Source organism: Salmonella sp. 2018103 (genome assembly GCF_026247685.1).
GTDB classification, from domain to species: Bacteria; Pseudomonadota; Gammaproteobacteria; order Enterobacterales; family Enterobacteriaceae; genus Salmonella; species Salmonella enterica.
Map to the genome: position 1 here is coordinate 3565803 of NZ_CP111029.1, position 57671 is coordinate 3623473.

At 53.9% G+C, this 57671-nt stretch carries 46 protein-coding genes (2 of these 46 cut by a window edge); 17 read left to right on the top strand and 29 right to left on the bottom strand.

What is annotated here, in order from left to right; all coding sequences use genetic code 11:
• The 17 genes from accA to rpsB all read right to left on the bottom strand — a co-directional run.
• Positions 1 to 254, bottom strand: the start of a protein-coding gene (accA, locus tag OLG56_RS17370; protein WP_000055753.1) for an acetyl-CoA carboxylase carboxyl transferase subunit alpha. It extends 706 nt beyond the left edge of the window; 254 of the gene's 960 nt are visible here — the first part of the coding sequence; it begins with the start codon at positions 252 to 254; its stop codon lies off the left edge, out of view.
• 12 nt (positions 255 to 266) lie between these two features.
• On the bottom strand, positions 267 to 3749 hold the full coding sequence (gene dnaE, locus OLG56_RS17375; protein WP_001294832.1) for a DNA polymerase III subunit alpha: 3483 nt from the start codon (positions 3747 to 3749) through the stop codon (positions 267 to 269).
• A 23-nt stretch (positions 3750 to 3772) separates the two neighbouring features.
• Positions 3773 to 4369, bottom strand: coding sequence for a ribonuclease HII (gene rnhB, locus OLG56_RS17380; RefSeq protein ID WP_061377089.1), 597 nt, complete (start codon positions 4367 to 4369; stop codon positions 3773 to 3775).
• Positions 4366 to 5514: a lipid-A-disaccharide synthase gene (gene lpxB / locus OLG56_RS17385; RefSeq protein WP_000741216.1), complete on the bottom strand. Its 1149-nt coding sequence runs from the start codon at positions 5512 to 5514 to the stop codon at positions 4366 to 4368. The genes rnhB and lpxB overlap by 4 nt, the downstream gene beginning before the upstream one ends.
• Positions 5514 to 6302: an acyl-ACP--UDP-N-acetylglucosamine O-acyltransferase gene (lpxA, locus tag OLG56_RS17390; RefSeq protein ID WP_000565950.1), complete on the bottom strand. Its 789-nt coding sequence runs from the start codon at positions 6300 to 6302 to the stop codon at positions 5514 to 5516. The genes lpxB and lpxA overlap by 1 nt, the downstream gene beginning before the upstream one ends.
• A gap of 3 nt (positions 6303 to 6305) precedes the next feature.
• Positions 6306 to 6761: a 3-hydroxyacyl-ACP dehydratase FabZ gene (gene fabZ, locus OLG56_RS17395; protein WP_000210741.1), complete on the bottom strand. Its 456-nt coding sequence runs from the start codon at positions 6759 to 6761 to the stop codon at positions 6306 to 6308.
• Positions 6762 to 6866: 105 nt separating this feature from the next.
• Positions 6867 to 7892 (bottom strand): UDP-3-O-(3-hydroxymyristoyl)glucosamine N-acyltransferase, encoded by a 1026-nt coding sequence (gene lpxD, locus OLG56_RS17400; RefSeq protein ID WP_001139265.1) that lies wholly within the window; start codon positions 7890 to 7892, stop codon positions 6867 to 6869.
• Positions 7893 to 7895: 3 nt separating this feature from the next.
• Positions 7896 to 8381 carry a molecular chaperone Skp gene (skp, locus tag OLG56_RS17405; protein ID WP_000758966.1) on the bottom strand — a complete coding sequence of 162 codons (486 nt, stop codon included), beginning with the start codon at positions 8379 to 8381 and terminating at the stop codon, positions 7896 to 7898.
• A 122-nt stretch (positions 8382 to 8503) separates the two neighbouring features.
• Positions 8504 to 10936, bottom strand: a complete 2433-nt coding sequence (gene bamA / locus OLG56_RS17410) for an outer membrane protein assembly factor BamA (protein WP_001240936.1) — start codon at positions 10934 to 10936, stop codon at positions 8504 to 8506.
• A 31-nt stretch (positions 10937 to 10967) separates the two neighbouring features.
• Positions 10968 to 12320 carry a sigma E protease regulator RseP gene (gene rseP, locus OLG56_RS17415; protein ID WP_000949017.1) on the bottom strand — a complete coding sequence of 451 codons (1353 nt, stop codon included), beginning with the start codon at positions 12318 to 12320 and terminating at the stop codon, positions 10968 to 10970.
• A gap of 11 nt (positions 12321 to 12331) precedes the next feature.
• A complete protein-coding gene (cdsA, locus tag OLG56_RS17420) occupies positions 12332 to 13189 on the bottom strand; it encodes a phosphatidate cytidylyltransferase (protein ID WP_000922422.1) in 858 nt (285 codons plus the stop codon).
• 12 nt (positions 13190 to 13201) lie between these two features.
• Complete coding sequence (gene ispU, locus OLG56_RS17425) at positions 13202 to 13960, bottom strand: (2E,6E)-farnesyl-diphosphate-specific ditrans,polycis-undecaprenyl-diphosphate synthase (protein ID WP_000947413.1); 759 nt, start codon at positions 13958 to 13960, stop codon at positions 13202 to 13204.
• Between the two features lie 311 nt (positions 13961 to 14271).
• Entirely contained in the window at positions 14272 to 15468 is a 1197-nt protein-coding gene (ispC, locus tag OLG56_RS17430) for a 1-deoxy-D-xylulose-5-phosphate reductoisomerase (protein WP_000811899.1), read from the bottom strand.
• A gap of 141 nt (positions 15469 to 15609) precedes the next feature.
• Positions 15610 to 16167, bottom strand: coding sequence for a ribosome recycling factor (gene frr, locus OLG56_RS17435; protein WP_000622423.1), 558 nt, complete (start codon positions 16165 to 16167; stop codon positions 15610 to 15612).
• A gap of 146 nt (positions 16168 to 16313) precedes the next feature.
• On the bottom strand, positions 16314 to 17039 hold the full coding sequence (gene pyrH / locus OLG56_RS17440) for a UMP kinase (RefSeq protein ID WP_000224567.1): 726 nt from the start codon (positions 17037 to 17039) through the stop codon (positions 16314 to 16316).
• 144 nt (positions 17040 to 17183) lie between these two features.
• Positions 17184 to 18035, bottom strand: a complete 852-nt coding sequence (gene tsf, locus OLG56_RS17445; RefSeq protein WP_000808106.1) for a translation elongation factor Ts — start codon at positions 18033 to 18035, stop codon at positions 17184 to 17186.
• A gap of 257 nt (positions 18036 to 18292) precedes the next feature.
• Entirely contained in the window at positions 18293 to 19018 is a 726-nt protein-coding gene (rpsB, locus tag OLG56_RS17450) for a 30S ribosomal protein S2 (protein WP_000246886.1), read from the bottom strand.
• Positions 19019 to 19468: 450 nt separating this feature from the next.
• On the opposite strand from rpsB, the gene map reads away from it, so the two are divergent.
• The 3 genes from map to dapD all read left to right on the top strand — a co-directional run bounded on the left by map (position 19469) and on the right by dapD (position 24027).
• The gene (map, locus tag OLG56_RS17455; RefSeq protein ID WP_001018214.1) at positions 19469 to 20263 is read left to right on the top strand and encodes a type I methionyl aminopeptidase; all 795 of its coding nucleotides are present in this window, start codon (positions 19469 to 19471) and stop codon (positions 20261 to 20263) included.
• Positions 20264 to 20500: 237 nt separating this feature from the next.
• The gene (gene glnD / locus OLG56_RS17460; RefSeq protein WP_001094523.1) at positions 20501 to 23173 is read left to right on the top strand and encodes a bifunctional uridylyltransferase/uridylyl-removing protein GlnD; all 2673 of its coding nucleotides are present in this window, start codon (positions 20501 to 20503) and stop codon (positions 23171 to 23173) included.
• Positions 23174 to 23202: 29 nt separating this feature from the next.
• Positions 23203 to 24027, top strand: coding sequence for a 2,3,4,5-tetrahydropyridine-2,6-dicarboxylate N-succinyltransferase (dapD, locus tag OLG56_RS17465; RefSeq protein ID WP_001186676.1), 825 nt, complete (start codon positions 23203 to 23205; stop codon positions 24025 to 24027).
• Positions 24028 to 24063: 36 nt separating this feature from the next.
• Here dapD and OLG56_RS17470 read toward each other — a convergent pair whose 3' ends face one another.
• The gene (locus OLG56_RS17470) at positions 24064 to 25365 is read right to left on the bottom strand and encodes an MFS transporter (RefSeq protein WP_023232736.1); all 1302 of its coding nucleotides are present in this window, start codon (positions 25363 to 25365) and stop codon (positions 24064 to 24066) included.
• A 246-nt stretch (positions 25366 to 25611) separates the two neighbouring features.
• Between OLG56_RS17470 and OLG56_RS17475 the strand changes: the two genes are divergently transcribed.
• Together OLG56_RS17475 and OLG56_RS17480 are read left to right on the top strand one after the other, a co-directional pair.
• Entirely contained in the window at positions 25612 to 25998 is a 387-nt protein-coding gene (locus OLG56_RS17475; RefSeq protein ID WP_000272193.1) for a DUF3461 family protein, read from the top strand.
• Between the two features lie 185 nt (positions 25999 to 26183).
• Positions 26184 to 29153 (top strand): putative mucin/carbohydrate-binding domain-containing protein, encoded by a 2970-nt coding sequence (locus tag OLG56_RS17480; RefSeq protein WP_061377090.1) that lies wholly within the window; start codon positions 26184 to 26186, stop codon positions 29151 to 29153.
• Positions 29154 to 29274: 121 nt separating this feature from the next.
• Here the strand turns inward: OLG56_RS17480 and cdaR are convergent, their stop codons facing one another.
• The 3 genes from cdaR to dgt form a co-directional block, all read right to left on the bottom strand.
• Positions 29275 to 30432 (bottom strand): DNA-binding transcriptional regulator CdaR, encoded by a 1158-nt coding sequence (gene cdaR, locus OLG56_RS17485; RefSeq protein WP_000929420.1) that lies wholly within the window; start codon positions 30430 to 30432, stop codon positions 29275 to 29277.
• A 152-nt stretch (positions 30433 to 30584) separates the two neighbouring features.
• Positions 30585 to 32012: a serine endoprotease DegP gene (gene degP / locus OLG56_RS17490; protein ID WP_000753958.1), complete on the bottom strand. Its 1428-nt coding sequence runs from the start codon at positions 32010 to 32012 to the stop codon at positions 30585 to 30587.
• Positions 32013 to 32141: 129 nt separating this feature from the next.
• The gene (dgt, locus tag OLG56_RS17495; protein ID WP_000146450.1) at positions 32142 to 33659 is read right to left on the bottom strand and encodes a dGTPase; all 1518 of its coding nucleotides are present in this window, start codon (positions 33657 to 33659) and stop codon (positions 32142 to 32144) included.
• An 84-nt stretch (positions 33660 to 33743) separates the two neighbouring features.
• Between dgt and mtnN the strand changes: the two genes are divergently transcribed.
• The 3 genes from mtnN to OLG56_RS17510 are packed head-to-tail and all read left to right on the top strand — an operon-like array spanning position 33744 to position 35895.
• Entirely contained in the window at positions 33744 to 34442 is a 699-nt protein-coding gene (gene mtnN, locus OLG56_RS17500; RefSeq protein ID WP_000689822.1) for a 5'-methylthioadenosine/S-adenosylhomocysteine nucleosidase, read from the top strand.
• Positions 34435 to 35235, top strand: coding sequence for a vitamin B12 ABC transporter substrate-binding protein BtuF (btuF, locus tag OLG56_RS17505; RefSeq protein WP_001118843.1), 801 nt, complete (start codon positions 34435 to 34437; stop codon positions 35233 to 35235). Before mtnN ends, btuF begins: the two co-directional genes overlap by 8 nt.
• Positions 35236 to 35271: 36 nt before the next feature.
• The gene (locus tag OLG56_RS17510; RefSeq protein WP_000964234.1) at positions 35272 to 35895 is read left to right on the top strand and encodes a TRIC cation channel family protein; all 624 of its coding nucleotides are present in this window, start codon (positions 35272 to 35274) and stop codon (positions 35893 to 35895) included.
• A 100-nt stretch (positions 35896 to 35995) separates the two neighbouring features.
• On the opposite strand, the gene erpA is transcribed toward OLG56_RS17510, so the two are convergent.
• Together erpA and clcA are read right to left on the bottom strand one after the other, a co-directional pair.
• Positions 35996 to 36340: an iron-sulfur cluster insertion protein ErpA gene (gene erpA / locus OLG56_RS17515; protein WP_001278668.1), complete on the bottom strand. Its 345-nt coding sequence runs from the start codon at positions 36338 to 36340 to the stop codon at positions 35996 to 35998.
• 81 nt (positions 36341 to 36421) lie between these two features.
• A complete protein-coding gene (gene clcA, locus OLG56_RS17520) occupies positions 36422 to 37843 on the bottom strand; it encodes a H(+)/Cl(-) exchange transporter ClcA (protein WP_000845430.1) in 1422 nt (473 codons plus the stop codon).
• 169 nt (positions 37844 to 38012) lie between these two features.
• Between clcA and hemL the strand changes: the two genes are divergently transcribed.
• A complete protein-coding gene (hemL, locus tag OLG56_RS17525) occupies positions 38013 to 39293 on the top strand; it encodes a glutamate-1-semialdehyde 2,1-aminomutase (protein WP_000045251.1) in 1281 nt (426 codons plus the stop codon).
• 84 nt (positions 39294 to 39377) lie between these two features.
• Here hemL and fhuB read toward each other — a convergent pair whose 3' ends face one another.
• The 6 genes from fhuB to hrpB all read right to left on the bottom strand — a co-directional run bounded on the left by fhuB (position 39378) and on the right by hrpB (position 50742).
• Positions 39378 to 41417, bottom strand: a complete 2040-nt coding sequence (fhuB, locus tag OLG56_RS17530; protein WP_094300980.1) for a Fe(3+)-hydroxamate ABC transporter permease FhuB — start codon at positions 41415 to 41417, stop codon at positions 39378 to 39380.
• A gap of 14 nt (positions 41418 to 41431) precedes the next feature.
• Positions 41432 to 42322 carry a Fe(3+)-hydroxamate ABC transporter substrate-binding protein FhuD gene (gene fhuD / locus OLG56_RS17535; RefSeq protein ID WP_001205359.1) on the bottom strand — a complete coding sequence of 297 codons (891 nt, stop codon included), beginning with the start codon at positions 42320 to 42322 and terminating at the stop codon, positions 41432 to 41434.
• Positions 42322 to 43119: a Fe3+-hydroxamate ABC transporter ATP-binding protein FhuC gene (gene fhuC / locus OLG56_RS17540; RefSeq protein ID WP_001157204.1), complete on the bottom strand. Its 798-nt coding sequence runs from the start codon at positions 43117 to 43119 to the stop codon at positions 42322 to 42324. The genes fhuD and fhuC overlap by 1 nt, the downstream gene beginning before the upstream one ends.
• Positions 43120 to 43167: 48 nt before the next feature.
• The gene (gene fhuA / locus OLG56_RS17545) at positions 43168 to 45357 is read right to left on the bottom strand and encodes a ferrichrome porin FhuA (RefSeq protein ID WP_000113219.1); all 2190 of its coding nucleotides are present in this window, start codon (positions 45355 to 45357) and stop codon (positions 43168 to 43170) included.
• Positions 45358 to 45649: 292 nt separating this feature from the next.
• Entirely contained in the window at positions 45650 to 48172 is a 2523-nt protein-coding gene (gene mrcB, locus OLG56_RS17550; protein ID WP_000918127.1) for a bifunctional glycosyl transferase/transpeptidase, read from the bottom strand.
• A gap of 140 nt (positions 48173 to 48312) precedes the next feature.
• Entirely contained in the window at positions 48313 to 50742 is a 2430-nt protein-coding gene (hrpB, locus tag OLG56_RS17555) for an ATP-dependent helicase HrpB (RefSeq protein WP_061377188.1), read from the bottom strand.
• A gap of 72 nt (positions 50743 to 50814) precedes the next feature.
• On the opposite strand from hrpB, the gene thpR reads away from it, so the two are divergent.
• The 8 genes from thpR to OLG56_RS17595 form a co-directional block, all read left to right on the top strand.
• Complete coding sequence (gene thpR / locus OLG56_RS17560) at positions 50815 to 51345, top strand: RNA 2',3'-cyclic phosphodiesterase (protein WP_001294186.1); 531 nt, start codon at positions 50815 to 50817, stop codon at positions 51343 to 51345.
• Between the two features lie 16 nt (positions 51346 to 51361).
• Positions 51362 to 52066 carry a DNA/RNA nuclease SfsA gene (sfsA, locus tag OLG56_RS17565; RefSeq protein ID WP_000899412.1) on the top strand — a complete coding sequence of 235 codons (705 nt, stop codon included), beginning with the start codon at positions 51362 to 51364 and terminating at the stop codon, positions 52064 to 52066.
• 176 nt (positions 52067 to 52242) lie between these two features.
• A complete protein-coding gene (gene dksA / locus OLG56_RS17570) occupies positions 52243 to 52698 on the top strand; it encodes an RNA polymerase-binding protein DksA (RefSeq protein ID WP_001155232.1) in 456 nt (151 codons plus the stop codon).
• A gap of 68 nt (positions 52699 to 52766) precedes the next feature.
• A complete protein-coding gene (gene gluQRS / locus OLG56_RS17575; protein ID WP_024134219.1) occupies positions 52767 to 53663 on the top strand; it encodes a tRNA glutamyl-Q(34) synthetase GluQRS in 897 nt (298 codons plus the stop codon).
• A gap of 161 nt (positions 53664 to 53824) precedes the next feature.
• Positions 53825 to 55222 (top strand): polynucleotide adenylyltransferase PcnB, encoded by a 1398-nt coding sequence (gene pcnB, locus OLG56_RS17580; protein ID WP_204100804.1) that lies wholly within the window; start codon positions 53825 to 53827, stop codon positions 55220 to 55222.
• A complete protein-coding gene (gene folK, locus OLG56_RS17585) occupies positions 55219 to 55698 on the top strand; it encodes a 2-amino-4-hydroxy-6-hydroxymethyldihydropteridine diphosphokinase (RefSeq protein ID WP_000150780.1) in 480 nt (159 codons plus the stop codon). The genes pcnB and folK overlap by 4 nt, the downstream gene beginning before the upstream one ends.
• A 403-nt stretch (positions 55699 to 56101) precedes the next feature.
• Positions 56102 to 56695: a fimbrial protein gene (locus OLG56_RS17590; protein ID WP_061377092.1), complete on the top strand. Its 594-nt coding sequence runs from the start codon at positions 56102 to 56104 to the stop codon at positions 56693 to 56695.
• A 265-nt stretch (positions 56696 to 56960) separates the two neighbouring features.
• Positions 56961 to 57671: the 5' portion of a fimbrial chaperone gene (locus OLG56_RS17595; RefSeq protein ID WP_000019793.1), read on the top strand. The gene runs 27 nt beyond the window's last position; only the first 711 of its 738 coding nucleotides appear in the window; the start codon lies at positions 56961 to 56963; the stop codon falls past the right edge of the window.

Consider the following 57671-nt stretch of genomic DNA (forward strand, 5'->3'; position numbering starts at 1 on the left):
TCATCAAACGCCAGACGGACATAATCCAGGGTGTACGGACGCTGCGGATGGCGCGCCAGTTGGGCTACCTGCCATGCGCCGAGATCGGCGAAGATTTTGCGCGTCAGTTCTACGCTTTTTTCGCGCAGGCGATGGACTTCTTCATCGATATTAATATCCAGTTTCTCATCCTGGCGGCTTACCGCAGTCAGAGAATCGATTTTCGCTTCCAGCTCTGCTATCGGCTGTTCAAAATCAAGGAAATTCAGACTCATAGTATTCCTGTATTAGTCAAACTCCAGTTCCACCTGCTCCGAACCAATGAGGCCACGCAGATCGTTAAGTAAACGATCGCTCGGAGAGACACGCCACGTTGCGCCAAAACGCAGCCGCGCACGCGCATCCGCCCTCTGATAGTAGAGATGTACTGGAATGGTCCCCGAGCGGTGGGGTTCCAGAGACTGACGGAGTCGGTTTAAAAGCTGGTCATCAATTTGCCTGTCCGTCAGCGAGATAGCAAGCCCGCGAGCGTATTTTTCGCGAGCTTCGTCAATATCCATCACTTCGCGGGCGGTCATTTTAAGCCCCCCGCTGAAGTCATCAAAGCTGACCTGTCCGCTGACGATAAGTATGCGGTCTTTTTCCAGCAACTGCTGGTATTTATCCAGCGCGTCGGTAAATAACATCACTTCCAGACGCCCGGAACGGTCATCCAGCGTACAGATGCCGATACGATTGCCGCGCTTGGTGACCATAACCCTTGCGGCAATCACGAGCCCCGCAGCCGTGGTGACTTTACCACGTTCTGTCGGATGCATGTCTTTGAGCCTTACCCCGCCGACATAGCGCTCAATTTCTTTTAAATACTGATTGATAGGGTGGCCCGTCAGGTACAGCCCCAACGTTTCACGTTCCCCATCTAACACCACCTGCTCCGGCCACGGCTGGCAGCTGGCATAGGATTGCTCGATTTGCTCCGGCTCTTCCGCCAGTACGCCGAACATATCCGCCTGACCGATAGCTTCCGCTTTGGCGTGCTGGTCGGCGGCTTTCAGCGCATCGCCCAATGAGTTCATCAGCGCGGCGCGGTGCGGCCCCAGGCGGTCGAACGCCCCGGACATGATCAGCTTTTCCAGCACCCGGCGGTTGAGCTTTTTGGTGTCGGTCCGCGCGCACAGATCAAACAGTTCGCGGAAATAGCCGCCCTGATTACGCGCGTCGATGATCGCTTCGATCGGCCCTTCGCCGACGCCTTTGATCGCGCCGATGCCGTAGACGATCTCGCCCTCATCGTTAACGTGGAAATGGTACAATCCGGAGTTAATATCCGGCGGCAGAATTTTCAGTCCCATCCGCCAGCACTCGTCCACCAGGCCGACGACCTTCTCGGTGTTGTCCATATCGGCAGTCATCACCGCCGCCATAAATTCAGCCGGATAGTGCGCCTTTAGCCATAGCGTCTGGTAAGAAACCAGCGCATAAGCGGCGGAGTGCGATTTGTTAAACCCGTAACCGGCGAATTTCTCCACCAGGTCAAAGATTTTCATCGCCAGTTCGCCGTCGATACCGTTCTTTTTCGCGCCCTCTTCAAAAACGGAACGCTGTTTGGCCATCTCTTCCGGCTTTTTCTTCCCCATCGCACGACGCAGCATATCCGCGCCGCCGAGAGTATACCCGGAAAGTACCTGGGCAATCTGCATCACCTGTTCCTGATACAGAATGATGCCGTAAGTCGGCTCCAGTACCGGCTTCAGGCTTTCATGCTGCCACTGAACGTCCGGGTAAGAGAGTTCTTCACGACCGTGCTTACGGTCGATAAAGTTATCTACCATCCCTGACTGCAACGGGCCGGGACGGAACAGGGCCACCAGTGCGATCATATCTTCAAAGCAGTCCGGCTGCAGACGCTTGATCAGGTCTTTCATACCGCGCGATTCAAGCTGGAAGACCGCCGTGGTTTCCGAGCGCTGCAGCATGTCGAAGCTTTTTTTATCGTCCAGCGGAATGGCGGCGATATCCAGCGGCGGCTCGCCGTTTTTCTCGCGCCGCTTGTTGATCATCTCCAGCGCCCAGTTGATGATAGTCAGCGTACGCAAACCGAGGAAGTCGAACTTCACCAGTCCGGCATATTCCACGTCGCTTTTATCAAACTGGGTAACCGGATGCTTGCCCTCTTCATCGCAGTACAGCGGCGCAAAGTCGGTAATTTTGGTCGGCGCGATGACCACGCCGCCAGCGTGTTTACCGGCGTTACGCGTGACACCTTCAAGCTTACGCGCCATATCGATCAGCGCTCTGACCTCTTCGTCCGCCTCGTAAATTTCCGGCAGTTGCGGTTCCGCTTCAAAGGCTTTTGCCAGCGTCATGCCCGGATCGGGCGGCACCAGCTTCGAGATACGATCGACAAAACCGTACGGATGCCCCAGCACGCGGCCCACATCGCGGATAACGGCTTTCGCCGCCATCGTACCGAAGGTGATAATTTGCGATACTGCATCACGCCCGTACATGTCTGCGACGTGCTCAATCACCTGGTCGCGTTTCTCCATACAGAAGTCAACGTCGAAGTCAGGCATCGAGACACGTTCCGGGTTCAGGAAACGTTCGAACAGCAGGTCAAATTCCAGCGGATCAAGGTCGGTAATTTTCAGCGCGTAGGCCACCAGCGAACCAGCCCCGGAACCACGTCCCGGCCCTACCGGCACGCCGTTATCTTTTGACCACTGGATAAACTCCATCACGATGAGGAAGTAGCCAGGGAACCCCATCTGGTTGATAACCTGTAGTTCAATATCCAGACGCTCGTCATATTCCGGGCGACGCTTTTTGCGCTCTTCTTCGTCCGGAAACAGGAAAGCCAGACGCTCTTCCAGCCCCTCTTTCGATTTTTTGACCAGATAATCTTCGGTAGTCATATCGCCGGTCGGGAACTGCGGCAGGAAATATTCACCCAGACGTACCGTTACGTTGCAGCGTTTGGCAATCTCCACCGTATTTTCCAGCGCCTCCGGAATATCGGCGAACAGCTCGCACATCTCATCGATGCTGCGCATATATTGCTGCGGCGAGTAATTGCGCGGACGCTTAGGATCGTCAAGCGTGAAACCGTCGTGGATCGCGACACGAATTTCATGGGCGTCAAAATCATCGCTTTCAAGAAAACGGACATCGTTTGTCGCGACAACTGGCAAACCACGTGCCTCAGCCAGTTCAACCGCAGCATGAAGATAGGTCTCTTCATCCTGTCTGCCGGTGCGGATCAGTTCCAGGAAGTAGCGATCGGGAAAATGCGCTTCATAGAAAGCAACGCACTCCTCCACCAGCGCCTGGTTGCCGCGTAGCAGACAGCGGCCTACGTCGCCCATGCGCCCGCCGGAAAGCAGGATCAAACCTTCTTTAAGCTCTACCAACCAGTCGCGCTCGATAATCGGGCCTGCCGCGCCGTAGCCGCGCTGATACGCTTTCGAGATCAGCAACGTCAAGTTCTGGTATCCCGTATTATTCGCCGCCAGTACCGTCAGATGAGTCAGCTCATCTCCCAGCAGTTCGTTGTGAACGTTAAAGTCCGCCCCGACGATGGGTTTAATGCCCGCGCCATGACCCGCTCCGTAGAACTTCACCAGACCGCAGAGGTTGGTAAAATCGGTGATCGCCAGCGCAGGCATACCTAATGAGGCCGCCTTTTTCACCAGCGGCCCGGTCTTCGCCAGCCCATCGATCATAGAGTAGTCGCTGTGCACCCGCAGGTGAACGAAACGTGGTTCAGACATCTTCAGATTTCTCGATACAAGAATCAGGACACAAGTCCCAGAGCGCGTTTAACAGGCGCAAAACTGCGTCGGTGGTGCGCCGTCGCGCCATACTGTGCCAACTTTTCCAGATGAAAAGCGGTTGGATAGCCTTTGTGCTGCGCAAAGCCATACTGAGGAAAAACGATATCCAGCGCCGCCATTTCTGCGTCGCGGGAGACTTTCGCCAGAATAGACGCCGCACTAATCTCCGCCACGCGGCTGTCTCCTTTCACCACGGCCATTGACGGCACAGGCAGCGCCGGACAGCGATTGCCGTCGATCAGCACATATTCTGGCGCAATATGCAGACCAGCGACAGCGCGCTGCATGGCGAGCATGGTGGCGTGCAAAATATTCAGCTCATCAATTTCATGCGCTTCCGCGCGTCCCAGACTCCAGCTTAACGCCTTTTCTTTAATCTCGTCATACAATGACAGACGACGCTTTTCAGACAATTTTTTGGAATCATTCAGACCGACGATCGGACGAGCCGGATCGAGGATCACGGCGGCGGTCACTACGGCGCCCACCAGCGGGCCACGGCCCACTTCATCCACACCCGCCACTAAATGGGTGTGTGGATAAACAAATTCGATCATTGTGCTAACTCCAGGACGGCATCTGCCGCCTGCTCATCGGCATTACAGCGGATCTGCTGATGCAATTCACGGAAGGTGTCGTGCATCGCATGGCTGGTTTTACCGTTCGCCAGTAGCGGCAACAGCGCTTCGGCGAGTTTTTGCGGTTCGCACTCTTCCTGCAACAGCTCTTTGACTAATTCTCTTCCCGCCAGCAGGTTAGGCAAAGACACATACTCCGTTTTTACCAGACGTTTCGCCAGCCAGAAAGTGAAGGGCTTCATACGATACCCCACTACCATCGGGCATTTTGCCAGCATACACTCCAGTGCCGCCGTACCCGAGGCCAGCAGAGCCGCGTCGCTGGCGATCATCGCCTCGCGCGCCATGCCGTCCAGCAAATGAACGGCGAGATCCGGCGCAACCTCCGCTTTAATTTTTTCAAACTGCTCGCGGCGTTTCGCGTTCACCAGCGGCACTACCACTTCCAGATCGGGATAGCGCTGTCGCAGCAATTGTGCGGTTTTCAGGAAGTCGGCGCTGAGCATTTCCACTTCCGCGCCACGGCTGCCTGGCAGTAGCGCCAGACAATGGGCGTCATGCGGAATACCCAGCACGTCGCGCGCCGCATTTTTATCCGGGTCCAGCGGCATGGCATCCGCCATGGTGTGACCGATAAAGCGGCACGGGACGTTAAATTTATCGTAAAACGCTTTTTCGAAAGGCAGAAAAGCCAGCACCATATGGGTGGATCTGCCTATTTTGAAAACGCGTTTCTGTCGCCAGGCCCAAACAGACGGGCTGACATAATGAATGGTCTTAATCCCTTGTTTTTTCAGATTACCTTCGAGGGTAATGTTGAAATCAGGGGCATCAATCCCGACAAAGACATCGGGCTTGAGTTCGGTAAAACGACGGGTCAGATCGGCGCGGATATGCAACAAACGGCGTAAACGTCCGAGCACTTCAACAATGCCCATGACCGCCAGCTCTTCCATTTCGTACCAGGCTTCACACCCTTCGGCCTGCATGCGCGGCCCCGCAACGCCCACAAAGCGGGCGTTGGGTACGCGCGCTTTCAGCGCACGAATTAAGCCTGCGCCAAGAATATCGCCGGACGTTTCACCGGCGACCAGGGCAATCGTTAAAGGACGCTGTGCCGCCATTAACGAATCGGACCGCGCGTTGAACGCTCAAAGAACTCGGTAAACGCCTTCACTTCCGGATGCTTTTCAGCAAGTTCAGCGATTTCCAGCTTCGCTTCGTCGAGCGTTTTACCACTGCGGTACAACAGTTTGTAGGCATTACGAATCGCCACCAGCCCTTCACGGCTAAAGCCGCGACGCTTCAGCCCTTCGATATTTACCCCGAACGGCGTCGCATGGTTACCCTGCGCAATCACATACGGAGGTACATCCTGCGCCACGCCGGAGCAGCCGCCGACCATCACATGCGCACCGATAATGCAGAATTGATGAACTGCCGTCATACCGCCGATGATCGCAAAATCATCGACTGATACGTGCCCCGCCAGCGTGGCGTTGTTGGCGAGGATACAGCGATTACCTACCGTACAATCATGTGCAACATGCGCATTGATCATCAGCAGGTTATCGCTACCCACCTTCGTCAACCCACCACCCTGCACTGTACCACGATGAATGGTGACGCTTTCGCGGATGCGGTTACGATCGCCAATTTCCACACGGGTCGGCTCACCCGCATATTTCAGATCCTGGTTCACTTCACCGATGGAGGCAAACTGATAAATCTCGTTGTCGCGGCCGATTTTGGTTTGACCATTCACAACCACATGAGACTTCAGTACGGTTCCCTCACCAATTTCGACCTGCGGCCCAACAATACAAAAGGGACCAATGTGGGCATTAGCGCCAATTACAGCGCCGTCTTCCACAATGGCGGTAGGATGAATAAAGGCGGATTTATCAATCACGAATCAGGCCTCCCGGCTACGAGCACACATCATGGTTGCTTCGCACACAACTTTACCGTCGACCAGCGCAACCCCTTTAAAGCGGGTCAGGCCACGGCGCGTTTTCTCGAAAGTGACTTCCATGATCATCTGATCGCCTGGCACAACCGGACGCTTAAAGCGCGCTTCATCAATACCCGCGAAATAATACAGTTCGCCAGGTTCCAGTTTACCAACGCTTTTAAACGCCAGAATACCGGTTGCCTGCGCCATCGCTTCCAGAATCAACACGCCTGGCAAAATCGGTTTGCCCGGGAAATGCCCCTGGAAAAACGGCTCGTTGACGGAGACATTTTTCACCGCACGCAGAAAACGACCTTCTTCAAAGTCCAGCACGCGATCGACCAGTAAAAACGGAAAACGGTGCGGCAGAAGCTCTAAAATCTCTTCAATCTGCAGAGTATGAGTGTTAGTAGTCAAAATACTCTTCCTGTCCAAATATACAAAAAGGCAATAATAACACGGCCTGCCGCAATCGTATGAATGTGACAGGCCGGAAAAGAATGGCAACTACAAGGCGGAACGTTAGTCTTGTTGATTAACCTTGCGCTCAATCGCTTTGAGACGCTTGCTCATATCATCAATGTTCATCACCAGTGCAGCAGTTTTACGCCATACTTTGTTGGGTTGCAGCGGAATGCCTGAGGAGTAGACGCCCGGTTCCGTGATGGGACGCATCACCATACCCATGCCAGTTACCGTGACTTTGTCGCATATTTCCATATGCCCATTGATCACGCTGGCGCCGCCAATCATGCAGTAACGGCCAATCTTCAGGCTACCCGCCATAATGACGCCACCGGCAACTGCCGTATTGTCGCCAATCACAACGTTATGTGCAATCTGGCACTGATTATCAATAATCACGCCATTGCCAATAACAGTATCATCCAACGCGCCACGGTCAATGGTGGTACAGGCGCCGATCTCGACACGATCGCCAATAATGACCCGGCCCAGTTGTGGGATCTTCACCCAGTTGCCACGATCGTTGGCGTAGCCAAAACCGTCCGCGCCGATCACCGTACTAGACTGGATCAGGCAATTCTCACCGATCTGAATGTCGTGGTAAATCGTTACGTTCGCCCACAAGCGTGAACCCGCCCCGATTTTGCTATTTTTTCCGACGAAACAGCCTGCGCCGATAACCACGTTATCGCCCAGTTGTACGCCAGATTCAATCACCGCATTCGCGCCGACTGAAACATTGCTACCCAGCGTTGCCGTCGCATCAATCACGGCGCTTGGCGCGATATTCTGCGCGGGCTGCGGCGTAGTATCTAAAATTTGCGCCATGCGCGCGTAGGTCAGGTAGGGATTTTTAACTACCAGCGCCGCGCTCTTAGCAAAAGGAAGATCGTCCTGCGTCATGACAACCGCAGAAGCCTGGCATAAACCTAAGTGTTCACGGTACTTAGGATTTACCATAAACGTAATGTGGCCTGTTGTTGCAGATTGCATGGACGCAACGCCGGTGATGACGATATCGCCATCACCGTGTAATTCTGCATCCAACTGTTCTGCTAAGTCAGCCAGTCGAATTGAAGGCATTACTTATTTAACCTGTTTCAGTACGTCAGCGGTGATGTCTTTCACATCGCTGCTGTTGTAAGCAACGGTGTTTGCGTCTACCACCAGATCGATACTCTGGTCGTTAGCCACTTTTTTCACCGCAGTCTGGATACGAGTCACCAGTTTGTTGCGTTCTTCGTTGGAACGACGAGCGCGATCTTTCTCAAAAGCCTGCGCTTTTTGCGCGAAAGTCTGGCGCTGAGACATCACGTCTTTTTCCAGCTTAGTACGATCGCTACCTGCTTTCATGGATTGCAGACGCTGCATTTTAGATTGCAGATCGGTTTCCATTTTTTGCAGTTCAGCCGCACGGCCTTTAAATTCGTTTTCCAGTGTATTGGATACACCCGTCTTCTGCGCAACCTGTTGGAACAGATTACCCATGTTGACGATTGCAATTTTGTCAGCAGCCTGTGCGGACGTTACCATCGCCAAACCAAGACCTGCAGCTAATAACCACTTTTTCACAATAAACTCCTTACCATCCCATTTGCACCCGAAGGTACAGCTCTTTGCGTGGCCTGGCGATCCCTGGGGGCATCGCCAAAAGTCATCGCTACACTACCAATGCATTCCTTTGCAGTGAACAATTACCAGGTTTTACCAATGTTAAACTGGAACTGCTCGGCTTTGTCTCCATCGTACTTTTTAAACGGCTGGGCGTAGGAGAAGACCAACGGCCCCAATGGGGACATCCATTGTAATGCGATACCCGCGGACATACGGATGTTGCTCGGATCGCTGTAGTCCGGATAACCAGAATACTGGCTGGAATCCCAGTTAGTATCCCAGACGGTCCCCATATCCCAGAAGAAAGAAGTACGGACCGAATTAGCATATTTCTCGCTGATAAACGGCGTCGGCGTGATAAATTCCAGGCTGGCGACCGCCATCGCGTTACCCCCTACCGCATCATCCGACTTACACATATCTTTTGCGCCGTCCTGCGTCGCGCAATCGTAGTCTTCATCAGCATCGTAATTTTTAGGGTTATAGGGATAATAGACCGCCTTAGGACCAATGGTATTGGACTGGAAGCCACGAACGGTACTGGAACCACCGGCATAGAAGTTCTCATAGAACGGCATTTCTTTACCGCCTAAACCATCGCCATAACCAAAGCGGGTACGGCCCAGAATGACCCACTTATGATCGTTATCGATCGGTACATAGGTCGCGGTATCCAACGTCGCTTTATAGTATTCGTTATCCGATCCCGGAATCGTCACCTTACCCGTCAGGTTGATACGCGTACCTTCCGTCGGGAAGTAACCACGGTCTAGTTTGTTGTAGGTCCAGCCGTAGTTAAAGGTGAAGTCATCAGTGCTAAAACTATTATCCTGATCATTAGTACTCGGATACTGACCCATTGATGCCAGATAACGCCACATTGCAACCTGCGGTTCCATATTGGACAGGGAGTTATGCACATACCCTAAACCAGCACGCAACGTGTTGTACTCGTTGATGGGGAAGCCAAGCGTCACGTCCGTACCGTAACTCTTGTTGGTATAGTCGGACAGGTCTGCATCGTCCGCCTGGAAGTCGTTATAGAAGATACGACCACCGAGGCTCACGCCATCAACGGTAAAGTATGGGTTAGTAACGGACAGTTCGCTGTAGGTCTGGTAGTCGTTTTTGGTGCCGTTAATCCCCACGGAATAACCGGTACCTAACCAGTTGTCCTGCTGAACGCCGGCCTGGAAGCTCACGCCGCTTTCTGTACCGTAACCGATACCGAAGTTGAAGCTACCGGTATTACGCTCTTTCACCTTGTACACCACATCAACCTGATCCGGGCTACCCGGAACGCGCTGCGTGTCGGTGTCGACGGTTTCAAAGAAGCCGAGACGGTTCAGACGCTCTTTACCCTGATCAACCAGGTCGCTGCCCAGCCACGCCCCTTCCATCTGGCGCATTTCACGGCGCAGAACGGAATCTTTTGAGGTATCGTTGCCTTCAAAGCGGATCTTACGCACGTAGAAACGGTTGCCCGCATCGACGTTCACGCGCAGTTTTACGGTTTTGTCAGCATCGTTAATTTCAGGCTGTGACTGCACGCGCGGATAGGCGTAACCATAGCGACCCAGAAGCTTTTTGATGTCATCTTCCATTTTGGTCACTTTGGTGCCGTTATAGAGCTCGCCCGGTTCAATTTTCGTCAGGTTCTCAATTTCAGCGGAATGTCCGGCCAGGTTACCGCTTACCTGAACCCCGGAAAGCTTGTACTGATCGCCTTCGGTGATATTGACGGTGATGTAGATCCCTTTCTTATCCGGCGTCAGACTCACTTGCGTGGAGTCAATATTGAAACGCGCGTAGCCGCGATCCAGATAGTAGCTACGCAAGGTTTCAAGGTCGCCCGCCAGCTTCTGTTTCTGGTATTTACGATCGCCGACGACGTTCCACCACGGCACTTCGTCACGCAACTGGAAATGAGAAATGAGTTCTTCGGTGCTAAAGGCATGGTTACCGACGATGTTGATCTGTTGGATCTTCGCCGATACGCCCTCCTGGAACACCAGTTTAAGATCAACACGGTTGCGCGGCAGCGGCGTGACGACCGCCTTAACGCTGGCGCTGTATTTACCTACGCTATAGTAAAAGTCTTCCAGACCTTTTTCGATATCAGACAGCGTGGTGCGATCCAGAGACTCGCCAACACGTACGCCAGACGCTTCGAGGTTTTGCTTGAGCATGTCATCTTTCACCGACTTGTTCCCGGAGAAAGTGATGCTGGCAATGGTCGGACGTTCTTTTACCTGAACCAGAAGGGTATTACCATCGCGCAGGACGCGGACGTCCTCAAAGTTGCCGGTGGCGAACAGAGCGCGAATGGTGTTACTGATATCTTCATCATTAACCGTGTCGCCTGTGCGCACCGGCATACTGAGGAGAGCCGCACCAACGGCGACTCGCTGCAGGCCTTCGAAATGAATGTCCTTCACTACGAACCCTTCAGCACCGTATACGGTGGCGCTGCTGAACAGCAGCGACGCTATGAGCAACTTTTTCATCGCCATCGTTATTATGCGTTCTTCCTAACTAACTCTCTTACAACCGAGAGAAATCATTGAAAAGTGCAAGCCCCATTAACAACACCAGCAAAATCGAGCCAATGCGATAACTAAAGTCTTGAACCCGCTCGGATACCGGCCCGCCCTTAAGCTTTTCAATCGCCAGGAACAGCAGATGACCCCCGTCAAGAACGGGCAGCGGAAACAGGTTAATTATCCCTAAGTTCACGCTGATTAGCGCAAGGAACATCAGGTAATAAATCACCCCGAACTCCGCTGACATCCCAGCCCCCTGAGCGATAGAAATCGGCCCACTGAGGTTGTTCAGTTTCACATCACCGGTTATCAATTTACCCAGCATACTGACCGTCAGCTTCATCAACTGCCACGTCTTATCCGTGGCTTCGAGGATGGCGCTAAAAGGCCCATACTGGCGTATAGTCTTGTACTCTTCCGGCAGAGGAATAATTTTAGGCACCACGCCTGCAAACCCTTCCGCCTTTCCGTTAACCGATTTCGTATCCGGCGTTAACGTCAACGACAAGGCGCTCCCCTGCCTTTCAATCTCTAACGCTAACGGCTTACCGGGATTATCGCGTACAAACGTCACGAATTTCATCCACTGCGTTAACGGCTGACCATCGACTTTAACGATCCTGTCGCCCGCTTGCAAACCCGCTTTACTGGCTGCGGAATTCGCCTGCACTTCTGACAGTACCGGTTCAATCTGTGGCCCGCGGGGCCGAATCCCTAAAGAAGATACAGGATCTTGCTTATCAGGCTCAAATGCCCAGTGACGTAAATCAAGCGTTTTGTCCTGCCGCTGGTCGCTACCAAACGGCGCGACGCTCACCGTCGTCTGCTGATCGCCAATTTTGGACACCAGTTGTAAACGCACGGCATCCCAATCAGGGGTTTCGATACCATCAACAGCTTTAAGTTCCGTACCAGGCGCAATTTGCGCCTGCGCAGCAATCGAGTTGGGCGTTATTTCGCCAATGACCGGACGAACGCCAGGGACGCCGATGATAAAGACCAGCCAGTAAGCAAAGATAGCAAAAATGAAGTTCGCAACCGGACCTGCGGCAATAATTGCGGCGCGCTGGCCCACCGTTTTGTTATTGAAGGCGTGACGACGCAATTCCGGCGCTACCGGTTCGGCGCGTTCATCCAGCATTTTGACGTAGCCGCCCAGCGGGATCAGGGCGATGACATACTCGGTGCCGTACCGATCGGTACGACGCCAGAGCGCTTTGCCAAAGCCGATGGAAAAGCGCTCAACTCGCACACCGCAGCGCCGGGCAACCCAGAAATGACCAAATTCATGCACAGTGATCAGCACGCCCAGTGCGATGATGAATGCAGCCAGATTCCAGAGAATACTCAGCATAAAACCTTCCGTTAGAGCGTCCTGAACACCAGTAACAACAGGCAAGCAAAGACCGGTACGGCAGCCGTCAGGCTGTCAATTCGGTCCAGAATGCCGCCATGGCCTGGAATCAAGTGGCCGCTATCCTTAATTCCTGCTTCGCGCTTAAACATACTCTCGGTGAGGTCGCCCAGTACAGAAGCCAGAGCCGCCACCACAGAGCAAATCAGCAAGATAACAGGCGCAACATTCAGATTCGCCCACATACCGTAACCCCATGAGATCACGGCAGCCGTAGCAAGCCCGCCGATAAACCCTTGCCAGGTTTTACCCGGGGAAACCTTCGGCGCCAGCTTATGTTTGCCAAATAATTTACCAAACATATACGCGCCAGAGTCCGCTCCCCAGACCAGGATCATGACATAGAGTAGCCATATTGCGCCACTGTAATGATTCTCGTCATAGTGCCAGGCGCGCAGCGCCAGCATGCCCCAGAAAAATGGCACGATAGTTAACAAACCGAAAATGAGACGCAATGTTTTTGAGTTGCGCCAGATTGCCGCCGAACCGGGATAAAATAGCACCAGCAGTAGCGCGACAACCCACCATCCTAACGATGCCCAAAGCGACATCTCAACCAGCGGTTGACGAATGTTGTGATGATACTCAGGCAACAAAAATAGCATCAGCGCCAATAACAGACCACACAGCACCGCCAGCCAAACCCGCTGTGAACGCGCGGCGAAACCGCTTAACTGTCCCCATTCCCACGCGGCCAGCATACAGACAACCAGCGTAATAATGGCGAACCCCACCGGCGGCAATAAAAAAAGCGCAGCGATGACCGCGGGTATTAACACAAAAGCAGAAATCAGGCGATACTTCAGCAAAAGCAACCCCCATCAGGCTTTGTCATCACCAGGCTCGGTACCGCCGAAACGACGCTCTCGATTAGCAAAGGCATGCAGCGCACCTTCAAAGTCTTGTTCATCGAAATCGGGCCAAAGAACATCCGTAAAGTAAAGTTCGGCATAGGCAATTTGCCAAAGCAAAAAGTTACTAATGCGATGCTCTCCCCCAGTCCTAATTACTAAATCCACAGGCGCCAGCTCATGCATACAGATTTGCTGGCCTAGTCTCTCTTCATCAATCTGATCGGGGCGCAGCACTCCAGCCTGCACCTGTTCCGCCAGTTGTCGGACTCCCTGGACAATATCCCAACGTCCGCCGTAATTCGCAGCGATATTCAGCGTTAGACCCGTATTATGGGCGGTAAGCGCTTCTGATTTGCGAATACGTTCTTGTAAACGTGAGTTGAATCGGCTGATATCGCCGATAATACGCAGGCGAACGTTATGGCGGTGCAGGCTTTTGACTTCGCTATCCAGCGCCCACACAAACAGCTCCATTAACGCGCTCACTTCCTGCGCCGGTCGGTTCCAGTTTTCACTACTAAAGGCATACAGCGTTAACGCATCAATACCGTTATTGGCAGCAAAAGAGACCGCTCGCCGGACGGACTTCGCCCCGGCTTTATGCCCAAAGGCCCGGATCTTCCCTTGCTTTTTCGCCCAGCGACCATTGCCATCCATAATTATTGCAACATGACGGCAGCCATGCGCTGGCAAATTTTCGCTTACTGGTTGAGTTGCAGACAACATAACGCGTTTTTGTCCCTGAAAGGATTTAGCGGTACTCAGGAATACTGAAGCCTTTATACACATTCTCTTCGGTCCGCTTCGCGGATGACTGCGCGTCATCGCCCCTGTCGTGCGCTGTCTGCGCACGCCGGGAACGTATTCGCCTGCCGTCCCGATGCGTCCTGAATGATTTTGTGTATCCACAAAAAAGCCGTGTAAAACCACGGCTAACCTGACCGAAAAAAGCCAAAAACCTGCGATCAGGTGGCGCAGACTATATCACCGAAGCCCAACGCTAACAAATAGCACGATCTTCTGTCGCGGGATAATCGTCAGCGTGAGAGCCGTATCACTTGTTTTCTGGCTACTTCACGCGCGATGGCGTCAACCTGCAATACGTCCTCAACGCTTGCCGGTTCCTGTAAATCCATCCTCTCCAGCACCGCTAAATTGAGCCCGGCGATATCGGTAAAACGAATCTGTTGCGCCAGAAACGCGGCAACGGTGATTTCGTTTGCCGCATTGAGCGCCGTCGTTGCCGCCTGACCTTGCTCAAACGCCTCCATCGCCAGCTTCAGGCATGGATAACGCTGATAATCTGGCGCGCTAAACGTCAACGCGCTGAGTTTGCAAAAATCGAGCGGCTGCGCGCCGGACGCGACGCGATTCGGCCATGCCATCGTATGCGCAATAGGCGTACGCATGTCAGGTTCTCCAAGCTGCGCCAGGACGCTGCCGTCCTGATAACGCACCATCGAATGAATGACCGATTGCGGATGGATCAACACTTCCATCTGACGTGCGCTGGCATTAAATAACCAACGCGCTTCAATGTATTCCAGACCTTTATTCATCATGGTGGCGGAGTCGACGGAGATTTTTCGCCCCATCGACCAGTTCGGATGACGACATGCCTGATCCGGCGTCATCGCTGCCAGATCGCACATTGGCGTTTCACGAAACGGGCCACCAGACCCGGTAAGCAAAATCGACGTTACGCCATTTTGCTCAAGGTCAGCGTATCCCAGATTATGCTGAATAGATTGCGGCAAACTCTGAAAAATCGCGTTATGTTCGCTATCGACGGGTAAAAGCCGGGCGTTGCTGCGTTTTACTTCGTCCATAAACAGCCGCCCGCAGGTCACCAGCGATTCTTTATTCGCCAGCAGAATCGTCTTCCCTGCGCGAATCGCCGCCAGGGTCGGCAGTAAACCAGCCGCGCCCACAATGGCCGCCATCACATGCCCGACCTCATCAAGCGCCGCCATCTCACAGGCAGCCTGCTGACCGCTCAGAACCTCGGTGCGACTGCCATGCTGCTGAAGCATTATTTTGAGCTGTTCTGCGCTCGACGTATCGTCCATCACGGCATAACGCGGCGAGAACTCCAGGCACTGCTCCGCCATGCGGGCGACATTTTTACCCGCCACCAGCGCGATAACGCGGAAGCTATCAGGATTATGGCGCACCACGTCCAGTGTGCTGCAACCAATAGAGCCGGTCGAGCCCAGAATGGTTAATTGCTTCATGAAACGTCCAGAAGTGTTGAAACGGAATAAAAAGCAAAACGCCGCACAGGAGACCTGATAATGTCTTCTGCGCGGCGCTTTGTACACCACTCATCCGCCAGGTTTAGCGGTGGAATGAGTTTATATCTGCGTACAGATCAATCAGAACTGCATCAGTTCTGCTTCTTTATCTGCCAACGCCGCATCAACTTTCTTAATTGCCGCGTCGGTCATTTTCTGTACTTCTTCCTGAGAGCGACGATCGTCATCTTCACTGATCGCTTTATCTTTCAGCAGAGCTTTTACTTTATCGTTCGCATCACGGCGGACGTTACGTACGGCGACACGCGCCTGCTCCGCTTCGCCACGGACAATTTTCGTCAGATCTTTACGACGTTCTTCGGTCAGCGGCGGCAGCGGAACGCGAATGTCGGTGCCCGCAGAACTTGGATTCAAACCGAGGTCTGACGCCATGATCGCTTTTTCAACGGCTGGCCCCATAGAACGGTCAAACACGTTAATTTTTAAGGTACGGGAGTCTTCTACCGTTACGCTTGCCAACTGGCGCAGCGGGGTCGGAGTGCCATAGTATTCTACGACAATACCATCCAGCAGGCTGGGAGAAGCACGACCCGTGCGCACTTTGCTGATTTGGGTTTTGAACGCTTCAACGCATTTTTCCATGCGTACTTCAGCATCTTTTCTGATATCGCTAATCACGTTACGAATCCTTGAAAACTAGTCTCAGTCAGACCAGACGGTCACACAATACAAAGATGTGCTAAGTATAGTCTCGTTTAATTTCTGCCAGGTAATAAGCCCCGTCAATAGAACAGAATCTTACCCGTATTTGGCGCTCACGGGAATTATTCCGTGATTAACGTCCCTTCTTTTTCGCCCATCACCACACGACGCAGCGCGCCCGGTTTGTTCATGTTGAAAACACGAATCGGCAGTTTGTGGTCACGAGCCAGCGTGAACGCCGCCAGATCCATCACTTTCAGCTCTTTATCCAGCACTTCGCTGTAGGTCAGCTGATCGTACATGGTCGCGGAAGGATCTTTTGCCGGATCGGCAGTGAATACGCCATCCACTTTGGTCGCTTTCAGTACGACATCCGCTTCAATTTCGATCCCGCGCAGACAGGCCGCAGAGTCGGTAGTGAAGAACGGGTTACCCGTACCTGCAGACAGAATCACAACACGGTTATTACGCAGCAGGCTAATAGCCTCGGCCCAACTGTAGTTGTCGCATACGCCGTTTAAAGGAATTGCCGACATCAGGCGGGCGTTCACATAGGCGCGGTGAAGCGCATCACGCATTGCCAGGCCGTTCATGACGGTGGCCAACATGCCCATGTGGTCGCCCACAACGCGGTTCATCCCCGCTTTTGCCAGACCTGCGCCACGGAACAGGTTACCACCGCCAATCACCACACCAACCTGAATACCCAGTTCAACCAGTTCTTTGATCTCCTGAGCCATACGATCCAGTATGCTTGCATCAATACCGAAGCCTTCCGTACCCTGCAGAGCTTCGCCGCTTAATTTAAGCAGAATGCGTTTATAGACGGGTTTTGCATTGGTAGCCATGTTTCTTTCCTGAGACTGTCAACGATTGATATGAGTTAATTCCGGCGACATTGTACGTCGCATTTCAGCGCAGACGCCAGGCGTCGGCTGATTTTACAAGAGAGGCGCAAAAAGAAGCCGCCCTCAGGCGGCTCCTCAGGAAAATCAGGACTGCTTAGACATCGCAGCAACTTCTGCTGCAAAGTCAGTCTCGACTTTCTCAATGCCTTCGCCCACTTCAAAGCGGATGAAGCCAGTCACGTCAGCGTTGTGCTCTTTCAGCAGTTGGCCAACAGATTTGCTCGGTTCCATGACGAAAGGCTGACCAGTCAGAGAAACTTCGCCGGTGAATTTCTTCATGCGGCCTTCAACCATTTTCTCTGCGATTTCTTTCGGCTTACCGGACTGCATCGCGATGTCCAGCTGTACCTGGTACTCTTTCTCTACCACGTCAGCAGACACGTCTTCCGGCTTAACGAATTCCGGCTTGCTTGCCGCAACGTGCATCGCCAGCTGTTTAACCAGCTCTTCGTCAGCGCCTTTAGCAGCAACCAGAACGCCGATGCGCGCACCGTGCTGGTAAGAACCCAGAACGTCGCCTTCCAGGGAAGCTACGCGACGAATGTTGATGTTCTCGCCAATTTTCGCTACCAGAGCAACGCGCTCTTCTTCGAACTGCGCTTTCAGGACTTCTACGTCAGTGATTTTGCCAGCAACAGCGGCGTCCAGCACTTTGTCAGCAAATGCCTGGAAGCCAGCATCTTTAGCCACGAAGTCAGTCTGGCAGTTAACTTCCAGAATGAAAGCGACGTTGCCGTCGATTTTGGTTTTGATTACGCCGTCAGCAGCCACGTTGCCTGCTTTTTTCGCCGCTTTGATAGCGCCGGACTTACGCATGTTTTCGATTGCCAGCTCAATGTCGCCATTCGCTTCAGTCAGCGCTTTTTTGCAATCCATCATGCCTGCGCCAGTACGCTCACGCAGCTCTTTTACCAGGGATGCGGTAATTTCAGCCATTCTAAAATCCTCGAAAGATTTGATCTGCCCGGCATCAAACCGCACAGATATAAAAGTGAAAAAGGGGGCCATATACAGGCCCCCTAACCAAACGTGATACTACCTGGTCTATAAGGGCTCTCCCCTTCATATTTCGAGCCGCAGGTGCGTTGCCTTCACTCGCTCATCCCGGTCACTTACTGATGTAAGCTCCCGGGAATTCTCGAGCTTGCCGCCTTCCTGCAACTCGAACTATTTTAGGGAGTTATCAAGCCTTATTACTCGGCTTCTACGAAGCTTTCTTCCGCCTGGGAAGCCAGATCCTGAGAACGGCCTTCACGAACGGTTGCAGCGACAGCGCCCAGGTACAGGCTAACAGCACGGATTGCGTCATCGTTACCCGGGATAACGAAGTCAACGCCGTCCGGATCAGAGTTGGTATCAACGATAGCAAATACCGGGATACCCAGGTTGTTCGCTTCTTTGATAGCAATGTGCTCGTGGTCAGCATCGATAACGAACAGAGCGTCCGGCAGACCGCCCATGTCTTTGATACCGCCCAGGCTGTTTTCCAGTTTCTCAAGCTCACGAGTACGCATCAGCGCTTCTTTCTTGGTCAGCTTTTCGAAAGTACCGTCCTGAGACTGAGTTTCCAGGTCTTTCAGACGTTTGATGGACTGACGAACTGTTTTCCAGTTAGTCAGCATACCGCCCAGCCAGCGATGGTTCACGAAGAACTGGTCGCAGCTGTTAGCAGCTTCTTTCACCGCTTCGCTTGCAGCGCGTTTAGTACCAACGAAAAGGATTTTACCTTTACGAGCAGAGATCTTGTTCAGTTCAGCCAGAGCTTCGTTGAACATCGGTACAGTTTTCTCAAGGTTGATGATGTGAACTTTGTTACGCGCGCCGAAGATGAACGGCTTCATTTTCGGGTTCCAGTAACGGGTCTGGTGACCAAAGTGAACACCAGCCTTGAGCATATCGCGCATGGAAACAGTTGCCATGATTTAAAACCTCTATAGATTAAGTTGGGGTTATGCCTCCACGTATCCCATATTACCGACCCCAAAGGGCACCCCGGAATATGTGCCGATACGTGTGTGTTGTTACACAAAGTGAGATTTGTCGCTCCCGTCCATCGTGTGTAGTCTTCGAATGGATCGGAAGTCCGGCGCGCTTTATACCACAAATACGCCACCGACACCAATAATTGTTGGCACTCAGTGCTGAATTGAACGATGAATTTCGTGTTACAAGCAGGCGGCAAATTTTTGCATCCCCTGGAGCTTACGGCCAGTAAGTGACTGGGGTGAAAAAATGTCGCCAACGCACTTGTGGCACGAAAGGCGAAGTTCAGAATGATTCTCAATTTGGCAGGGTACACCCCTGACTGATACCATTGTCAGCACTTACACAATTATTGCCGAAATCATCGGCACTGATGGACAGAATTCATGGCTATCTCAATCAAGACATCTGAAGACATCGAAAAAATGCGCGTCGCGGGCCGTCTGGCAGCCGAAGTGCTGGAAATGATCGAACCGTATATCAAACCGGGCGTCACCACCGGCGAACTGGACCGTATCTGTAACGATTACATCGTTAACGAACAACACGCGATCTCCGCCTGCCTCGGCTACCACGGCTATCCGAAATCCGTCTGTATCTCTATTAATGAAGTGGTGTGCCACGGCATTCCGGATGACGCTAAACATCTGAAAGATGGTGATATCGTCAACATCGACGTGACCGTGATTAAAGATGAATTCCACGGCGATACCTCGAAGATGTTTATCGTCGGCAAACCGACCATTCTGGGCGAGCGTCTGTGCCGCGTCACGCAAGAGAGCCTGTATCTGGGCATCAAAATGGTGAAACCGGGCATCCGCCTGCGCACCATTGGCGCCGCCATCCAGAAATATGCCGAAGGCGAAGGTTTCTCCGTGGTACGTGAATACTGCGGACACGGTATTGGTCGCGGCTTCCATGAAGAACCGCAGGTGCTGCATTATGATGCAGACGATGGCGGCGTCGTGTTGCAGCCTGGCATGACCTTTACCATTGAACCGATGCTGAACGCCGGGGATTACCGTATCCGCACCATGAAAGACGGCTGGACGGTAAAAACCAAAGACCGCAGCTTGTCTGCTCAGTACGAGCATACTATTGTGGTAACGGAAAACGGCTGTGAAATTCTGACGCTGCGTAAAGATGACACCATCCCGGCGATCATCACACACGACGAATAATGTTTTGCCTGATGGCGATGCCTTCGCATCTTATCAGGCCTACAAATTACACCTTTACTCAAAATCATTCGAGTTGCCTCAAGGCGGCAAGAGAGTGAATCTTCAGGAGCGTACATAAGTACGTGACTGGAGTGAACGAGCGCAGCCAACGTAGAAGCAACTTGAAGGATGAAGAGTAAATACGTAGGCCGGATAAGGCGTTCACGCCATTATCCGGCTTTTTAATGGGTGGCGCATATGAATACTCTTCCTGAACAGCACGCGAATACCGCACTCCCCACCCTCCCTGACCAGCCGCAAAACCCTGGCGTCTGGCCGCGCGCTGAACTGACCGTCGCCGGTATCAAAGCCCGTATCGACATCTTTCAACACTGGCTGGGCGAGGCATTTGACAGCGGCATTTGTGCTGAACAGCTTATTGAAGCTCGTACCGAATTTATTGACCAGTTGTTGCAACGCCTGTGGATTGAGGCCGGTTTCGGTCAGATTGCCGATCTGGCGCTGGTCGCCGTCGGCGGCTATGGACGCGGCGAACTGCATCCGCTTTCCGATATTGATCTGCTCATTTTAAGCCGCAAAAAGCTGCCCGATGAACAGGCACAAAAGGTCGGCGAGCTGCTGACTTTATTATGGGACGTCAAGCTGGATGTCGGGCATAGCGTACGTACGCTGGAAGAGTGTCTGCTGGAAGGTCTGTCTGATTTAACCGTTGCGACAAACCTCATCGAAACGCGCCTGCTGATCGGTGATGTTGCTCTGTTTCTGGCACTGCAAAAACATATTTTCAGCGAAGGTTTTTGGCCGTCCGACAAATTTTACGCCGCCAAAGTAGAAGAGCAGAACCAGCGCCACCAGCGCTATCACGGTACCAGCTATAATCTGGAGCCGGATATTAAAAGCAGCCCCGGCGGCCTGCGCGATATCCATACATTGCAGTGGGTCGCCCGACGTCACTTCGGCGCTACCTCGCTCGATGAGATGGTGGGATTCGGCTTTTTAACCCCCGCTGAGCGCGCGGAGCTCAACGAGTGCCTGCATATCCTGTGGCGCATTCGCTTTGCGCTACATCTGGTGGTCAGCCGCTACGATAACCGCCTGCTGTTCGACCGCCAGTTAAGCGTCGCTCAACGCCTTAACTACAGCGGCGAGGGCAATGATCCGGTTGAGCGGATGATGAAAGACTACTTCCGGGTTACGCGCCGGGTGAGCGAACTCAATCAGATGCTGCTTCAGCTATTTGACGAGGCGATTCTGGCGCTGCCTGCGGATGAAAAACCGCGTCCTGTTGACGATGAGTTTCAACTGCGCGGCACGCTCATTGATCTGCGTGACGACACGCTGTTTATCCGCGAACCGCAAGCGATCCTGCGCATGTTTTATATGATGGTGCGCAATAGCGCGATCACCGGCATCTACTCTACGACGTTACGCCATTTGCGCCACGCCCGCCGCCACCTGAGCCAACCGCTGTGTTACATCCCGGAGGCGCGCACTCTGTTTCTTAGTATGCTGCGCCATCCCGGCGCGGTCAGCCGCGGCCTGCTGCCTATGCATCGCCACAGCGTACTGTGGGCTTATATGCCGCAGTGGTCGCACATCGTCGGACAAATGCAGTTTGACCTGTTCCACGCATACACGGTGGATGAACACACTATCCGCGTAATGCTCAAACTGGAGAGCTTTGCAAAAGAAGAGACGCGCCAGCGCCATCCGCTATGCGTCGATCTCTGGCCGCGGCTTCCCCATCCGGAACTGATCCTGATCGCCGCGCTGTTCCACGATATTGCGAAAGGACGCGGCGGCGACCATTCGGTACTGGGCGCGCAGGATGTACTCACCTTCGCCGAACTGCACGGTTTGAACTCACGCGAAACGCAACTGGTCGCCTGGCTGGTGCGCCAACACCTGCTAATGTCAGTCACCGCCCAGCGCCGCGACATCCAGGATCCGGAAGTCATCAAGCAGTTTGCCGAAGAGGTGCAAACCGAAACACGGCTGCGTTTTCTGGTCTGCCTGACCGTCGCGGACATCTGCGCGACCAACGAAACCTTGTGGAATAGCTGGAAACAGAGCCTGCTGCGCGAGCTGTACTTCGCCACTGAAAAACAGCTCAGGCGCGGAATGCAAAATACGCCGGATATGCGTGAGCGCGTGCGTCACCATCAGCTTCAGGCGCTGGCGCTGCTGCGAATGGACAATATTGATGAAGCCGCGCTGCACAAAATCTGGACCCGCTGTCGCGCTAACTATTTTGTTCGTCATAGTCCAAATCAGCTCGCCTGGCACGCACGCCATTTATTGCAGCACGATCTGAGCCAACCGTTAGTGTTGCTCAGTCCGCAAGCCACGCGCGGCGGAACCGAAATTTTTATCTGGAGTCCGGACAGACCCTATCTGTTTGCCGCCGTCTGCGCCGAGCTGGACAGGCGTAATTTAAGCGTCCATGACGCGCAGATCTTTACCACTCGCGACGGCATGGCAATGGATACGTTTATCGTTCTGGAACCAGACGGCAGCCCGCTGGCGGCGGATCGCCATGACGTTATTCGCACCGGTCTTGAACAGACCATTACGCAGCGTAGCTGGCAGCCGCCGCAGCCGCGTCGGCAACCGGCAAAGTTACGGCACTTTACGGTCGAAACGGAAGTCAATTTTTTGCCCACCCATACCGACAGAAAATCATTCATGGAATTGATCGCGCTCGATCAACCTGGTCTGCTGGCCAGGGTCGGACAAATTTTTGCCGATCTGGGAATTTCGCTTCATGGCGCCCGAATTACAACCATTGGTGAACGAGTAGAAGATTTATTCATAATCGCCACAGCGGATCGGCGCGCACTTAATAATGTGCTGCAACTTGAGGTGCAACAACGGTTGACAGCGGCCCTCAATCCAAACGATAAAGGGTAGTGTGTTTATTTATATGAAAGAGTTTAACAATGCAGCAGTTACAGAACGTTATTGAGACCGCTTTTGAGCGCCGCGCCGATATTACGCCGGTTAATGTAGATACCGTGACCCGAGAGGCGGTAAACCAGGTCATTTCTCTACTTGATTCCGGCGCGCTGCGTGTCGCAGAAAAAATCGACGGTCAGTGGGTCACTCACCAGTGGTTGAAGAAAGCGGTTCTGCTCTCTTTCCGTATTAACGATAACCAGGTTATCGACGGTGCGGAAAGCCGCTACTTCGATAAAGTCCCGATGAAATTCGCTGATTACGACGAAGCGCGTTTTCAGAAAGAAGGCTTCCGCGTCGTTCCGCCTGCAGCCGTTCGTCAGGGCGCATTTATCGCCCGCAACACCGTGCTGATGCCGTCTTACGTTAACATCGGCGCCTACGTTGACGAAGGCACCATGGTTGATACCTGGGCGACGGTGGGTTCCTGCGCGCAGATTGGTAAAAATGTTCACCTTTCCGGCGGCGTGGGTATCGGCGGCGTACTAGAGCCGCTGCAGGCTAACCCGACCATCATTGAAGACAACTGCTTTATTGGCGCGCGTTCTGAAGTCGTGGAAGGCGTCATTGTCGAAGAAGGTTCCGTCATTTCCATGGGGGTATACCTCGGCCAGAGCACCAAAATCTACGATCGCGAAACCGGTGAAGTTCACTATGGCCGCGTACCGGCGGGCTCCGTGGTCGTTTCCGGCAACCTGCCGTCAAAAGACGGTAAGTACAGTTTGTACTGCGCGGTGATCGTGAAAAAAGTCGACGCCAAAACGCGTGGCAAAGTGGGCATTAACGAATTATTGCGCACTATTGATTAAGCGAGTGAAAAGCGGGGGCGACAGCCCCCCTTTGCATTACGGCGAATGCGGTAACACGGTTTCCGGCGCAATCTTTGCCGCAAATGCCGAAGCCAACGCAGTCAAAACGACATAACCGGCAACCAAAGTCCAACTGTTATCATAGACTGCGCTTAACGCTTTAGCGATAAACGGCGTGAATCCCCCTGCCACAACCGCCCCCAACTGAGCGCCAATTGATGAACCGCTGTAGCGTACAGGCGGATGAAACAGTCCGGCGAAAAAAGAAGGTTGCACGGCATTCAGTGAATTATGACCAATGTTAATAAGCAGAACGTAGCCCATTGTCATCAGTATGAGCGAACGGCTTTCCAGCAGCCAGAAAAAGGGAAAAGCCATTGCCGCGACAAAAAGCGCGCCGAAAATATACACCTGACGGCAGCCACGCCGATCCGACATGATGCCAAATAGCACGTGCATGGGATACGCCAGCAGACAGGTGAACATTACAATGTACAGAATAGTCAGGCTGGCAATCCCAAGCTGCGTCGTCGCCCAGGAAACCGCGAAGACGGTGGCAAGAAAAAAGGGAACGCTTTCCGCAAAACGTAGAATTATAATCAGCAAAATGCTGCGCCATTGTTCTCGTACTACTTTGACCACCGGCCTTTCTTCTCTTTGCTGCCTATGATTAATGGCCTGCTGCTTTTTAAACGCACGGAAGACAGGCGTCTCATCCAGACGATGACGCATATATAATCCAGGCAGCACCAAAAGCGCACTGAGCAGAAAAGGAATACGCCATCCCCACAATAACAACGCATCCTTCGGTAATTGGGTCACGACTATAAATGCGCCTGTCGCCAATAATTGTCCCGTGAGTCCTCCTGTTTGCGATAGCGCGCTTAACCGCCCCCGGTGCTTTCCAGCAGCATATTCCACGACCATTAACATGGCGCCTCCCCATTCGCCTCCAACCATAAATCCCTGCAGAAAACGCAGAATAACCAGTAAGGCAGGCGCCAGCGCGCCAATACTGGCGTAAGAAGGCAGGCAACCGATGAGAAACGTGACCGCGCCCATCCCCCCTAACGTGATTAATAACGTGTTTTTACGCCCAAGCGTATCTCCCCTGTTGCCAAAAAATAGCGCGCCCAGCGGCCGGGAAATAAATCCCACGCCGAAACTGGCAAAAGAAGATAACGTTGCAGTCAATGGGCTGGCGCCAGGGAAAAAAAGCGGGCCAAATACCAGCGCGCTTGCCAGGCCGTATAATAGAAAATCATAATATTCAATGGAGTTTCCTATCCAGGCGGAAATCACCACCCGGCGAATAGTAGCATTATACGTTCCGGACATAGACTCCGCCTCTCAAGGTTATCGACCACTACCTCCGGTCAATTTTCCACACTGACCTCAAACGCTTTCTCTATAAACGGAATATCGCGTTGAATTACTTAAACTATCAATAACCACCGCCCTTTTACTCATGACGTTGCCGAGACGTCTTCTGCGATCAACCGCGCTTTTTTTGTATCCATTGGTGGCGAAAAACCAACTTTTCGTTAATTATTCAAAAGTTATAGTGTGATGAAGGATACCGCTATGTATGACAATCTAAAAAGTCTGGGCATTACCAATCCTGAGGAAATCGATCGTTACAGCCTGCGGCAAGAAGCCAATAACGATATCCTGAAAATCTATTTTCAAAAGGATAGAGGTGAATTCTTTGCTAAAAGCGTGAAGTTTAAGTATCCACGCCAGCGTAAAACGGTGGTGGCCGATGGCATCGGTCAGGGTTATAAAGAAGTACAGGAGATTAGCCCTAACCTACGCTATGTGATTGACGAGCTGGACCAAATCTGCCAGCGCGACCGCTCAGAACTCGATCTCAAACGTAAGATCCTCGACGACTTGCGCCACCTGGAAAGCGTCGTCGCGAATAAGATCAGTGAAATCGAAGCCGATCTGGACAAGCTTACCCGCAAATAAAAAAGCTGCCGGGGCTTCATTTCGGGCCCCTCTCACACTGCTGCTCCCTCTCATCCGCCTCACGGCTACCACCATTTTTCATCACTATGCCTCACAGCAGCTCAATACATATCATTTCGTTATCCTGCTGTATTTATTAATAAAAATAAAAAGCTATGTTCATCCTCCCTATTTATGGAGGTTATATGACTCAGGAAATCACGTTAACATGTTATTCGCTGCCTGCGGCCCCCGGACTGGATAACATCAAATTTGAAAAGGGGCGCGAGCACGACCGCCAGGCGCTGGGATTTATTCTGCCAGCGAATACGCAGCTGCAAATCCGCCAGCCAAATAACAACGCCGGTAACGCCAGACTCCGTCTGCTGTGCAATGACTCAGCGTGTGAGAAATCGCTTACGCTGAACGGCAACTGGCAAACGATCAGCACAACGGTCGATTCCGTTCCCTTTATTGATACCCTCTTTTTTGCGCAGGGCGGCGAGTTTTCGGTGATCTACCGACAGCCAACCAGCAATAAAAATTTGCCACACTGGCGTAAGGGGCAATCCGAAGACACTTTTTTCCAGACCTGGGAAGAACAGGCGTCGCCTTTTGCCCTGCTGGAACTGGACCGCGTGCGTTTTCTGCTGCCCTGGGCGGATCGCGCTAATGTCATCAACGCCGGTATCACCGCGCTGGATGCGTACTATACGCGAGTGATCGACGCCTATAATGACTGGACTGGTCTCAGCGATAGCCCTGCTTCGCCGCTTAATCAAAATGTCGCTAACCGCTATTTTATTAAAGCGGATAAACACGGCGTCGGCGCGGCTTATTATCTCCCCTGGTGGTGCGCGCAAACGGCTGCAACATTAAGCCAGGGGTGGATCGATAATGTCGCCACGCAGTGGACGATTCTGCATGAAATCGGTCACGGCTATCAGGGCGTCTTTATGAATGACGTCGACCTGCCAGTCGGTGAGATGTGGAACAACATTTACGCCGCGTTTTTCCAGCAGCTTAACCTGAACCAGGGGAACCATCTTTATACCGACGGCTGGCTCTATGATTACGGGCGGCAGTCTGAGCAGGAATTGCAATTCATTACCCATCTGCGGAATCGCACGCCGATTAGCGCCTGGGGCGTCCGACCCCGTCTGCAATTTCTGATGCTGATGTTATTTAAAGGCGGAACAGAAGCCTTCCGGGTGTTTAACCAGAACTACCGCGCGCTGGGTGCTGACGAAAACTTTTTGCCCTGCGAGCATCGTCTGACCGATCTGCTGGCGGACGCCATCGCCACAGCCTCAGGTTATGACGTCGCGCCGTTTATTCAGCTGTGCGGCTTACCGGTCGATGCGTTCACCCGCGAGCAGATCGCCGCACAGGCGGTAAAACCCGTCTGGCCGCTTTACGATCTGCTGCCGGAGCGCGAATGGGAAAGCGCGCGCCAACAGTTGGGGCTGGACTCTTTTGTCTGGCTGGTTGAAAACGCCGAGCTGGCGGCGCTGAACAAAACGGGAACGCTCACGCTAACGCTGAATATCGATCAGCCGGAGCAACTTTATGGACGCGCCTTAACGCTACACGACAACGCCGGCAACACGTATACATTGCCCGTCAACGACAGTACGCTCACGTTAACTCCCCTGCCCATTGGCATTTACCATCTCACCCTGCCCAAAGGGCGATCGCAGAAATACCGCCCGGACACGGACTATGTGGTTATCCGCGAAGGGGAAAACGCGCTTACCGTTAATTTCACCGCCTTGCAGGACAGCGCCGCGCATAATGAGCAGTTGATTTTCCTCGGCTACGGCGACATGCCCTTCGCCCGTTTAGCCGTGGATCATGAGGCCAGACAATTAGTTCTGGACATCACGAAAGCCACGCCGCACAGCTACTTCGCGAATACCTTATACGCCAGCATAACGGTGTTAACCGCCAGCGGCGAAAAGGTTTTTGAACGTAAGATGAACGGAACAAACTGCGCCACCGAAAAAATTGTGGTACCGTTTAGCGACCACTACCACCTTTATCTTTATCATGCCGAGCCTGGCCGCCTGAAAGCCTCGCCGGGCTATCTGACATTGGTCTCGTCGACGAAATATCAGTTACTGCGTCTTGATAGCGAAGGGCTTTATCATTTTTCGCTCAACAACGATCCTGCCGCAGATCTCCAGGCTATGTTTATCCATCGCGCAGATGCTATCCGCGCCTGCCCTTCATTGATGGCGCAACCTTATGCCGCTTGCAAAAACGATCTCTGGCTGATGCTCTCCCACATTGAAGAGCCGACCCGTAGCGCGTTAATGCGCGACAGCGTTGATGTGCTGCCGACGGATAACAGCGAGCCGGGCGAAGGCATCGGTAAAGGCGTGACGTTGCAGTTACGCGGACAAGGCGACAGAACGTTTTGCCAGCTTGCTTACGATAATCGGCAACAGCGCATGACAATAGAAACTCTGGCCGGGCAGCCTCATCCCTACTATACCGCGACATATAGCACGCTCACGGTGAAGGAGGAGTCCGGCGAGGTTATCTATAGCCGTCATTATGATGGCATCACCCACTATTCAGCCGATAGCGATACGGTTGTTTTGCAAGCGGGAATGTACATTGAGCTCTTCCATGACGAACCTTACCGTTGCAACGCCATCAATGAAACGACCGGGCAAAACGTCACGCTGAAAAAACACAACCGCTGGCGCGTGGTGAGCGATGGGCTGGAGGTCGACTCACCGGAACAAACGGAAGAGAAAAATACCTCCGATGCTGCCGCATTATATGGCGATAAATTCAGCTGGCAGCTTATTGGCAAGGAAGAAAATGGTTTTGCCAGTATGGAAATAGACATCCGTGCGCAACAATTTATCTTTACCGCATACCCAATTGTGCCGCATAGCGACTTCGCAACGGAATATGCGGCAGTGACGATTTATAATACGCGCGGTACGGTGGTTTACCGTCAGTCGATAAAAGGTTCAGTGCAGCTTGGCGGCTATACTGACGTCTGCGGGCTGGATGAGGATTATACGATTGAGGTCTTTCATGCCGAGGGCGCAGACCAGTCGGTTATCCGCAACCCGCTCAATGGCGAAAGCTGGCCGCAGCCGCAACACGTGATCTGGCAGATCACGGCGCGGGGATTGCAGCGCCTGACCACGAATTAACCCCACCCCATCACAGCGTCTTCGGGCGCTGTGAGATTACGTTGTCGAATGGCGGTTTTGCCTAATCCGGCCTACTACTTCGCCCAAGTTCCCTGCTCTGGTCAGCGAAGCGCCGCCGGACTTAACGCTGTTCATCCAGTTGTAGCGCCACATACAGCAACAGCCGATCGTCAAAATTTCCCAAATCCAGCCCGGTCAGTTCCGAAATACGATTTAGCCGATATTCCAGCGTGTTACGATGAATAAACAGCGCCTTAGAGGTCGCCAGCGGCTGGACATTATGGCGAAACCACGCCGTCAGCGTCCGACGTAATAATCCGTTGTTATCCATCGCTTTGAGTTTTACCAGCGGGCGCGCCAGCTCATTGGCCTGCCAGCCGCCACGCAGGCTATCTAACAGAACCGGCAGCATCAAATCCTGATAAAAATAGCTGCGGCTTTCTGGCATCCGCTGTTTGCCGACCATCATCGTGGTGCGCGCCGTGCGGTATGAGCGTGCAATACTGCCCGGCCCGGTAAAGTAATTGCCCAGCGCCACGCGAAAACGTAGCTGACCATTCTCTTTCATTCGCGAGATAAGCTGCTCTACGCGCTTACGATGATCTTCAGCATCCCAACGACCAAACGAGTTTAAAGCGGGTTTGAGCACCACCATCTCGGTGAGAGACACAATGGCTATCAGGTTGTTACGCTCCGGCGTGGTAAGCGCATTCTGCAACTGCTGAAGTTCCGCCATTGCGCTATCGACGCCAAGCTGGCCGCTATCGACTTCCACCACCGCCGCCACACGTGGCTGGTTCAAATCGATCCCCAAACGCTGCGCCCATTCCACCAGCGCCGGCGTATTTTCTTCGGCCTGAATCAGGTTCATCACCAGCTCTTCGCGCAAACGGCTATCCTGCGCCAAAAGGTGCATTAACCGCGACTGCTCCAGCATCATTTCGGCAGTCATACACACCAGTTCGCCATATTTACGCAGATGCTCTGGTTCGCCGGTGAGACCGATCACGCCGACAATTTCGCCCTCAAGGCGTAAGGGAAGATTAATCCCCTGACGTACCCCGTGCAGGTGTCGCGCCACGGCGTCGTCGATATCCACAACCCGGCCCTGCGACAGCACTAACAGCGCGCCTTCGTGCAATTCACCAATACGTTCCCGATCGCCGCTGCCGATAATACGCCCGCGGGCATCCATTACGTTGATATTGGTATCGATGATGCGCATAGTGCGCGCCACGATATCCTGCGCCATTTTGGTATCAAGATGCCAGCCAGCCATAAATCCCTCCTGTGAGCAGAGCACAAGCATAAGGAAGATGACAAGTCTCGACATTGTGCAAATGCACAAAACGGTGCAAATAAGTATGGAGTTGTGGGGGGTTTCACAGAAAAGTGTTGCCCCCTTCCATGGCGGAAGGGGGACAAAGGTGATTACTGCATCAGCAAATAAATAGAACTATCACCACGCTGAATATTCAGCGCCAGCACCGACGGCTTGCTGTCGAGAATTTTACGCAGCTCGGCGATATTTTTCACCGGCTGCTGGTTAGCGCCGATAATGACATCGCCTTTTTTGAGGCCAATTTGCGCGGCGGGTGAATTCGCTTTCACGCTGCTCACCACAACGCCTTTATCCTGGCCTTTATTGCTCATTTCAGCGCCTTCAATCCCGCTGAAGATGGTGCTGGAATCAACCTGACTCTGGCTGCTCTGCTGCAGTTCCAGATTAACCGTAATCGCTTTACCTTCACGCAGCAGACCGAGGCTGATTTTGCTGCCGACCGGCATAGTGCCGACCTGAGCGCGCAGCGCCGCAAAGCTGCTGATCGGTTTACCGTTCAGCGAGGTAATGACATCCCCGGCTTTGATACCCGCTTTCGCCGCGGACGAATTCGGCATCACCTGGCTGACGAACGCGCCACGCTGGGCGTCGACTTTCATCGCTTTCGCCAATTCGGAATTCAGCTCAGTCCCCATGATCCCCAGTTCGCCGCGTTTCACCTGGCCGTATTCCACCATCTGCGACGTCAGGTTTTTCACCATGTTACTGGGGATAGCGAAGCCGATACCGATGTTGCCGCCGTCCGGCGCCAGAATCGCGGTGTTAATACCGATCAGCTCACCGTTCAGGTTCACCAGCGCGCCGCCGGAGTTACCGCGGTTAATCGCGGCGTCGGTCTGAATAAAGTTCTCGTAATTTTCTACGTTCAGGCCGCTACGCCCCAGCGCCGAAACGATACCTGACGTCACCGTTTCGCCCAGACCAAACGGGTTACCAATAGCGACGGTATAATCCCCCACGCGCAGCGCGTCGGAGTCCGCCAGCTTAATCGCCGTCAGGTTCTTCGGATTCTGAATTTGAATCAGCGCGATATCAGAACGTGGATCTTTGCCCACCACTTTAGCATCGAATTTACGTCCATCGCTAAGCTGTACTTTAATCACGCTGGCGTTATCAACCACGTGGTTGTTGGTAACGACGTAGCCCTTCGCGGCGTCAATAATTACGCCGGAGCCCAGCGCCATGAATTTCTGTTGTTGACCGCCGTTGCCGCCGTTACCGCCGCCCTGGCAGAACGGAGAATTCTGGAACGGAGAACCGTCCTGGCAGAACGGGGAGTCATCGCCAAAGAACTGCTGGAAATTACGCGGCATACGCGGCGTATTCACCGTGGTGCTACCTTCTACATTAATACTGACCACCGATGGCATCACTTTTTCGAGCATCGGTGCCAGGCTTGGCATCTGCTGGGCAGTCATTGCTGAAGAGGACGTTTCAGCCGCCGTGGCAGACAGAGGCGACAATGCCAAACCTAAACTCAGAGCCAGTGCACTCATTGCTAATGTGGTTTTTTTCATGTGTTTCAATCTCGATTAACAGGTAACGCAAAATTGCTGTGTACGTCAGATTCATTTTATAACGCGAAGTTCCGGAACAAAGTTTCTGGAAAAAGTAAAAATTTATTGTCCATCTTTACAAAAGTCCATTTACTGTTCGACCGCCATCAAACGCCGATATTCATCCCATGCGTAAAGGTCAGTCATCCCGCTGATATAATCCTGAATCAACCGACAGCGATAATAATATTCCAGTACCGGGTACTCCGCCGAATCCGTAGGTAATTTACTGACGACTTCCACGTAGGCCAAACGATGGCGCGTAGAAAGTTTCTGAAATAAGCGCGATTCTATGGGGAAGCGTTTCAACCGTTCTTTTTCCACCAGCTCGCGAAAGTCGTTAAGCGACAAACTTAATAGCGGCTGATAGATATCTAATAACCCGCTGATCACCCGGTATCCCTGTAGTTCAAGCTGTTCTACATCCGGATGGCTAAACACATGTTCAACCGCCACATTCTTATAGAGTTCAAGCAGGCGGCTAAAACCGCTGGCATCTTCCAGTAACGCCTGATTGAAGGTACCGGCAAAAATCTGCGGCAAATTATCAATAAAACGCTGAGCGGCATAGGGCACCAGTTTATTTAATGTATTTACCCGTAAATACATAAAAAACTGATCTTCGGTACTGCGGCTTAATGTATTGGCGCGTGATTTTTCCCACGCATTTCCTACCACCAGCTCAAACAGCGAATCCTTCTCATGGTGGCCCCACGCGTGATATAAATGGTGATAAAGCTGCTCAACGCTAAAGATTCTTTTCTCTACCGCATCTTCAAGATCGGCGACACAATAAGAAATATCATCTGCGGCTTCCATAATCCACGTTAATGGAAAGCGACTGTAAGGCGCTAACTGCAGTTCTTTACGTAACCTCGCAATATACTTCTCTTCAGAAAGATAATAGCCCGGTTTCTTCATTAAATAGCGATGGGAATCCGGCACCGGCCCTCGCCACCATGCCGGACGGGTATATTTTAAAATTCCGCCAACCTGCGCCCAGGTAAGATTCATCCGCATGAGCGTATGTACCAGACGAATTCCCTGTGCATTGCCTTCAAAATGGCAGATATCCTGACGTACCTTGCGGCGAATATCGTTCAGATTTTCTTCGCCTTCCTGTAACCGTAGCGAGGAAACCACACAGCGATCATGCGTGAGCGGCTGACTTTCCGCATCTTCCGGATGCAGCCGCTGACGAAACCAGTCATTGATCGCCGCCTCGCCAAAATGACCGAACGGCGGATTACCGATGTCGTGCATCAGGCAGGCCATTTCCACAATACTTTCAAAGGGACCGGTCAGCGCGTCCAGGCCGTACTCCTCCAGTCGGTTTTGCTCTTTCAGGCGGCTTAAAATCTCTTTCGCGATATAACGCCCCACCTGCTGCACCTCCATCGAATGCGTCAGGCGAGTACGTACTGCGGCATTGCGCTCCAGCGGGAAAACCTGCGTTTTTTGCTGCAAACGGCGTATAGCCGGAGAGTTGATAATCCGCCCGCGATCGCTTTCAAAAATCCGCAGGATCTCATGTTCCGTCTTTACGCCCTGCGGTGAACGATAACGACGATGCCAGTTAATTTTATTTCGGAAATCGATCGATGCCATATTCTCTCCCCGCCTGAGAAATGCGCTTCCCCATAAGCGCATGATAAACTATGCCCTCAAAACTGACTTATCGCGAGTAAATCTATGAAAATCGGCATCATTGGCGCAATGGAAGAAGAAGTTACGCTGCTGCGTGACAAAATTGACAACCGTCAGACGATTACGCTGGGCGGCTGCGAAATTTACACCGGCCAGTTGAACGGCACCGAAGTGGCGTTGCTGAAATCTGGTATCGGTAAAGTCGCGGCGGCGCTGGGCGCAACGTTGCTTCTGGAGCACTGCAAACCGGACGTGATCATCAATACCGGTTCCGCAGGCGGTCTGGCGTCCACGCTGAAGGTCGGCGATATCGTCGTCTCTGACGAAGCGCGTTACCACGACGCTGATGTGACCGCTTTCGGCTATGAATACGGGCAATTACCGGGCTGTCCGGCCGGATTTAAGGCCGATGATAAACTGATCGCCGCCGCAGAATCCTGCATCAGAGAGCTGAATCTGAACGCGGTACGCGGCCTTATTGTTAGCGGCGACGCGTTTATTAACGGCTCCGTCGGGCTGGCAAAAATTCGGCATAACTTCCCCGACGCGGTCGCCGTAGAGATGGAAGCCACCGCTATCGCACACGTCTGCTATAACTTCAACGTGCCGTTCGTGGTGGTACGCGCTATTTCTGACGTGGCCGATCAGCAATCGCACCTCAGCTTTGACGAATTCCTCGCGGTGGCGGCGAAACAGTCGACTCTGATGGTCGAGACGCTAGTACAGAAACTGGCGCATGGCTAAGCAAATGTTCAGGGCGCTGGTCGCCCTGCTGCTTACGCTCCCGGTGTGGCTTTACGCTGCGCCGCGCGTCATTACCCTCTCTCCCGCCAATACGGAGCTCGCTTTTGCCGCCGGGATTACGCCCGTTGGCGTCAGCAGCTATTCCGACTACCCGCCCGAAGCGCAAAAAATAGAACAGGTCTCTACCTGGCAGGGAATGAATCTGGAACGCATTGTGGCGCTGAAGCCGGATCTGGTCGTCGCCTGGCGCGGCGGTAATGCGGAACGCCAGGTAAACCAACTGACGTCATTAGGTATTAAGGTCATGTGGGTGGACGCGGTAACCATCGAACAGATCGCCGACACGCTCCGTCAACTGGCCGCCTGGAGCCCGCAGCCGGAAAAGGCTCAGCAGGCAGCGCAGACATTGCTAAACGAGTACGCCGCTCTCAACGCCGAGTATGCCGGTAAAGCTAAAAAGCGCGTCTTTCTTCAGTTTGGCATGAATCCTCTGTTTACCAGTGGTAAAGGGTCTATTCAACATCAGGTTTTGACGACCTGCGGCGGAGAAAACGTCTTTGCTGACAGCCGCGTGCCGTGGCCGCAAGTCAGCCGTGAGCAGGTGCTGGCAAGGCATCCCCAGGCCATTATCGTGGCCGGAAAAGCGGGCGAAATTCTCAAAATTGAACAATACTGGGGAAACCTGTTAAAAATTCCGGTTATTCCGCTTAACAGCGACTGGTTTGAACGCGCAAGCCCGCGTATTATCCTCGCCGCAAAACAACTCTGTAATGCGCTTTCACAGGTGAATTAGAGCCTGTCTTACCAGGCTCCCAGTGGGGATTCGACAATGCTCGTCTATTGGCTGGATATTGTAGGCACGGCTGTATTTGCTATCTCTGGCGTGTTGCTGGCCGGGAAATTACGTATGGACCCGTTCGGCGTCCTGGTGCTCGGCGTCGTTACTGCCGTCGGCGGCGGGACAATCCGCGATATGGCGCTGGATAACGGCCCGGTATTCTGGGTTAAAGATCCTACCGATTTGGTCGTCGCCATGGTCACCAGTATGCTGACCATCCTGCTGGTTCGCCAGCCAAGACGTCTGCCGAAATGGATGTTGCCGGTACTGGATGCGGTCGGGCTGGCGGTGTTTGTCGGCATTGGGGTGAATAAAGCCTTCCTCGCTGAAACGGGGCCATTAGTGGCAGTCTGTATGGGCGTGATTACCGGCGTCGGCGGCGGGATTATTCGCGATGTTCTGGCACGCGAGATTCCCATGATCCTACGCACCGAAATCTATGCCACGGCCTGTATTATCGGCGGGATTGTTCACGCCACCGCGTTTTATACGTTTTCAGTACCGCTGGAAAGCGCCAGCATGATGGGTATGGTCGTCACGCTGTTCATTCGGCTGGCGGCCATTCGCTGGCATTTGAAATTGCCGACGTTTGCACTGGATGAAAACGGACGTTGATATTGTTTTGCCCGATGGCGCTACGCTTATCGGGCCTACAGGAAAGATGTTGTAGGCCGGATAAGACGCTCGCGTCGCCATCCGGCACAACGAACAGCAATCAAATGCTGAAGGAAGAGCCACACCCGCAGGTACTTTTCGCATTCGGGTTGGTTACAATGAAGCGGGAACCTTCCAGGCCTTCGGTATAATCGACCGAACCACCCACCAGATACTGCAAACTCATCGGGTCAACCACCAGGCCAACGCCCTGTTTTTCGATGGTCATATCCCCTTCGTTCACCTGATCGTCAAAGGTAAAACCATACTGGAAGCCGCTGCAACCACCGCCGGTGATATACACGCGCAGTTTCAGATTCGGGTTATCTTCGTCAGCGATAAGACTTTTTACTTTATTCGCTGCTGCGTCGGTAAACTGCAGCGGCAGCGCTACGTCATCACTCATATTTTGCTCCAAACGACATCGGTAATTGGATAAATTTTCACCCAATATTGGCAGTCATTATCTAATACCCTGGTAATTCGTTCAAGTATTCTCGCCCGCAGGCGCATTCTGGTTTTTCGCCGCCTGTTCCGCATCCTGCTTCGCCAGAGTGCGCGCCAGGATGGTTGAGTATAACGGTTTCCCGCCCAAAAACTGGGCTAATAGTGTCGCGCCAAGACAGGTGATAATCATTGGCAAAATGAGCTGATAGTTATCGGTCATCTCCAGCACCAGCACAATCCCCGTCAACGGGGCGCGCACCGACGCCGCCATCAGCGCCCCCATCCCGGCAATCGCAAAGGTACCGGCCTCCAGGTGATACTGCGGGAAAAGCACTGCCGCCGCCATACCGAAGGCCGTACCAAGCAGCGTTCCCAGCGCCAGCATCGGGGCGAAAATGCCCCCCGGCGCGCCGGAAGAAAAGCAAAGCAGCGTCGTGACCACCCGGGTAATAAAGATGAACAGCAGTAGCCCGACGCTAAAATTACCTGCCGCGGCGATAGGAATAAGGTTAAATCCGCCGCCTGCCGCTTCCGGCTCAATCAACCCCAGAATACCGCACAGGCCGCCGATCGCGCCGCCCATAAGCACCCATTTTTTAATTTCGCCGCCATGAAAGCGCTGAAACATATCCTGGGTACGCAGCACCAACGAATTAAATACCGGCCCGACGCAGCCAAAAATAATACCGAGGATAAGGTATAACCACAGCGTGTTAACCGGCGCATCAGACAGTTTGCCGACTTCAATAATCGGCGCTTCGCCGTTAAATATGCGGAACACAATGCTCGACATGATGACGCCGGTAAACACCGCTTTAATCGAAATCAGGTTGTAGCGAAACTGCGGGCGCATCTCTTCAATAATAAACAGGATACCCGCTAGCGGCGCGTTAAACGCCGCAGAGAGCCCCGCCGCAGCGCCGGTCGCCAGCAACGTATGCCGTGCTTCGGCGCTGCGCATACGAAAAACATCCAGCACCATGCGCCCCAGGTTGCCCCCGATTTGCACCGTTGGCCCTTCGCGCCCTAATACCATTCCTGCGCCCAACGTTCCCATCCCACCGATAAACTTCACCGGCAACACGCGCCACCAGCGCACCGGACGTAACTCCTCCAGCGCGCCTTCAATTTCCGGGATACCCGAGCCGCCGGCTTCCGGCGCAAATTTTCGTACCAAAAAGTAGCCGACCATCGCCAGTAACGCCGAAAGGATAAAGGCCAGCGGCCAAAGCAAAAACGCATGGTCCGCGACCTGAACCAGCGCGCCAATGCGCATGTTTTGTACCCAGGAAACCGCCTTTTCAAAGGCGACGCCAACCAGTCCGGTAAGCGTGCCGACAACGGCCGCCATGAACAGGATGGCCAGCGGCGTTTTATCCCGCTGCATTAACCGGCGAATCTGATCTCTGCGCCGTAAGCGCACAATTTGCTGAGCTAAAAAGGTGGAAGTGTCTGTTTTCATCAGAAGATCATTAATTGGTAATACAAATCTAAAGTCGGCATTCTACTCGCCAACGCCGTGAAAATCCCCTGCAAATCGTATTGTTTCAAATGCGTAAAACTTTCATAACCTTCTCTGAATAACTTAGAATAGCGGGTATTCACTTTTTCTACGAACCAGGAATCTTTCCATGAGTAAGTCTGAAAATCTCTATAGCGCGGCCCGCGAGCTGATCCCCGGCGGTGTGAACTCCCCTGTTCGCGCCTTCACTGGCGTGGGCGGCACCCCGCTGTTTATCGAAAAAGCGGACGGCGCGTATCTGTACGATGTCGATGGCAAAGCGTATATCGACTATGTCGGTTCCTGGGGGCCAATGGTACTGGGGCATAACCACCCGGCTATCCGCAATGCGGTGATCGAAGCTGCGGAGCGCGGTTTAAGCTTCGGCGCGCCAACCGAAATGGAAGTGAAAATGGCGGAACTGGTCACCAACCTGGTGCCGACCATGGACATGGTGCGCATGGTGAACTCCGGTACCGAAGCGACGATGAGCGCTATTCGCCTGGCGCGTGGTTTTACTGGCCGCGATAAGATTATCAAATTCGAAGGCTGCTACCACGGCCACGCAGACTGTCTGCTGGTCAAAGCCGGTTCTGGCGCGCTGACGCTCGGTCAGCCGAACTCGCCGGGCGTGCCGGCAGATTTCGCGAAACATACGCTGACCTGCACTTATAACGATCTGGCGTCAGTGCGCGCGGCGTTTGAACAATATCCGCAGGAAATCGCCTGTATCATCGTCGAGCCGGTGGCGGGCAATATGAACTGCGTCCCGCCGCTGCCGGAATTCCTGCCAGGTCTGCGCGCCTTGTGCGATGAGTTCGGCGCGCTGCTGATTATCGACGAAGTGATGACCGGTTTTCGCGTAGCGCTGGCCGGAGCCCAGGATTACTACGGCGTCGTGCCGGACCTGACCTGTCTGGGTAAAATCATCGGCGGCGGGATGCCGGTAGGCGCGTTTGGCGGTCGTCGCGATGTAATGGATGCGCTGGCGCCGACGGGCCCGGTTTACCAGGCGGGCACCCTTTCCGGCAACCCGATTGCGATGGCGGCCGGTTTCGCCTGCCTGAATGAAGTCGCCCAGCCCGGCATTCATGAAACGCTGGATGAGCTCACCACCCGTCTGGCGGAAGGTTTGCTGGAAGCTGCCGAAGAAGCGAATATTCCGCTGGTCGTCAACCACGTCGGCGGCATGTTCGGGATTTTCTTCACCGACGCTGAGAGCGTAACCTGCTATCAGGACGTGATGGCGTGCGACGTTGAACGCTTTAAGCGTTTCTTCCACCTGATGCTGGAGGAAGGCGTGTATCTGGCGCCATCGGCGTTTGAGGCGGGTTTTATGTCGGTCGCACACAGCATGGACGACATTAATAGTACTATTGACGCCGCGCGCCGGGTGTTTGCGAAATTGTAAAGGATGAATTGCCGGGTGACGATTACCCGGCCTACATTCTACGCCGTAGGCCGGATAAGGCATTTATGCCGCCATCCGGCAAACTCAGCGGCTCTGTTTACGTAGCAAATAGATAAAGTACGGCGCGCCAATAAAGCTTGAAAGCAGTCCCGCCGGGATCTGATGCGGAAATAGCGCCATCCTGCCGCACCAGTCGGCAAAGACCAGTAAAACGCCCCCTGCCAGCGCCGAGATGACCATATGCGGCATCGTCCGGCGAAAACCGAGCATCCGCGCAATATGCGGCGCCATCAGTCCAACGAAACTCAGCGGCCCAATGGTCATCGTCGCAGTTGCCGTCAAACAAGCCGCCAACGCCAGCAGCGCGATACGCGACGGCGTAAGCGCCATGCCCACCGCGCGCGCGGCATCGCCGCCCAGTGGCAAAATCGTTAACCAGCGGCGACACAACGGCACAATTGCCAGCAAAATCACCATCACGATCGCGGTTCGCGTAACCTGCCCACCAGTGGCGTTATAGGTAGATCCTGCGATCCAGGTCAACACATCCGCCATCCGCGGGTCGCCGCTCGCCTGGAGCATCATTAGCAGCATGGTAAACGCGGTGCTGAGCGCCATCCCCGCCAGCAACATCCGTTGTGGCGAGAAACCGCCGCGTCCGGCGGCTAACATAATAATCAGCAGTGTCGCCGCCGCGCCCAGGCTTCCGGCGGGCAGTAGCCAACCGAAGGCATTCCCCGGCACCAAAAACAGCATCAACACCACGCCAAACGCGGCTCCGGAACTGATCCCCAGCACTTCCGGACTGGCCATTGGATTACCGGTCAGACGCTGAATAATGCAGCCCGCCACCGCCAGCATGACGCCCGCCATTAACGCCGCCAGTATCCGCGGCCAGCGCCACGGCATCAGTTCCTCAAGCAGCGTTCCGCTCGCCCACGTCCAGCCGTGCGCGTCGCGACCAAAAGAGAGCGCGACCCATGTTGCCAGCAGCAGGAGCGCGCCACCGGCAACGGCAAAAGCGAGGACATGCCGACGCTCCGCCGCCACACGATCGCTGGCGTTCATATCTGGCGCGCTCATGCTTTTAAGCCGCGGCAGCAGCCACAGGAGCAGCGGCGCGCCGATTAACGCCGTCACTGAACCGGTGGAGACCTCCATCCATACGCGGGTGAGCCAAAGGATAATCTGATCGGATAGCCATAAAATAAGCGCCCCAATGAGCGGCGCCAGCATCAGGCGCGCCAGCAGACGTCTTGCGCCAAGCATTTTCGCCAGCAGCGGCGCAAACAGGCCGATAAAACCGATAATGCCCACCGCGTTGACTAGCAGCGCGCTCAACACAATCGCCAGCGACAGCGCCGCCAGACGCGCTAACGACAGCGCCAGCCCCAGATTACGCGCAACGCCGTCATCCAGCCCCATCAGCGTCATCGGGCGTAACAACAATAACGTGAGCATCACACCGCCCAGCAACTGCGGCCACAGACGCTGCACGCCGCTCCAGTCGGTTTGCGTCAGCGTTCCGGTGCTCCATAAAAACATGCTTTGCAACTGATCGTGGTGGAAAATCACCAATAGCTGGTTGATAGCCCCACAATAGAGGCTGACCACCAGCCCGGCGAGGATCAGGGTCACTGGCGACAGACGTTTGCCCCACGCCACGCCGAACACCAGCGCGCCGACGATACAGGCTCCCGTCAGGGCGGCAAACTGCGTCGCCAGCGCGCCGGGAATCGCCCATAGCGTAGTCACCGTGATCCCCAATTGCGCGCCGGTCGCCACGCCCAGCGTGGTCGGTTCCGCCAGCGGGTTACGCAATACTTGCTGGAACAGGACGCCTACCAGCCCAAGCCCCGCGCCCACCAACAGCGAAATCGCCAGTCTTGGCAGCAGGCTGTAATGAAAAATCATCTGCTCAATGATGTCGATATGCGGTGACCAGATAGCCTGTTGCCACTGACTGCGCGGTAGCGCAACGGAGAAGTTACCCCATGTCAGCCAGCAGGCGGCAACAAACAGCGCCAATAACAGCAACGCCGGATGGCGGCTTCGCCTTATCCGGCCTACAAAGCACCCGAACCGTAGGTCGGATAAGGCGTTTTTCGCGCCGCCATCCGGCATTTCACGTTTTCTGCTCACGCTTTGCCTCCCAACACGTTATTCAGGATGCGGACAAAATGCATCGTGGAGAGGGTCGCGCCATAGAACCAAACGGCGGGCACCCGATGAAAACGCCCGGCGCGGACAAACGGCATGGCCTGCCACAGCGGCGTTGCCATCAGCGCGTTCATATCGGTGCTATTCCCGTGATCGAAGCAGATCACATCCGCTTCTTTATACATCGCCAGCCGATCGATGCTGACCGCCGTACTGCCCCAAAAGTTGGTTTCACCCTGCCAGGCATTGACGATGCCATACTCGTCCAGCACCTCCTGGAACAGGCAATTCGGGCCGAGCACCAGCATATGCCGCGGATCGATAAGCGTCGTCATCAGTAACGGACGCCCCCCGCGGCGGATAAAATGCGGCTTCTGGCTGGCGATGAAGCGATCGTATTGCGCCAGATGTTTTTCTGCCGCAGCTTCCAGATTCAGCGTCTGCGCCAGTTCAACCAGCGAGCGTCGGGCCACCGCCAGCGGCTTTTTGCCGTCGCTAAAATCGAACCCGCGCCCCGGCGCGATCCGCGCCAGTTTCTCCGGCGAGGGTCCGTAACCTGCCGACCAGACCATAAACGACGGCTTCATCTCTGTCAGCAGTTCGAGATTGGGTTCAGTGCGAAGCCCCACATCAATCACCGAATCCGGTAACGGCGGTTCGCTAACCCACAGCTTATAATTTGGCACGTCCGCCACGCCATAAGGCGTAATACCGAGCGCCAGCAGCAGCTCAACCGGCAGCCACTCCAGCGCCACAATCCGGCGGGGATCGATAGCGGCAGCCTGCGCCGTATTCATTTGCCACAGCAGCGGCGAGAGCGCCATCGCCGTTAATAAACGGCGGCGAGTAAGAGGATATAAATCACGCATTAATACACAAAACTCACAGGTGCCGCGCCCGCTGGATGCGGAAGGATACCCATCGGGATACCGTAAATCTGTTCCAGCGTGTCACTGCGCATCAGTTCCGCAGGCGTTCCTTGCGCAATCATTTCACCGCCGCGTAGCGCGACTAAATAATCACAGTAGCGGGCCGCCATGTTGATATCGTGCAGCACCGCAACCACCGTCAGCCCGCGCTGCTGGCTTAAACGATGCACCAGCGCCAGCACGTCAACCTGATGGGCGATATCCAGCGCTGACGTCGGCTCATCCAGCAGCAGACAACGGCTGTCCTGCGCGACCAGCATGGCAATCCACGCGCGCTGGCGCTCGCCGCCGGAAAGACTGTCTACCAGACGATGCGCCAGCGGTTTTAAGCCGACCAGCGTAATCGCCTCGTCTACTTTTTCCCGGTCCGCGACGCCAAAGCGCCCCAGCGCGCCGTGCCACGGATAGCGGCCAATCGCTACCAGTTCGCGCACCGTCATTCCTTCCGCCTGCGGCAATTGTTGAGGCAGATAGGCAACTTTGCGGGCAAACGCCTTGCTGCTCCAGCTCGCCAGCGGCTGATTGTCGAGCAGAATATCCCCTTCGGAAGGCGGCTGATGGCGGCCCAGCATTTTTAACAGCGTGGATTTACCGGAACCATTATGGCCGATAAGTCCGGTGACGCGACCTGCGGGAAACGTTAACGAGAGAGGGTGTAAAAGCGTGCGGCCCGGCACACGAAAGGCGACGCTTCGCAGCGCAAAGGTGGTATCGGAATGAATGTGGTTTTCCTGCATCGCAGCCAACTTGTAAAACGGGCACGGCAAGCCGTGCCCAAAAAGAAATTAGAAACGGAAGGTTGCCGTTGCAACGACCTGACGTTCTGCGCCCCAGAAACAGCCGTAGGTCTGGAAGCAGCTGGCGACGTATTCGCGGTCGAGCAGATTATTAACGTTAACCGCAATGCTGGAGCCCGCCATACCAAAACGCGCCAGATCGTACTTGACGACCGCATCCATCACCGCTGCGCTGCCTACCTTGAAGCTATTGGCCGGATCGCCGTAACTGGAACCAATAAAACGACCGCCTGTTCCCAGCGTTAAACCTGACAACGGACCGTCGTTGAAGGTGTAATCGCCCCACAACGACGCCATGTGTTCAGGCACCTGCTCTGGCGTATTCCCTTTCAGATTAGTGTCTTTCGTGTATTCAGCATCAGTATAAGTGTAAGACGCCGTCATATTGATGTTAGCCGTCAATGCTGCTTTGGCTTCCAGCTCTACACCTCGCGCACGAATTTCGCCTGCCGGCACCTGCGCTAATGGGTTGGTTGGATCGGCGGTCAGGTTATTGGTTTTGGTCAGCTGATAAACGGCACCCGTAACAACAACCGGCATGTCTTTCGGTACATATTTCACCCCTGCTTCATATTGCTCGCCTTTTGACGGCTTGTAAGAAACGCGTGGGGTGCTCCACAAATCGAAGGCGCTTGGCTCGAAAGATTGGCTATAGCTGAAGTAAGGTGAAATTCCATTATCGAATACGTAGTTTACGCCACCGCGCCAGGTGAACTGGTGGTCATTACGTTCAATATATCCTTCTGTCGGCGTAGTGGAATTCTGACGCACCGTTGTCGCTTGTTTAGACCAGTCATAGCGGCCGCCGAGAGTAAATACCCACTTATTCCATTCCGCCTGATCCTGAACATAGAGGCCTGTTTGTTTACTTTCGTTCATCTGGTACGGCTCAGCGCCGCCGAAAGCAAAGTATTCAGGATGGTAATTGTTATAGAGATCGATTGACGGCGCGCTACCAAACGTCGCGTTAATATCATTACGCATACGCATGAAATCGACACCCGTCAGCAACGTATGATCAATATCGCCGGTCGCGAATTTACTTTCCAGTTGTGTATCTACGCTGAAATTCTGTAAACGCTCGTTGTCAACGATAGTACCGCGGTTAAGCGTATGGCCGTCCGCCGCAATCCCCGTGCCATAGACGCTTTTTTGCGCGGTTTTCATTTCGACAAAACGTAAATTCTGGCGCACGGTAAAAGTGTCGTTGAAGCCATGCTCGAAACTGTATCCCACCATTTTCTCGTTACGAGAATAGGTGTTGTTTGACGCCCCTTCGTTGAAATCCGTTGGCAGACGTTTACCATTCGGTAATGGTTCAACCGTTCCCTCTTTCGGCAGCCATCCGTAGTAGCCGGTCTCTGGTTCGTTCTGGAAATAAGAAAGGAACGTAAAATTCGTTTTCTCATCCGGACGCCAGGTAAAAGAGGGCGCAATCGCATAGCGCTGCGACTCAGAACTCTTTTGCTGTTCGTTTGTCGAACGCGCCAGTCCCGTCAGACGATATGAGAACTCACCGTTGTCATCCAGGGAATCACTAAAATCAAAACCGGTCTGGAACAAATTGTCCGTCCCCATTTTGAATTGAATTTCTTTCAGCGGCTCAGTAGTCGGCCGCTTGCTAACCATCGAAATGATACCGCCCGGGTTGCTCTTACCGTAGAGAACGGACGTTGGGCCACGCATCAACTCAACACGCTCAAGCATGTAGGGATCAATAACCGCATCGTTGTAGAAGTTCCCCTGCAATTTCAGGCCATCCAGATAATTATTCTGGCTCAGGCCGACGGAAGAGAAGCCACGGATAATCACGAAGTCATAGGTATTGGAAGCGCCGCGGCTGCTTACCGTTACGCCCGGCGTGTAACCCAACGCTTCTTTTACTGACTGGAATTGATGCATCTGCATCTCTTCGTTAGTGACCACCGAAACCGACTGTGGCGTTTTTTCGATAGGTGTATCAGTTTTGGTGGTAGTGGCGGAACGCTTCGCGGCGATGGTCGGAGCCGGTCCCCAGGCGCTTTCCTGCGCGGCAGGCGCTGCGGTTACGGTAATGGTTTCTTCTTTCGGTTGAACCGCCGCCTGTGCATAGACAGACATGCCGCTAACCGCTGTGGCTACTACAACTGCGATTTTACGCAGTGAGGAGTTTGGCTGAGCAGTTTTAAGACGCGCCATTGGTATATCTCTGATGAAAGTGAATGATAACGTAAACGATAATTATTATTATAACCGCAGCATGATAGGCGAAATATCGTCGCAATGGCAAGCGATACGCGGCCCTACGAAAACTAAGGGGTTAAGAAACAACCAGATGAAAAGGAAGGGTTAATAAATTAGACTGAAATGTTATTTATGGAGGATTTGCCGGATGGCGACGTAAGCGTCTTATTCGGCCTACGTCGCACATAATGGGGTCGTAACGGTGTAGACCGGGTAAGCACAGCGCCACCCGGCACTATTACCGTGATTAATTGCCGCCGAACATCTCCTTAATCCAGCCGGCAACGCCGTCGCTCTTCTCTTCTTTCGGCGGCTGTTGCTGCGCAGGCTGCTGCGGCTGAGACGACTGATCGAACGGATTGCCTGACGGCTGCTGTTGCTGCTGCATCATCTCGCCCTGCTGGCACAGCGTATTTGGATCGTCCGTCCAGACCGGCAGAGTGCGCATACCGCCGCTACAGACAAAATTACCGTCGTAATCAACGCCCATATCCACCACATCTTCCGGCGGCGTCAGAACTAAAGGCGTCGGCGTCTGGTTCGCCAGATAGCGCTGGTAAATCGCCATCGCGCCGCTGGCGCCGTACAATTTCGTCGGCTGGTTGTTATCACGGCCTACCCAGGTGATAGTCACCTGGCTGCCGTCGATACCGGCAAACCAGGTATCGACATTGTTGTTTGTCGTCCCGGTTTTACCCGCCAGATGCAGACCCGGATATTTCGCGCCAAGCTGACGCCCCGTACCACGCTGGACGACCTGCTGCATTGTCCAGAGCGTCAGGTAAGCCGCCTGTGCCGGTACAGCGCGTTCAGCTTGCGGATAACTTTGGTACAGCACTTTACCATCTTCCGCAATAACTGAACGCAGCGCTGATAACGGCGCGCGATTTCCGCCGCTGGCGATAGTCTGGAACGCCTGCGCCACTTCGATCGGCGTCAGGTTCAGCGCTCCTAACAGCATAGCCGGAACCGGATTGAGCTGATCTTTCGGCACGCCGAGCTTCGTCCAGGTATCGGTTACCGCCGGTAAACCTAACGCCATCCCCAGATTGACCGTCGGTACGTTCATTGAGCGAGTTAACGCATCCACCAGCATCACTTTCCCGCTTTCGCTGTAGCGACGATCGTCGTTCTGCGGCGACCAGACCTGACCATTCGGCTGGCGCAGAGAAATCGGCGCATCGGCAATCCAGGTGTTCAGACGGTATAAGTTCGGCTGACTTAACGCGGTCAGATAGGTCGCCGGTTTCGCCAGCGACCCGATGGAACGGCGCGCCTGCATGGCACGGTTATAGCCGGCATACTGCGGCTCCGCCCCGCCAACCATCGCGCGCACCTCGCCGCTAAAGCGATCCACCACCACCATCGCGGTTTCCAGATCGCTCAATTTACGCTGCTTCTTCAACGCCGGAATACCTTCGACAACGGCTTTTTCTGCGGCATCCTGCGCCACGGAGTCAAAGGTGGTGAAGATCTTCACGCCGGAGAGATCTTTAATTTTATCCCCCAGCTTCGCCTGCAGTTCCTGACGAACCATCTGCATAAACGCTGGCTGCGGTGAAATAACGCCGCCGCGCGGCTGTACGCCAAGCGGACGCGCGCTCAGCATGTCATAGAGTTCCTGATCGATGATTTTCTGCTGCTGTAACAGGCGTAACACCAGGTTACGACGCTCCAGCGCCAGTTTCGGGTTGCGCCACGGGTTATAAATCGACGCCCCTTTTACCATCCCCACCAGTAACGCCTGCTGATCGAGGCTCAGTTCCTCTACCGGACGACCAAAGTAATACAGGCTCGCCAGCGGAAAACCGCGAATTTCATTGTCCCCGCTTTGACCGAGGTAGACCTCGTTCATGTACAGCTCAAGAATACGATCTTTACTGTAACGGGCATCCATGATCAGCGCCATGTAGGCTTCATTCGCTTTACGCCAGTATGATCTTTCGCTGGAGAGGAACAGGTTCTTCACTAGCTGCTGGGTCAGCGTACTGGCCCCCTGCACCGTGCGTCCCGCCGTCAGGTTGGCCAGCACCGCACGCCCGATAGAGTAAAGACTAATGCCATCATGCTCATAGAAATGACGGTCTTCCGTCGCCAACAGCGTATCGACCAGCAGATCCGGGAAACCGCTGCGCGGGACGAATAAACGCTGCTCGCCATTTGGCGAAGAAAGCATGGTGATAAGCCGCGGATCGAGACGGAAGAAGCCAAACTGGCGGTTGTTATCCAGATTGACGATGGTTTCCAGACGCCCGTCACTGAACGTCAGCCGCGCGCGCACCTGCCCTTCTTTGCTGTCCGGGAAGTCAAACGGACGACGGATCATCTCAATGCTATTGGCCTGCACGGTAAATTCGCCGGGACGGGTCATCTTCGTCACCAGACGATACTGCGTCGCTTCCAGCAATTTTACCATCTCGTTTTTGCTGACAGGCATGTCTGGCTCAAGGTTCACCATCCGGCCATATACCGCCGCCGGAAGCTGCCAGACCTTGCCATCGATACGGCTGCGGATTTTTTGATCCAGATAGACGCCGTAAATGGCGAACAGCACCACAAAAACGATAAACAGTTTTAGCAATAGCCACAGCCAGCCACGCTTGCCACGAGGCTTACGCCCTTTGCCCTTACCTTTACGCGGCATCGGTTCTTCATCCTCATAGTCATCATCATAATCGTCGTCATGCTGCCGACGACGGCTCACCTTTTGTTTCACAGGACGTGACGGTTTCCCCTTACGTCCAATCGGCTCGCGGTCATTCCCCGCCATGCTTTTTCTCCGCAACATACAGGCGCAAAGGCCCGATTCTCTATTCTTCCGCCAGACGACAGAAGAAGAAATCTCTCAATTTACCCTTTTGCCGGATGGCGATTAACGCCTTATCTGGCCTGGAGGCAACGTATAACACGTCACGAATACTTCTTCGTGCGCCGCGTTGGGGCCGTATTCGCCGGATCGTCCGGCCAGACATGTTTGGGGTAACGGCCCTTCATCTCTTTTTGCACTTCGCGATACGCCCCCTGCCAGAAAGCGCTTAAATCGCGCGTAATCTGTAGCGGTCGCTGCGCTGGCGAAAGCAGTTCCAGCACCAGCGGCACGCGGCCCTGAGCGATGGTTGGGGTCTTCGCTTCGCCAAACATTTCCTGCATTCTGACCGCCAGCGCGGGCGGGTTATCTTCATGATAACGAATCGTTATTCGGCTTCCCGTCGGCACAGTGTAATGCCCAGGCAGTTCACTATCCAGACGTTGCAACATGGCATAGTCAAGCAGTCCCCGTAACGCCTGAGTCACATTCAGAGATTTCAGACTCCGTAACGACTGTACGCCTGTCATGTGCGGCAGCAACCAATTTTCCAGAGTCGCCAGCAGCGACGCCTCATCCACGGCAGGCCAGTCATATTCCGGCAGCCATTTCGCCGCACAGTGCAGACGCAGACGGAACTGCTCCGCTTCCGGCGTCCAGTTAAGGACGGACAGACCTTTATCGCGGATGCCGTTCAGCATCGCCTGATGAAGCTCCTCTTCAGACGGCTTCGCCAGTGGCTGAACGCTAACCGTCAACTGTCCAATACGCATTCTGCGCCATGCTTTCAACGTTCCCTGCGCCTCGTCCCATTCAACCGTGTCAGACTGGCGCAGTAAATCAGGACACGCCTGAATCAGCGAGGCGATATCCAGCGGCTGCGCCAACAATATTCGGGCGTCCGGCGAGGCGCTACCTTGCAGCAACAGCGGCGCGATCAGCCATTCATGACGTCCCAACGCGTCATCCGCATCTAACATCGCGCCCATACCATTGGCTAACTGATAGCGCCCTTCCTGACCACGACGCCGCGCGATGCGGTCGCTAAACGCTCTGGCCAACAGCGGCATAATAAGCGCGCTATCCGGCTCGCCATTACGCACCTGCAGCCGTTTTAAAAGCTGCTGGCTACGCTGCTGCCAGCCCGGCTGTCGCCGCGAAAATAGCCCGCTTAAATCCGTACCGCCGCCGCGCGGCGGGTCCTCAAGGATGGCCGCGAGCATGGCGGCGGTGGCGGCGCTATCGCCCTCGCCGGCGTTGACTAACATCGCCGCCAGACGCGGATCGTTACCCATTGCCGCCATTTTCCGGCCCCGCGCGCTTAACCGCTCGCCCTCCAGCGCGCCTAACATCAATAATAAACGGCGGGCGGCCTGAAGATTCACCTCCGGCGGCCTGTCCAGCCAGAAAAGCGATGCCGGATCGTGACATCCCCACTGCAACACCTCCATCAACAAACCGGAGAGGTCGCTGTGTAAGATTTCCGGATCGCTTTGCGCCGCCGCCCGCTCCGCCTGTTCTTTTGCCAGCAGATGTAAACAGATACCCGGCGCCAGTCGTCCGGCACGCCCCGCGCGCTGCGTCATTGACGCCTGACTGATACGCTGCGTAACCAGCCGCGTCAGTCCCGTTCGCGCATCGAATCGCGCCACGCGCTCCTGAGCGCTATCGACGACCAGACGAATCCCTTCAATCGTCAAACTGGTTTCGGCAATGTTAGTCGCCAACACCACTTTACGCATCCCGGCGGGGGCGGGAACAATCGCTTTGCGTTGCGCCTCCAGAGACAATGCGCCATACAGCGGACAAAGCAGGACATCGCTCCCTACCCGCGACGCCAGATGTTCATGAACGCGCTGTATTTCGCCTACGCCGGGTAAAAATAGCAGCAGCGAACCGTTTTCATTGCGCAGCAGTTCCGCTGTCGCCATCGCGACGGCTTCATCAAAACGCAAATGCGCCGCGAGCGGCTGATAACGTCGCTCTACCGGGAACGCGCGCCCCTCCGAGACGATCGTCGGCGCATCAGGCAGTCTCTGACAGAGCCTGTCGTTATCCAGCGTCGCAGACATGATTAACAGCCTGAGATCGTCACGAAGCCCTTGCTGGATATCCAGCAACAGCGCCAACGCTAAATCCGCCTGTAAACTGCGCTCATGAAACTCATCCAGTATCACCAGCCCCACGCCGCGTAATTCGGGATCGCGCTGAATCATTCTGGTCAATACGCCTTCTGTCACTACTTCCAGCCGGGTACGCGGCCCCACGCAGCTTTGCGCGCGCATCCGGTAACCTACCGTTTCGCCAGGCTTTTCATTCAACGCTTCCGCCAGACGCTGCGCGACATTACGCGCCGCCAGACGACGCGGTTCAAGCAGGAGGATTTTTCCAGCAACCGGACCTTGTTGCAGGAGTTGCAACGGCAGCCAGGTGGATTTCCCCGCCCCGGTAGGCGCGGACAACAAAACCTGCGGCGCGGTTTTTAGGGCTGTCAACAATTCAGGCAATACGGCGGCAACGGGCAATGACGTCACAAACGGCTCCACGGGGTTAACTTTCTTTGCGCCGCATTGTAGCATCGTGTTAATCCATAACCGAGTATCCCTATGTCTGAGCCAAAACGGCTGTTTTTTGCGATTGACTTACCCGACGACGCGCGCACGCAAATTATCGCCTGGCGCGCCGCTCATTTTGCGTCTGAAGACGGACGCCCCGTCGCAGCGGCGAACCTACACCTGACGCTGGCCTTTTTAGGCGACGTCAGTAACGATAAGCAGCGCGCGCTTGCGCAACTGGCCGGACGAATTCGCCAGCCGGGCTTTACGCTACATCTGGATGACGCCGGTCAGTGGCTGCGTTCACGCGTGGTGTGGCTGGGGATGCGCCAGCCGCCGCGCGGGTTGTTGCAGTTGGCTAATATGCTGCGCGCGCAGGCCGCCCGCAGCGGTTGTTACCAAAGCCCGCAGCCTTTTCACCCGCATATTACGCTGCTGCGCGACGCCAGCCATACGGTGGCTATCCCGCCGCCGGGCTTTTGCTGGTCATTTCCGGTCACGTCATTTGCGCTTTACGCCTCTTCGTATGGGCAAGGCCGTACCCGCTATGCCGAGCTGCAGCGCTGGACGCTGGGCGAATAATAATGAAGGAATGTCGATGCTATTCTCCCCCCCTTTACAACGCGCTACGTTGATTCAGCGCTATAAACGTTTTTTAGCCGATGTGATCACCCCTGACGGTACGACGCTTACGCTGCACTGTCCTAATACCGGCGCAATGACCGGCTGCGCCACGCCAGGCGATACCGTCTGGTATTCGACATCAGAAAATACTAAACGCAAATATCCGCATACCTGGGAATTGACTGAAACGCAATCCGGCGCATTCATTTGCGTGAATACGCTGCGGGCGAACCAGCTAACGAAAGAAGCGATTCAGGAGAATCGCCTGCCGGCGCTGGCGGGGTACAATATTCTGAAAAGTGAAGTCAAATATGGCGCCGAGCGCAGCCGTATAGATTTTATGTTACAGGCAGATTTCCGCCCGGACTGCTATATTGAAGTGAAATCGGTCACGTTAGCGGAAAAAGAAAACGGTTATTTTCCCGACGCCATTACCGAACGAGGGCAAAAACATCTTCGGGAGTTGATGGGCGTTGCGGCGGCAGGTCATCGCGCGGTGGTGGTGTTCGCGGTGCTGCACTCCGCCATTACACGTTTTTCACCCGCACGTCATATCGATATAAAATACGCGCAGCTATTGAGCGAGGCTCAGAATAAAGGCGTGGAAGTTTTAGCTTATAAAGCAGAACTTTCAGCCCAAAAAATGGAACTGAACGAACCAGTACCCATAACGTTGTAGTGGAATAACAGCCTGATTATTAAGTATTCTGGCCGCGTGCGTAAATACGCTTTTCCTCACAGGGTTGTCAAGTGTTACGTTTAGATAATTGCTATCCGGAAAAGCATCTGCTATTTATAGCGACCTGATTTTCCCCCGAACATGGGGATCGATAGTGCGTGTTAAGGAGAAGCAACATGCAAGAAGGGCAAAACCGTAAAACATCGTCCCTGAGTATTCTCGCCATCGCTGGGGTGGAGCCGTACCAGGAGAAACCGGGCGAAGAGTATATGAACGAAGCCCAGCTATCGCACTTCAAGCGTATTCTTGAAGCATGGCGTAATCAACTCCGGGATGAAGTCGATCGCACTGTGACGCACATGCAGGACGAAGCCGCCAACTTCCCCGATCCGGTCGATCGCGCCGCGCAGGAAGAGGAGTTTAGCCTGGAGTTACGTAATCGTGACCGTGAGCGCAAACTGATCAAAAAGATCGAGAAGACGCTGAAGAAAGTGGAAGATGAAGACTTCGGTTATTGCGAGTCCTGCGGGGTGGAGATTGGTATCCGCCGCCTGGAAGCGCGTCCAACAGCCGATCTGTGCATCGACTGCAAAACGCTGGCTGAAATTCGCGAAAAACAGATGGCGGGTTAATCCCGTTCGTTTCTACCCTATTTATGACAGGCGGGAGTTTTCCCGCCTTATTCTTTATTGCCCGCAGCATGACTGACTCACACTATATTGGCCGTTTCGCGCCGTCGCCATCCGGCGAACTGCATTTCGGCTCGTTAATCGCCGCCCTCGGCAGCTATCTACAAGCCCGTGCGCAACGCGGAATTTGGCGCGTTCGTATAGAGGATATCGACCCCCCACGTGAAGTTCCCGGTGCCGCAGCGACCATTCTGCGCCAGCTGGAACATTACGGCCTGCACTGGGATGGCGAGGTCTTATGGCAATCACAGCGTCATGAGGCTTATCGCGAGGCGCTGGCCTGGCTTCACGAGCAGGGACTGAGCTACTACTGCACTTGCCCCCGCTCGCGCATTCAACGTCTGGGCGGTATTTACGACGGCCATTGCCGGACGTTATACCACGGGCCGGAGAATGCCGCCGTCAGAATTAAACAGCAGCATCCGGTGATGCGTTTCCATGATGCCTTGCGCGGCGATATTCAGGCTGACCCACAGCTGGCGAGCGAAGATTTTATTATCCACCGCCGCGACGGACTGTTTGCTTATAATCTGGCCGTGGTGGTCGACGATCATTTTCAGGGAGTGACGGAGATCGTCCGCGGCGCAGATTTAATCGAACCCACTGTCCGACAACTTTCGCTGTATAAACAGTTTGGCTGGCGTGCGCCAGGTTACGTGCACCTTCCGCTGGCGCTCAACGAACAAGGCGCTAAACTTTCCAAGCAAAATCATGCCCCTGCGCTTGCGACAGGCGATCCGCGCCCGGTACTGATCCAGGCATTGCGCTTTTTAGGCCAACGCGCCGTCGTAGCGTGGCAGGAGATGTCTGTTGAGGAGTTGCTACGCTTTGCGGTGGAGCACTGGAGGCTTGCAGCCGTACCCACATCGGCTAATGTAAATCCGGCATTCTCAAATGCGTCTCGCTGAGCTATGATTAGCCGCTATTTTTGCTCATCGTCTTTCGCATTGCTGCGGCGTTAATGATGCTTACAGCCCAGGTCGCGTTGTTCTCTTACGCCCGTCTGCCGTAATGCGAAAGACATAGAGTAAGTTGATCTTATTAATGTATGACACTACCGAGGTGCGCTATTTTTACCCGAGTCGCTAATTTTTGCCGTAAGGTGTTAAGCCGCGAGGAGAGCGAGGCAGAACAAGCCGTCGCCCGTCCACATATGACGATTATCCCGCGTGAACAGCACGCTATCTCCCGCAAAGATATCAGTGAAAATGCCCTCAAGGTACTGTACAGGCTGAACAAAGCGGGCTATGAAGCCTACCTGGTCGGCGGCGGCGTCCGCGATCTCCTGCTCGGCAAAAAGCCGAAGGATTTCGACGTGACCACCAACGCAACACCGGATCAGGTACGGAAATTATTCCGCAATTGCCGTCTGGTGGGGCGTCGTTTCCGCCTGGCTCACGTGATGTTTGGCCCGGAAATTATCGAAGTGGCAACGTTTCGTGGTCATCATGAAGGCAGTGAAAGCGACCGTACGACCTCCCAGCGTGGGCAAAACGGTATGCTGCTGCGCGATAATATCTTCGGCTCTATCGAAGAAGATGCCCAGCGCCGCGATTTCACCATCAACAGCCTTTACTACAGCGTGGCGGATTTTACCGTGCGCGATTACGTCGGCGGGATGCAGGATCTGCAAGAAGGCGTGATTCGCCTGATCGGCAATCCGGAAACGCGCTACCGCGAAGATCCGGTTCGAATGCTGCGCGCCGTGCGTTTCGCTGCGAAGCTCAATATGCGTATCAGCCCTGAAACGGCTGAGCCAATCCCGCGTCTGGCAACCTTGCTAAACGACATTCCTCCCGCGCGCCTGTTCGAAGAGTCGCTGAAGCTGTTGCAGGCGGGGAACGGTTTTGAAACCTATCAACAACTGCGGGAATACCACCTCTTCCAGCCGTTGTTTCCTACCATTACGCGTTATTTCACCGAAAACGGCGACAGCGCAATGGAACGCATCATTGCGCTGGTGTTGAAGAATACGGATAACCGCATCCGTAACGAAATGCGCGTTAATCCGGCATTTTTGTTTGCCGCCATGTTCTGGTATCCGCTGCTGGAAATGGCGCAAAAAATCGCTCAGGAGAGCGGTCTGGCCTATTACGACGCTTTCGCGCTGGCCATGAATGACGTGCTGGATGAAGCCTGCCGTTCGCTGGCGATCCCGAAACGTCTGACCACGCTTACCCGTGATATTTGGCAGCTTCAGTTACGGATGTCCCGTCGTCAGGGCAAACGCGCCTGGAAGCTGATGGAACATCCCAAATTCCGCGCCGCGTTTGATTTGCTGGAGCTGCGCGCTCAGGTGGAAAATAATACTGAGCTGCAACGTCTGGCGCAGTGGTGGGCCGAGTTTCAGGCTTCCGCGCCGCCGGAACAAAAAGGGATGCTCAACGAGCTGGACGACGATCCTGCTCCACGCCGCCGCCGTTCACGTCCGCGCAAACGCGCGCCGCGCCGCGAGGGCACCGTATGACGATCGCGTATATCGCGCTTGGCAGTAATCTGGCCTCTCCGCTGGAGCAGGTCAATGCCGCCCTGAAGGCTATCGCCAACATTCCCGATAGCCGTATCGTTGCGGTTTCTTCGTTTTACCGCACGCCGCCGCTTGGCCCACAGGATCAGCCCGATTACCTGAACGCCGCGGTGGCGCTGGATACCGCCCTCGCCCCCGAAGAATTGCTTAACCATACCCAGCGCATTGAGCTGCAACAGGGCCGGGTGCGCAAAGCGGAACGCTGGGGGCCGCGCACGCTGGACCTCGACATTATGCTGTTTGGCGATGAAGTCATTAACACCGACCGTCTGACGGTTCCGCACTACGACATGAAAAACCGCGGTTTTATGCTGTGGCCGCTGTTTGAGATCGCTCCAAAACTGCGCTTCCCCGACGATGGCGTCGCGCTGACGCAGCTTGTTCATCAACATACCCCCGCACCAGCATACTGGTAATTTTTAATTAATATTATTTTTAAGAAACCTGTATTATTACTTCGCTCACTAATTAATGGAATAAATCCAATCGTTATTTTCTCTTAAAAGATTGTTTAGCAAAAATGAATGTCATTTATATGTAAAATTATTAAATTGATTCAGTGAATTCATTAACATCCCTCTCCCCCTAAAGCCGCTTTTTTTGCAGATTTAATGTACTATCTTGTTTTTAAACATCATTAAAAAACATATAAACCTAATCAGCATTTTTGCTTTTGAAAAAAAAATTCACCACAAATATCTTTTAAACAAACATATAATATTTCGTTATTTTACATAATGAAATATACGCATAGAATATGCCGTCCCTCTTTAATCTTATTGAAGTGGTACATTTATCTCATTTTGTAAGGATGCAAGTATGAAAAAAGTTCTCCTGGCAACAGCCGTATTTATGGCTTTAGGCTCTTCTTCCGTTATGGCTGTCGAAGGTGGTCGTATTAATTTTGAAGGTCTGGTCAGCGCTGAAACCTGTAAAAAAGTCGTCAGCTCCGCTGTTGGTAATAGCAATATCGACGGTACGGTTACTCTGAAAACCGCACACGTTAGCGATGTTACCGCAGAAGTTCAAAACAGCACCGCAGGCGTAAACGCAGAAGATTTCTCCATCATTATCGACTGCTCCGATGCTGGCACAGGCCTGGTGAAATCACATCTGACGATGTCCTCCTCTTTTAGCAATACGAAGGGCACCCTGGATAACGACGAAACGCTGACCCGCAGCGGTATCGAGGCGGCGAAAGCGGTTGATATCGCGGTTCACCATGTTGACGATGCCAACGCTCTCTCGCTGGTGAAAATCAACGATCCTTCTAACACGATGGAAGAAAGCTTTACCAACGGTATCGCAACCTACAACTTTAAAGCGTCTTACGTGAAATCGTCTGATGCAGGTGCCAGCGTGACAACCGGTCTGGTCTCCACCAATGCGATTTATACCTTTACTTACGAGTAATAGTCGCCTCTCAGATTGCTGACAACGCTATTGGTGCTGTTTAATGTTGGGCTGCGTCTTGCCCCATAAAACCAATAACTCAATGAATATAAATGAGTTAATTTTTACGGGTTAAATAAAACCCAACATTTATTCAGCTTCGGTGTTTGTCATCAGTCTCGCTGTCTTTAACAGACAGTATTACAGACGATGCACATTGCAGGGTAGTAGCAAATTTCGGCGCTACTTACCCTGTTTCGGATATTCAATACAGCAAGGACGGCTTATGTCTCACTCTTTAAAGTTTACTTTGTCTGCTATCGCTCTGACCGGGGCATTATTTAGCTCTGCCAGCCAGGCCGATATTATTATTTCTGGCACGCGTATTATTTATGATGCAAATAAAAAAGATGTCAGCGTGCGTCTGGAAAATAAAGGTAAAAGCCCATTATTAGTTCAGAACTGGATAGATCTCGGCAATGATAATGCCGAGCCGGGCAGTATTAAAGCGCCCTTCGCCGCCACGCCGCCGGTATCACGAATAGAACCTAAGCGCGGGCAGTCGATAAAAATTATGTATACCGCCACAGAATCGCTACCGAAAGATCGCGAAAGCGTTTTCTGGTTCAACGTGCTGGAAGTTCCACCGAAGGCAAATACCAACCAGGAAGAAAATAAGAATTTGCTCCAGTTGGCGTTTCGCACCCGCATCAAACTATTTTATCGCCCGACGGGTTTACCGGGCGCCCCGGCAGAAGCGGCAAAACAGCTGAAATGGCAGGTCGCCAGCGAACAGGGCCATGCCGTTCTTCGCGCCGATAACCCGACTCCGTATTACGTCTCCTTTAACTCTGCCACCTACACCAGCGGCGGAAAACGCTATGACGTCGACGCGACCATGGTTGCCCCCTTTGGCAAAGCCGCCTTCACGGTGAAAGGACTGCAAAACGCCAGCGCAGGCAAACTGGAATTCCAGTCCATTAATGACTACGGCGGC

Coding starts and splice junctions, on each gene's coding strand:
- dgt (WP_000146450.1), bottom strand. CDS start 33,659: ATGGCATCGATCGATTTCCGAAATAAAATTAACTGGCATCGTCGTTAT.
- OLG56_RS17510 (WP_000964234.1), top strand. CDS start 35,272: ATGCTCGTCTATTGGCTGGATATTGTAGGCACGGCTGTATTTGCTATC.
- mtnN (WP_000689822.1), top strand. CDS start 33,744: ATGAAAATCGGCATCATTGGCGCAATGGAAGAAGAAGTTACGCTGCTG.
- dapD (WP_001186676.1), top strand. CDS start 23,203: ATGCAGCAGTTACAGAACGTTATTGAGACCGCTTTTGAGCGCCGCGCC.
- ispC (WP_000811899.1), bottom strand. CDS start 15,468: ATGAAGCAATTAACCATTCTGGGCTCGACCGGCTCTATTGGTTGCAGC.
- rnhB (WP_061377089.1), bottom strand. CDS start 4,369: ATGATCGAATTTGTTTATCCACACACCCATTTAGTGGCGGGTGTGGAT.
- rseP (WP_000949017.1), bottom strand. CDS start 12,320: ATGCTGAGTATTCTCTGGAATCTGGCTGCATTCATCATCGCACTGGGC.
- lpxD (WP_001139265.1), bottom strand. CDS start 7,892: ATGCCTTCAATTCGACTGGCTGACTTAGCAGAACAGTTGGATGCAGAA.
- cdaR (WP_000929420.1), bottom strand. CDS start 30,432: ATGGCTGGCTGGCATCTTGATACCAAAATGGCGCAGGATATCGTGGCG.
- OLG56_RS17590 (WP_061377092.1), top strand. CDS start 56,102: ATGAAAAAAGTTCTCCTGGCAACAGCCGTATTTATGGCTTTAGGCTCT.
- thpR (WP_001294186.1), top strand. CDS start 50,815: ATGTCTGAGCCAAAACGGCTGTTTTTTGCGATTGACTTACCCGACGAC.
- sfsA (WP_000899412.1), top strand. CDS start 51,362: ATGCTATTCTCCCCCCCTTTACAACGCGCTACGTTGATTCAGCGCTAT.
- mrcB (WP_000918127.1), bottom strand. CDS start 48,172: ATGGCGGGGAATGACCGCGAGCCGATTGGACGTAAGGGGAAACCGTCA.
- fhuA (WP_000113219.1), bottom strand. CDS start 45,357: ATGGCGCGTCTTAAAACTGCTCAGCCAAACTCCTCACTGCGTAAAATC.
- bamA (WP_001240936.1), bottom strand. CDS start 10,936: ATGGCGATGAAAAAGTTGCTCATAGCGTCGCTGCTGTTCAGCAGCGCC.
- OLG56_RS17470 (WP_023232736.1), bottom strand. CDS start 25,365: ATGTCCGGAACGTATAATGCTACTATTCGCCGGGTGGTGATTTCCGCC.
- folK (WP_000150780.1), top strand. CDS start 55,219: ATGACGATCGCGTATATCGCGCTTGGCAGTAATCTGGCCTCTCCGCTG.
- hemL (WP_000045251.1), top strand. CDS start 38,013: ATGAGTAAGTCTGAAAATCTCTATAGCGCGGCCCGCGAGCTGATCCCC.
- map (WP_001018214.1), top strand. CDS start 19,469: ATGGCTATCTCAATCAAGACATCTGAAGACATCGAAAAAATGCGCGTC.
- fhuB (WP_094300980.1), bottom strand. CDS start 41,417: ATGCCGGATGGCGGCGCGAAAAACGCCTTATCCGACCTACGGTTCGGG.
- OLG56_RS17480 (WP_061377090.1), top strand. CDS start 26,184: ATGACTCAGGAAATCACGTTAACATGTTATTCGCTGCCTGCGGCCCCC.
- glnD (WP_001094523.1), top strand. CDS start 20,501: ATGAATACTCTTCCTGAACAGCACGCGAATACCGCACTCCCCACCCTC.
- ispU (WP_000947413.1), bottom strand. CDS start 13,960: ATGTTGTCTGCAACTCAACCAGTAAGCGAAAATTTGCCAGCGCATGGC.
- fhuC (WP_001157204.1), bottom strand. CDS start 43,119: ATGCAGGAAAACCACATTCATTCCGATACCACCTTTGCGCTGCGAAGC.
- clcA (WP_000845430.1), bottom strand. CDS start 37,843: ATGAAAACAGACACTTCCACCTTTTTAGCTCAGCAAATTGTGCGCTTA.
- rpsB (WP_000246886.1), bottom strand. CDS start 19,018: ATGGCAACTGTTTCCATGCGCGATATGCTCAAGGCTGGTGTTCACTTT.
- tsf (WP_000808106.1), bottom strand. CDS start 18,035: ATGGCTGAAATTACCGCATCCCTGGTAAAAGAGCTGCGTGAGCGTACT.
- erpA (WP_001278668.1), bottom strand. CDS start 36,340: ATGAGTGATGACGTAGCGCTGCCGCTGCAGTTTACCGACGCAGCAGCG.
- gluQRS (WP_024134219.1), top strand. CDS start 52,767: ATGACTGACTCACACTATATTGGCCGTTTCGCGCCGTCGCCATCCGGC.
- pyrH (WP_000224567.1), bottom strand. CDS start 17,039: ATGGCTACCAATGCAAAACCCGTCTATAAACGCATTCTGCTTAAATTA.
- fhuD (WP_001205359.1), bottom strand. CDS start 42,322: ATGCGTGATTTATATCCTCTTACTCGCCGCCGTTTATTAACGGCGATG.
- lpxB (WP_000741216.1), bottom strand. CDS start 5,514: ATGGCGGCACAGCGTCCTTTAACGATTGCCCTGGTCGCCGGTGAAACG.
- dksA (WP_001155232.1), top strand. CDS start 52,243: ATGCAAGAAGGGCAAAACCGTAAAACATCGTCCCTGAGTATTCTCGCC.
- OLG56_RS17475 (WP_000272193.1), top strand. CDS start 25,612: ATGTATGACAATCTAAAAAGTCTGGGCATTACCAATCCTGAGGAAATC.
- dnaE (WP_001294832.1), bottom strand. CDS start 3,749: ATGTCTGAACCACGTTTCGTTCACCTGCGGGTGCACAGCGACTACTCT.
- btuF (WP_001118843.1), top strand. CDS start 34,435: ATGGCTAAGCAAATGTTCAGGGCGCTGGTCGCCCTGCTGCTTACGCTC.
- degP (WP_000753958.1), bottom strand. CDS start 32,012: ATGAAAAAAACCACATTAGCAATGAGTGCACTGGCTCTGAGTTTAGGT.